The organism is Xenorhabdus miraniensis (assembly GCF_002632615.1).
This window is the reverse complement of record NZ_NITZ01000013.1, coordinates 1-57,671: the sequence shown is the minus strand read 5'-3', so window position 1 is coordinate 57,671 and position 57,671 is coordinate 1. Positions and strand designations below refer to the sequence as shown.

Annotated in this window: 50 protein-coding genes and 8 tRNA genes (1 of these 58 running past the window's edge); 9 read left to right on the top strand and 49 right to left on the bottom strand. The window is 43.4% G+C overall.

Annotated elements, in window-relative coordinates; genetic code table 11:
• The 8 genes from emrB to proV all read right to left on the bottom strand — a co-directional run.
• Positions 1-280, bottom strand: the start of a protein-coding gene (gene emrB, locus Xmir_RS13205) for a multidrug efflux MFS transporter permease subunit EmrB (RefSeq protein WP_099114690.1). The gene continues 1,262 nt to the left of window position 1, outside the view; only the first 280 of its 1,542 coding nucleotides appear in the window; it begins with the start codon at positions 278-280; its stop codon lies off the left edge, out of view.
• Between the two features lie 10 nt (positions 281-290).
• Positions 291-1,475, bottom strand: coding sequence for a multidrug efflux MFS transporter periplasmic adaptor subunit EmrA (emrA, locus tag Xmir_RS13200; protein WP_099114755.1), 1,185 nt, complete (start codon positions 1,473-1,475; stop codon positions 291-293).
• A gap of 253 nt (positions 1,476-1,728) precedes the next feature.
• The gene (mprA, locus tag Xmir_RS13195) at positions 1,729-2,244 is read right to left on the bottom strand and encodes a transcriptional repressor MprA (RefSeq protein WP_099114689.1); all 516 of its coding nucleotides are present in this window, start codon (positions 2,242-2,244) and stop codon (positions 1,729-1,731) included.
• Between the two features lie 129 nt (positions 2,245-2,373).
• A complete protein-coding gene (gene ygaH, locus Xmir_RS13190) occupies positions 2,374-2,709 on the bottom strand; it encodes an L-valine transporter subunit YgaH (RefSeq protein ID WP_099114688.1) in 336 nt (111 codons plus the stop codon).
• A complete protein-coding gene (locus Xmir_RS13185) occupies positions 2,702-3,493 on the bottom strand; it encodes an AzlC family ABC transporter permease (RefSeq protein ID WP_099114687.1) in 792 nt (263 codons plus the stop codon). The genes ygaH and Xmir_RS13185 overlap by 8 nt, the downstream gene beginning before the upstream one ends.
• A 198-nt stretch (positions 3,494-3,691) precedes the next feature.
• The gene (gene proX / locus Xmir_RS13180) at positions 3,692-4,693 is read right to left on the bottom strand and encodes a glycine betaine/L-proline ABC transporter substrate-binding protein ProX (protein WP_422646018.1); all 1,002 of its coding nucleotides are present in this window, start codon (positions 4,691-4,693) and stop codon (positions 3,692-3,694) included.
• Positions 4,686-5,843, bottom strand: coding sequence for a glycine betaine/L-proline ABC transporter permease ProW (gene proW, locus Xmir_RS13175; RefSeq protein WP_099114686.1), 1,158 nt, complete (start codon positions 5,841-5,843; stop codon positions 4,686-4,688). Before proW ends, proX begins: the two co-directional genes overlap by 8 nt.
• Positions 5,833-7,035 carry a glycine betaine/L-proline ABC transporter ATP-binding protein ProV gene (gene proV / locus Xmir_RS13170; RefSeq protein WP_099114685.1) on the bottom strand — a complete coding sequence of 401 codons (1,203 nt, stop codon included), beginning with the start codon at positions 7,033-7,035 and terminating at the stop codon, positions 5,833-5,835. The genes proW and proV overlap by 11 nt, the downstream gene beginning before the upstream one ends.
• 1,410 nt (positions 7,036-8,445) lie before the next feature.
• Between proV and Xmir_RS13165 the strand changes: the two genes are divergently transcribed.
• Positions 8,446-8,931 carry a methylated-DNA--[protein]-cysteine S-methyltransferase gene (locus Xmir_RS13165; protein WP_099114684.1) on the top strand — a complete coding sequence of 162 codons (486 nt, stop codon included), beginning with the start codon at positions 8,446-8,448 and terminating at the stop codon, positions 8,929-8,931.
• A 188-nt stretch (positions 8,932-9,119) separates the two neighbouring features.
• The gene (gene cspE / locus Xmir_RS13160; RefSeq protein WP_047962204.1) at positions 9,120-9,329 is read left to right on the top strand and encodes a transcription antiterminator/RNA stability regulator CspE; all 210 of its coding nucleotides are present in this window, start codon (positions 9,120-9,122) and stop codon (positions 9,327-9,329) included.
• A 79-nt stretch (positions 9,330-9,408) separates the two neighbouring features.
• Here the strand turns inward: cspE and crcB are convergent, their stop codons facing one another.
• The 3 genes from crcB to lipB form a co-directional block, all read right to left on the bottom strand.
• Positions 9,409-9,783, bottom strand: coding sequence for a fluoride efflux transporter CrcB (gene crcB / locus Xmir_RS13155; RefSeq protein WP_099114682.1), 375 nt, complete (start codon positions 9,781-9,783; stop codon positions 9,409-9,411).
• Positions 9,784-9,799: 16 nt separating this feature from the next.
• Complete coding sequence (gene lipA, locus Xmir_RS13150) at positions 9,800-10,765, bottom strand: lipoyl synthase (protein ID WP_099114681.1); 966 nt, start codon at positions 10,763-10,765, stop codon at positions 9,800-9,802.
• A 117-nt stretch (positions 10,766-10,882) separates the two neighbouring features.
• A complete protein-coding gene (gene lipB, locus Xmir_RS13145) occupies positions 10,883-11,518 on the bottom strand; it encodes a lipoyl(octanoyl) transferase LipB (protein WP_099114753.1) in 636 nt (211 codons plus the stop codon).
• A 181-nt stretch (positions 11,519-11,699) separates the two neighbouring features.
• Between lipB and Xmir_RS13140 the strand changes: the two genes are divergently transcribed.
• Positions 11,700-13,160, top strand: coding sequence for a TrkH family potassium uptake protein (locus tag Xmir_RS13140; RefSeq protein ID WP_099114680.1), 1,461 nt, complete (start codon positions 11,700-11,702; stop codon positions 13,158-13,160).
• Between the two features lie 89 nt (positions 13,161-13,249).
• On the opposite strand, the gene Xmir_RS13135 is transcribed toward Xmir_RS13140, so the two are convergent.
• The 5 genes from Xmir_RS13135 to Xmir_RS13115 are packed head-to-tail and all read right to left on the bottom strand — an operon-like array spanning position 13,250 to position 21,264.
• Positions 13,250-15,451 (bottom strand): TonB-dependent siderophore receptor, encoded by a 2,202-nt coding sequence (locus tag Xmir_RS13135; protein WP_208620429.1) that lies wholly within the window; start codon positions 15,449-15,451, stop codon positions 13,250-13,252.
• Between the two features lie 30 nt (positions 15,452-15,481).
• Positions 15,482-16,810, bottom strand: a complete 1,329-nt coding sequence (locus tag Xmir_RS13130) for a lysine N(6)-hydroxylase/L-ornithine N(5)-oxygenase family protein (RefSeq protein WP_099114679.1) — start codon at positions 16,808-16,810, stop codon at positions 15,482-15,484.
• The gene (locus Xmir_RS13125) at positions 16,807-18,570 is read right to left on the bottom strand and encodes an IucA/IucC family protein (protein ID WP_167385991.1); all 1,764 of its coding nucleotides are present in this window, start codon (positions 18,568-18,570) and stop codon (positions 16,807-16,809) included. Before Xmir_RS13125 ends, Xmir_RS13130 begins: the two co-directional genes overlap by 4 nt.
• Positions 18,570-19,523, bottom strand: coding sequence for a GNAT family N-acetyltransferase (locus Xmir_RS13120; protein ID WP_099114678.1), 954 nt, complete (start codon positions 19,521-19,523; stop codon positions 18,570-18,572). Before Xmir_RS13120 ends, Xmir_RS13125 begins: the two co-directional genes overlap by 1 nt.
• Entirely contained in the window at positions 19,513-21,264 is a 1,752-nt protein-coding gene (locus Xmir_RS13115; RefSeq protein ID WP_099114677.1) for an IucA/IucC family protein, read from the bottom strand. The genes Xmir_RS13120 and Xmir_RS13115 overlap by 11 nt, the downstream gene beginning before the upstream one ends.
• 133 nt (positions 21,265-21,397) lie before the next feature.
• On the opposite strand from Xmir_RS13115, the gene Xmir_RS13110 reads away from it, so the two are divergent.
• The 5 genes from Xmir_RS13110 (at position 21,398) to Xmir_RS13090 (ending at position 27,428) form a co-directional block, all read left to right on the top strand.
• Positions 21,398-22,612 (top strand): MFS transporter, encoded by a 1,215-nt coding sequence (locus Xmir_RS13110; protein WP_099114676.1) that lies wholly within the window; start codon positions 21,398-21,400, stop codon positions 22,610-22,612.
• A gap of 55 nt (positions 22,613-22,667) precedes the next feature.
• Positions 22,668-23,462 carry a Fe3+-hydroxamate ABC transporter ATP-binding protein FhuC gene (gene fhuC, locus Xmir_RS13105; protein WP_099114750.1) on the top strand — a complete coding sequence of 265 codons (795 nt, stop codon included), beginning with the start codon at positions 22,668-22,670 and terminating at the stop codon, positions 23,460-23,462.
• Positions 23,462-24,376, top strand: coding sequence for a Fe(3+)-hydroxamate ABC transporter substrate-binding protein FhuD (gene fhuD / locus Xmir_RS13100; protein WP_099114675.1), 915 nt, complete (start codon positions 23,462-23,464; stop codon positions 24,374-24,376). Before fhuC ends, fhuD begins: the two co-directional genes overlap by 1 nt.
• Positions 24,373-26,346, top strand: coding sequence for a Fe(3+)-hydroxamate ABC transporter permease FhuB (fhuB, locus tag Xmir_RS13095; RefSeq protein ID WP_099114674.1), 1,974 nt, complete (start codon positions 24,373-24,375; stop codon positions 26,344-26,346). The genes fhuD and fhuB overlap by 4 nt, the downstream gene beginning before the upstream one ends.
• Positions 26,347-26,504: 158 nt before the next feature.
• Positions 26,505-27,428 (top strand): siderophore-interacting protein, encoded by a 924-nt coding sequence (locus Xmir_RS13090; RefSeq protein WP_099114673.1) that lies wholly within the window; start codon positions 26,505-26,507, stop codon positions 27,426-27,428.
• 73 nt (positions 27,429-27,501) lie between these two features.
• Here the strand turns inward: Xmir_RS13090 and ybeD are convergent, their stop codons facing one another.
• The 20 genes from ybeD to miaB form a co-directional block, all read right to left on the bottom strand.
• Entirely contained in the window at positions 27,502-27,765 is a 264-nt protein-coding gene (gene ybeD, locus Xmir_RS13085) for a DUF493 family protein YbeD (protein ID WP_047962199.1), read from the bottom strand.
• Between the two features lie 108 nt (positions 27,766-27,873).
• Positions 27,874-29,082, bottom strand: a complete 1,209-nt coding sequence (dacA, locus tag Xmir_RS13080) for a D-alanyl-D-alanine carboxypeptidase DacA (RefSeq protein ID WP_099114672.1) — start codon at positions 29,080-29,082, stop codon at positions 27,874-27,876.
• Between the two features lie 288 nt (positions 29,083-29,370).
• Positions 29,371-30,366: an endolytic peptidoglycan transglycosylase RlpA gene (gene rlpA, locus Xmir_RS13075; protein WP_099114671.1), complete on the bottom strand. Its 996-nt coding sequence runs from the start codon at positions 30,364-30,366 to the stop codon at positions 29,371-29,373.
• 12 nt (positions 30,367-30,378) lie between these two features.
• Positions 30,379-31,491 (bottom strand): peptidoglycan glycosyltransferase MrdB, encoded by a 1,113-nt coding sequence (gene mrdB, locus Xmir_RS13070; RefSeq protein ID WP_099114670.1) that lies wholly within the window; start codon positions 31,489-31,491, stop codon positions 30,379-30,381.
• Positions 31,492-31,499: 8 nt separating this feature from the next.
• Positions 31,500-33,425, bottom strand: coding sequence for a peptidoglycan DD-transpeptidase MrdA (gene mrdA, locus Xmir_RS13065; RefSeq protein ID WP_099114669.1), 1,926 nt, complete (start codon positions 33,423-33,425; stop codon positions 31,500-31,502).
• A 36-nt stretch (positions 33,426-33,461) separates the two neighbouring features.
• Positions 33,462-33,932, bottom strand: a complete 471-nt coding sequence (gene rlmH / locus Xmir_RS13060) for a 23S rRNA (pseudouridine(1915)-N(3))-methyltransferase RlmH (RefSeq protein WP_099114668.1) — start codon at positions 33,930-33,932, stop codon at positions 33,462-33,464.
• 2 nt (positions 33,933-33,934) lie between these two features.
• Complete coding sequence (gene rsfS, locus Xmir_RS13055; protein WP_099114749.1) at positions 33,935-34,261, bottom strand: ribosome silencing factor; 327 nt, start codon at positions 34,259-34,261, stop codon at positions 33,935-33,937.
• A gap of 106 nt (positions 34,262-34,367) precedes the next feature.
• Complete coding sequence (gene nadD, locus Xmir_RS13050; protein WP_099114667.1) at positions 34,368-35,081, bottom strand: nicotinate-nucleotide adenylyltransferase; 714 nt, start codon at positions 35,079-35,081, stop codon at positions 34,368-34,370.
• Positions 35,074-36,105 (bottom strand): DNA polymerase III subunit delta, encoded by a 1,032-nt coding sequence (holA, locus tag Xmir_RS13045; protein ID WP_099114666.1) that lies wholly within the window; start codon positions 36,103-36,105, stop codon positions 35,074-35,076. The genes nadD and holA overlap by 8 nt, the downstream gene beginning before the upstream one ends.
• The gene (gene lptE / locus Xmir_RS13040; RefSeq protein ID WP_208620432.1) at positions 36,102-36,647 is read right to left on the bottom strand and encodes an LPS assembly lipoprotein LptE; all 546 of its coding nucleotides are present in this window, start codon (positions 36,645-36,647) and stop codon (positions 36,102-36,104) included. Before lptE ends, holA begins: the two co-directional genes overlap by 4 nt.
• Before the next feature lie 60 nt (positions 36,648-36,707).
• Entirely contained in the window at positions 36,708-39,290 is a 2,583-nt protein-coding gene (gene leuS, locus Xmir_RS13035) for a leucine--tRNA ligase (protein ID WP_099114664.1), read from the bottom strand.
• A 212-nt stretch (positions 39,291-39,502) separates the two neighbouring features.
• On the bottom strand, positions 39,503-40,228 hold the full coding sequence (locus Xmir_RS13030) for an amino acid ABC transporter ATP-binding protein (RefSeq protein ID WP_099114663.1): 726 nt from the start codon (positions 40,226-40,228) through the stop codon (positions 39,503-39,505).
• Positions 40,228-40,902, bottom strand: a complete 675-nt coding sequence (gltK, locus tag Xmir_RS13025) for a glutamate/aspartate ABC transporter permease GltK (RefSeq protein WP_099114662.1) — start codon at positions 40,900-40,902, stop codon at positions 40,228-40,230. The genes Xmir_RS13030 and gltK overlap by 1 nt, the downstream gene beginning before the upstream one ends.
• Before the next feature lie 4 nt (positions 40,903-40,906).
• Entirely contained in the window at positions 40,907-41,647 is a 741-nt protein-coding gene (locus Xmir_RS13020; RefSeq protein WP_099114661.1) for an amino acid ABC transporter permease, read from the bottom strand.
• Between the two features lie 120 nt (positions 41,648-41,767).
• Positions 41,768-42,655, bottom strand: coding sequence for an amino acid ABC transporter substrate-binding protein (locus Xmir_RS13015; RefSeq protein ID WP_145956899.1), 888 nt, complete (start codon positions 42,653-42,655; stop codon positions 41,768-41,770).
• Between the two features lie 442 nt (positions 42,656-43,097).
• Positions 43,098-44,651 carry an apolipoprotein N-acyltransferase gene (gene lnt, locus Xmir_RS13010; protein ID WP_099114659.1) on the bottom strand — a complete coding sequence of 518 codons (1,554 nt, stop codon included), beginning with the start codon at positions 44,649-44,651 and terminating at the stop codon, positions 43,098-43,100.
• Between the two features lie 10 nt (positions 44,652-44,661).
• Entirely contained in the window at positions 44,662-45,540 is an 879-nt protein-coding gene (gene corC / locus Xmir_RS13005) for a CNNM family magnesium/cobalt transport protein CorC (protein WP_099114658.1), read from the bottom strand.
• Positions 45,541-45,611: 71 nt separating this feature from the next.
• Positions 45,612-46,079: an rRNA maturation RNase YbeY gene (gene ybeY / locus Xmir_RS13000; RefSeq protein ID WP_099114657.1), complete on the bottom strand. Its 468-nt coding sequence runs from the start codon at positions 46,077-46,079 to the stop codon at positions 45,612-45,614.
• On the bottom strand, positions 46,076-47,053 hold the full coding sequence (locus tag Xmir_RS12995) for a PhoH family protein (RefSeq protein WP_422646017.1): 978 nt from the start codon (positions 47,051-47,053) through the stop codon (positions 46,076-46,078). Before Xmir_RS12995 ends, ybeY begins: the two co-directional genes overlap by 4 nt.
• Before the next feature lie 93 nt (positions 47,054-47,146).
• Positions 47,147-48,577 (bottom strand): tRNA (N6-isopentenyl adenosine(37)-C2)-methylthiotransferase MiaB, encoded by a 1,431-nt coding sequence (miaB, locus tag Xmir_RS12990; protein ID WP_099114655.1) that lies wholly within the window; start codon positions 48,575-48,577, stop codon positions 47,147-47,149.
• Between the two features lie 203 nt (positions 48,578-48,780).
• Between miaB and ubiF the strand changes: the two genes are divergently transcribed.
• Positions 48,781-49,968 carry a 3-demethoxyubiquinol 3-hydroxylase gene (gene ubiF, locus Xmir_RS12985; RefSeq protein ID WP_167385984.1) on the top strand — a complete coding sequence of 396 codons (1,188 nt, stop codon included), beginning with the start codon at positions 48,781-48,783 and terminating at the stop codon, positions 49,966-49,968.
• A gap of 382 nt (positions 49,969-50,350) precedes the next feature.
• Here the strand turns inward: ubiF and Xmir_RS12980 are convergent.
• The 13 genes from Xmir_RS12980 to Xmir_RS12920 form a co-directional block, all read right to left on the bottom strand.
• Positions 50,351-50,425: transfer RNA gene (locus tag Xmir_RS12980), tRNA-Gln, on the bottom strand.
• Between the two features lie 18 nt (positions 50,426-50,443).
• A tRNA-Met gene (locus Xmir_RS12975) sits at positions 50,444-50,520 on the bottom strand.
• A gap of 41 nt (positions 50,521-50,561) precedes the next feature.
• Positions 50,562-50,636: transfer RNA gene (locus Xmir_RS12970), tRNA-Gln, on the bottom strand.
• A gap of 18 nt (positions 50,637-50,654) precedes the next feature.
• A tRNA-Met gene (locus tag Xmir_RS12965) sits at positions 50,655-50,731 on the bottom strand.
• 41 nt (positions 50,732-50,772) lie between these two features.
• A tRNA-Gln gene (locus Xmir_RS12960) sits at positions 50,773-50,847 on the bottom strand.
• Between the two features lie 88 nt (positions 50,848-50,935).
• A tRNA-Gln gene (locus Xmir_RS12955) sits at positions 50,936-51,010 on the bottom strand.
• Between the two features lie 67 nt (positions 51,011-51,077).
• A tRNA-Leu gene (locus tag Xmir_RS12950) sits at positions 51,078-51,162 on the bottom strand.
• A gap of 5 nt (positions 51,163-51,167) precedes the next feature.
• Positions 51,168-51,244 (bottom strand) — tRNA-Met (locus Xmir_RS12945).
• Between the two features lie 151 nt (positions 51,245-51,395).
• Positions 51,396-52,619 (bottom strand): DNA-binding transcriptional regulator NagC, encoded by a 1,224-nt coding sequence (nagC, locus tag Xmir_RS12940; protein ID WP_099114653.1) that lies wholly within the window; start codon positions 52,617-52,619, stop codon positions 51,396-51,398.
• A gap of 12 nt (positions 52,620-52,631) precedes the next feature.
• Positions 52,632-53,789: an N-acetylglucosamine-6-phosphate deacetylase gene (gene nagA / locus Xmir_RS12935; RefSeq protein ID WP_099114652.1), complete on the bottom strand. Its 1,158-nt coding sequence runs from the start codon at positions 53,787-53,789 to the stop codon at positions 52,632-52,634.
• 30 nt (positions 53,790-53,819) lie between these two features.
• Positions 53,820-54,626: a glucosamine-6-phosphate deaminase gene (gene nagB / locus Xmir_RS12930; RefSeq protein ID WP_099114651.1), complete on the bottom strand. Its 807-nt coding sequence runs from the start codon at positions 54,624-54,626 to the stop codon at positions 53,820-53,822.
• 369 nt (positions 54,627-54,995) lie between these two features.
• The gene (gene nagE / locus Xmir_RS12925) at positions 54,996-56,510 is read right to left on the bottom strand and encodes an N-acetylglucosamine-specific PTS transporter subunit IIBC (RefSeq protein ID WP_099114650.1); all 1,515 of its coding nucleotides are present in this window, start codon (positions 56,508-56,510) and stop codon (positions 54,996-54,998) included.
• Positions 56,511-56,706: 196 nt separating this feature from the next.
• Complete coding sequence (locus Xmir_RS12920) at positions 56,707-57,360, bottom strand: glycosyltransferase (RefSeq protein WP_099114649.1); 654 nt, start codon at positions 57,358-57,360, stop codon at positions 56,707-56,709.
• Positions 57,361-57,671 lie beyond the last annotated feature (311 nt).

Below are 57,671 nucleotides of genomic sequence, written 5' to 3'. Positions count from 1 at the left end.
AAGATGAAAGCGTAAAAATCGCAGTAGCCCAGAGGAACAGTTTCACTTCACCAAAACGCTTTGCCAGCCAACCCGTGATTGGTATAGAAATAGCGTTTGCGACACCAAAAGAAGTGATGACCCATGTTCCCTGCGAGATTGAAGCCCCTAAATTACCCGCAATCGTTGGTATGGCAACATTGGCAATGGTGGAGTCGAGAACAAGCATGAAAGTTGCCATTGCCAGCGAAATGGTCAGAAGAGCAAGTTTCGCGCCTGTCAGTGGTTCTCTGTTTCCCATGACTCCCACCTTAAATCGGGTTTCCTGAGTTACTATTAATGACGTCAGTAACTATTTGGTTGGCAGAAGCCATATCTATCGTCAACGCATTTGTGTGATAGGCAGGAAGAGAGCGTTCGGTGGTTGTCAGCGTAGTCCCATTGATGTTTGCTGTATCCACGTTGACTGCTGTTGATAAGCCAATGCGCAGGGGATGCTGTTTTAATTGTTCAGCATCAATCTCAATACGGACGGGTAGGCGTTGAACCACTTTAATCCAGTTACCGCTGGCGTTTTGTGCCGGTAATAAAGAAAAGGCACTACCGGTTCCCATATCAATACCTGCAACTTTGCCCGTATAAACAACATGTTTGCCATAGAAATCACTGATGATTGTGGCTGGTTGCCCGATACGCATATTTGCAAGCTGAGTTTCTTTGAAATTGGCTTCAACCCACATATTGCTGGCAGGAATGATAGCCATTAATGGTGTTCCTGAATTAATGCGGGAGCCAACTTGAACGCTACGACGTGCAACATAGCCATCGACAGGGCTGACAATTTGGGTTCTCTGTAAAGCAAGCCAGGCATCACGAACACCAGACGCGGCTTTTTCAACAGCAGGTTGTTTTTCCAATGGGGTATCTAAAATAGTTGCCTGATTGCTTTTGTATTGCGCAATGGCAATATCCAGATCTGCTTGAGCAGTTGAAACATTTTCACGCATATGTTGCAACTCTTCTTTGCCGATCATCTCCTTGGCGCCCAGTACTTCTCTCCGGTTAAGGTCACTTTGTGCTTTCTTGAGAGCAATTTTTTTCAACTCAATGGTTGCTTGATATTTTTTACTGTCGATCATGCGTTGATGAGTGATTCGAACAGTATTCGCCAATTCATTTTCAGCTTTTTTCAAGGCCAATTCAGCGTCACGGGAATCAAGTTGTACCAAGACATGCCCACTTTTTACATAATCAGTATTGTCAGAATTAACGGTAATAACACTCCCTGTAATTTGCGACATGATTTGTACTTGGTTGCCTGTTACATAGGCATTATCAGTTTCTTGGTGATGACGTAAAACGAGAAACCAGTAAACGGTATAAATGGCACCAAGGATAAGGAAGAGTAGCGTCAGTGACGTGATGATATTGCGGCGCTGCCGTTTCTTATTACTATTTTTTGGGCTCGTTTTTGGATTTAACGGCGAGAGCTGCATGTTCTCACTAGCACTCATAGAGAATCTCCGTATTTTTTATTCACTAATATTACTGTGGTAATAACTGCACTAAACACGCCTCCAGTAGTGTGTAGACATTACTGGAGGCGTGAGCGATATGGATTCAAATATTATCTGAAGATAATAGTTAGCCATATGAGGTATCTGATGATACTGGCTAGCGGAAAAGTTTTTTTAGGACATGTTGCTATAACATGTTTATTGATTCAAAACTGATCAGAAATAGAGATGATTACTTATTAAAACAATCACCAATATTATCTAATTGATTCAATACCTTTCTCATCAATTTTTCTAACTGTTTTTGCTCCTCCAGTTCGAGAACAGACCAAAGTTTAACCAGGCACTCATGCTGGGGTGGGAGTAAACCATTCAAGAAACTTGAACCTTTTTCGGTTAGATGAAGATGGAGGCAACGGCGATCATTATGGCTCTCCTTTCTTTCTATCCAGCCTTGCTTTTCTAATTCATCTGCAATTCGGGTTGCATTTGTACGGGAAGAGCCCAATGCCGCACTGAGTTCTGATGGCTGAATACTACGACTTTCTTTGGTATCCAGAATCATCAGAGCCATAAACAAGGTTTCATTGATTCCTTGTGCTTTCAGCATGTTGTTACGATTTTCCAGAATTTTGCTCTGGACATGCATTGATAAGCGAGTGAGTAATATCTCTTGATAGGGCAAACTTTTTTGCTGTGCAACACGGCAATTAAGTAACTCTTCTGTGGGAGTGAATGAACTTTCCATTGTTTAGATACCTTATTAGTTTCAACCGGTAAAGTAACGTCTGTTAAAAACCCTACAAATACTATATTAAAAGTTAAATTTAGCAATTATAGTTATTTATTATCATCATATTTCTTTAAATATTGATACCTAATTCATAAATACCTTGAATATTACTCCAAAAACAGCAGCACCAGATAGTGTGGAAATGATGATGCTTTTGGTTTTGTAGAAACATAAGCAGATGATCAGGCACCCTATTAGGGTTGGTATCAATTTATTGTGCTCTTTCATCACATCAGGAATGCCTGAGACGATGAGAAGCGAACAAATTGATGCAATGCCAATGCTATCCAGTATGACACCCATTTTTCCCGCTTTTGCGGTAGGTGAGCGGTTAGCACCTAAACGCAGGGGAAGATAGCGGAATAGGAAGTTGGCAATGCCTACAATAAGTCCGATAAGAAGTATTTTATTATCAATCATATGATGTGCTTTTATTCAACTGTGCGTTTTTGGCTTGCAGAAGGGCTGCTAAACAGCCTCCCATGATCCCTGCAAGAATGGCGATGGGAATTGAGAAAAATATCACACCGACTAAAGTCCCCAATAAGGAAGCGGTAACGCAGTAGCTATTCTGTTTTTTGACGGAGGCTAATAAGAAACTGAGAAACAGTGCGGGAAGCATAAACGTCATTGCTGCTTCAATCGCTGGATATGAGTCCAGATAACCATTCCCTAACACAGTTCCTGCCACAGTACCCAGCACCCAAGAGAGCCAAGAACATAGAGCGATGGCGATCATCCAATTTTCACTCCAACTGCGCTGGTTTTTTATTAGCTTAGTTGTTGCTGCGGCAAAAACCTCATCTGTCAGGCCAAAAGCCCAAATGACGGTTTTCTTTTCTGCTAAGGGTTGTTTAATGCGATAGCGTAAAGCTGGGCCATACAGAATATGGCGAATATCCATCGCCATTACAGTTAATGCGGAAACCCACAATGACATACCTGCGCTTAGCAGGGCGGTTATCACAAATTGGCTGGCTCCTGCATAAATGACGCAGGAAAAAAATATGGCTTCTAAAGGTGTAAACCCCAGTTTGACTGCGCTTAGACCAAATGCAAACGAGATGGGAGCATAGCCAATGACAATAGGGAGACTATCAAAAATCCCTTCTTTGAATGAAGAAATTCCGTTTGGGTGGGGTTCTTCAAGGGGGGATGTATCAGATATTGGTATGTCAGGCGTGGATTTATCGGGTGTTTGCATGGAGTGTTTTATTTTTTTGTTAATAGATAAAGTAACATTAACAAAATATGATGAAAGTGAAAATATGAAATGTATAAATTATTTAATTAATGTTATTTAGAACAAAGGACTTAGGGGGAATTTGAGATAAAACGAGGAAAGCCGTGAAGTTTTGTTAATATTTTCACGGCTCCATCGGTATAGAGGAAGTACAGAGAGTCAGTTGCTTTGATGAGCTGTATTTCTGGCTGCGTTTAACCAGCCATCCACGGTTTTCTGGTGTGCTCTAATCCAGCCTTCGGCCTGACGTTCAATATCAGCTTCAGAAATTTTAACGCTGTGCATACGCTGATTCTGCGCGTTGATATCAGCAACCGGTAATTTCATGACAGCAAAAAGCATTGCAGCAGCGGGATTCTTTTCTGCCCATGCTTTGTTTGCCATGATGTGCATGGTACTAGGAGGAAAGCCATAGTTACGGCCGTTAGGTAATTGAGTATCAATGGCTTCGCCATCGCCGAGGGCAGAGAAAGGAACTTGCAGCCAGATAACATCTTTTCCGGGTTTCAGTACATCACTGACCCAATAAGGTGTCCAGGTATAGTAAAGGATCGGTTTGCCTTCCCGGTAACGGGCAATAGTATCTGCCATCATGGCTGCATAGTTTCCTTGGTTATGTTCCACGGTATTTTTCAATCCATAAGCTTTTAACTGACGGTTAATCGCTTTTTCACACCCCCAACCAGGATTGCAACCTGTTAAATCTGCTTTGCCATCTCCATTGCTGTCAAACAGTCTGGCAAGTTTAGGATCTCTGAGCTGGGCTATATTGGTGATTTGGTATTGTTCTGCTGTTTTTTTATCGATGAGATACCCTTGCACCGCGTTTTCGACATATTTTCCCTTGCGATAAAATATATTATCGCCTCCAGCCGCTTTATATTGAGCGTTATGGAGTGGCTCCCAATTGACGGACATAAATGTGGCATCACCGGAGGCAATGGAAGCATAAGCGACGTTATAATCAACCTCTTTGATTGGTTTGACGTCATAACCGAGTTTTTCCAATGCCTTGCAGACAATTAATGTCTGGAATGTTTCTTCACTGATCGTACTTTGGAGTGGCTGTACAGTGATGCCTTTGCCCGGAAGATCAGCAGCAAACGAGGAAAGGTTCATGAATGCTGACAGGATTACTCCTAAGATTACCCCCTTATTTATGGTCTTTTTGCATAAAGCTATCATGCTGCGCATGATTATCTCCTCCGTTATGTGTCGGGTCAGATATCGTTTTTTGTAGATTTTTTGGGTAAGAGAATTTTTGTTTGGCTGAGGATAACAGTAGGTTCAGTAATCCTATTGGCCCTGAGTGATACCAATGGCCTTTTCTGGATCGGGTATTTTTTCCCAGAGATTGAGTCAGGCGGTCAAGGATAATGGCAAGAATGACAATTCCCACTCCCCCAACAGATGCCAGCCCTATATCAAGACGGCCAATACCGCGCAAAACCATCTGCCCCAAGCCACCCACTGCGATCATAGAAGAAATGACAACCATGGAAAGTGCTAGCATCAATGTTTGGTTTACTCCTGCCATAATTGTAGGCATGGCTTGTGGAAGCTGAACTTTGAACAACATTTGCCGTGGGCTTGCGCCAAATGATTTGGCAGCTTCAATCAAATCATCGGGAACCTGTTTGATTCCCAGAATTGTCAGCCGAATCATAGGAGGTAAAGCAAAAATGATAGTCACCATGACGCCAGGCACATTACCGATACCAAATAACATCACGATTGGGATCAGATAAACAAAAGCGGGTGTTGTCTGCATAGCATCCAGCAAGGGGCGGATCATGTCGGCAATCCGATCATTGCGAGCTAACCAGATCCCGAGAGGTAGCCCGAACAGAATACAGAACAGCAGGGCGGTAAGTACCAATGCCATGGTTATCATGGCTTCTGACCATGCCCCAATTGCACCAATGAAAATCAGTGAAATGAAGGAAATACCACCCATTTTTGCTCCCGCGAGCTGCCATACCAGAAATACAAAAAACACAATGGTAATGGGGGCTGGTGTTGTGATCAGGAATTGTTCAAAACCATTGAGGATAAAATCTACGGGAACGCGGATTGCCTGAAACACAGGCCGGAAGTGCACAACCATCCAATCGACAATATTGGTCACCCATGAATCAAACGGAATGAGTTTGTGTTGAAAAGGTGACATGATATTAAAGTGCTCCGGCGGGATATCGCTGGTTGTATTTAGCCAATCATAGTTCCCTGATGGAGAGACAGTGGCAGTATCCATCCAGGGATCACTGACGATTATCGGATCAGTGTTTATTTGTGGAGGATTATTTTTCATTGGGTGCCTCTTTATCTAAGGCTTGTAACAAAATTCCTTTGGAAATAACGCCTAAATAACGGCCATTATCTCCAATAACAGGAACTGCACAGGGAGATTGCACCACGGTGGATATCAATTCATTCAGTGGAGTTTCTGCGGAGACAGCAGTTGGTTTTTCCAATATGGCCTGCTCGATGGTTTTTTCCTCTGCCAATGCCTGTTGTAGAGAATTGACAGATACCACTCCAATAAACTTCTGGCCCTTTTCGATCAGATAGCCATAACTTCTATCTTCGTCATCCAACACTTTCAGAGCAGAGCGGGGGCCGAAACCTGCGGTGAGATAGAGTAGAGATTCTGGTCGGCGGCGGGCAATATCTTTTGCTGAGAACACATGGCTGATGTCTACGCCACGGAAGAAAGCCCTGACATAATCATTTGCAGGATTATTCAGGATTTCATCAGGTGTGCCTACTTGCACAATGATACCACCTTGCATGATAGCAATACGATTGCCAATACGCATCGCTTCATCTAAGTCGTGGGAAATGAAAACAATAGTGCGCTGCTGTTCTCCCTGTAGACGCAATAATTCATCTTGCATTTCGGTACGGATCAGAGGATCGAGGGCTGAGAACGCCTCATCCATTAACAAAATATCGGGGTTGTTGGCTAATGCTCTGGCTAATCCAATACGTTGTTGCATACCGCCAGAAAGTTCGTCGGGATATGACAGAGCATAATTTTCCAGATTCACTTGTTTCAATGTTTCAAGTGCTTTTTGATCGCGCTTTGCTTTGGGAATACCAGCAAGTTCCATTCCAAATGCAGTATTTTCCAGAACATTCAAATGTGGCATGAGTGCAAATGATTGGAAAACCATACTGATTTTACTACGGCGAACATTGCGTAACTGGGTTTCTGTAATAGTTGAAATATCTTCGCCATCGATGAGTACCTGACCTTTGGTTGGCTTTATCAGGCGATTGAGAAGACGTACTAGTGTGGACTTACCTGAACCAGATAATCCCATGATCACAAATATTTCGCCTTCTTCAATAGCCAGATTGGCATCCTGTACACCGACGGTTAATCCTGTTTTTTCAAATATTTGCTCTTTACTGAGGCCAGAAGATAATAACTTAAAAGCGGGTTCAGGAGGATCGCCGAATATTTTATAAAGGTTCTTAATTTCAAGTTTAATGGTCATGTAAAATATTTTCCTGTTGTTGATGATATATTGTATTTGATTGCTCCAATGCTATTTTTTCCAATACATACCCTAACATATCGAAATAAATGGACAACACCTTATCTGGATTTATTAATAAATAATTGACTTTTCTTATGAGAGATTACTGGATTCATAAGGAAGGCTATATATCAACTTGATTAAGTTTTTTGTGAGGTGAAAAATTTACTTTGTATGCGTTTTTGATATCTTTTTGTTATTTAAATGGTTTTTATTATCTGTGATGCGATGATTTTTAATATAACTTGATGGTGTGGATTATATTTAATTGGTTGGTTTTGGGTTTTTTATTAAATTTAAAAATTAACTGTGTAGGTTATCTTAATTAAATATTTGTTCATGTTTATCTTATTGATTTTTTGAATTATTGTTTTTATAGAAAGGTTTATAGAAAGGTGGCTATCCAAGCTTGAAAGTGATATTGAGTCCTGGTTTCTGATAATAATGTTATTTATAAGGCTTATCCAATATAACTATAGCATAAAGTTGAAAATAATATTTTCTGTCAGATAAATACTGCTATAACAATATGATGGATATTTATAATGCTTGTCACTGGTTATGTTTTATTACCTGGGAGGTTCTAAAGTTGAAATTAATATTCAATGATTGTTTTATTTTTGGGTTATGAAAGTTATTGCATAGGCAATGAGTTAACTTTACATACTAAACATAAGGTTAAATGAATGGCTGAATTCAACATTGAAGAGATTAGAGGATAATGAAGCTACTCAGCAGTTTCTCTGATAATGTTCTATTATATCCTTGACAAACATCAGGTTGCAGTGCCGCAGAAAACGGGGGCATGGCAGGAGACAGGAGTTCACTTCAGAAATGAATAATTTTCATCACAGCATATTTTGTTGTGAAAGCTTTTAATAGCTAGCTATAGCAAGGTTTTTCGCATCATTGATTCATGGCGAACAGTGTAGTGTATGCCTTTCGCCATTCATTTGTTGTTTGGTTGGGTGAGTTTATTTACCACAATCTATTGGTTTTATACCACAGTGTTTGCCATAAATGATAACGCTTCTAGTAAAATTTCTTGGTGGTATATATAGTTAACAATAATAAAAACTAACACTTGTGTATTGTATTGAGATAATTCATTTTTGAAATCACTGCTATATATAGCGTTAATTAAGAATATTTTATCTATATGTGGTATTTTTAGCTTTTTTAAATGATCGGCATTAAAAATAAGGTGTCATAACTTATTGGCAGAGCCATAATTTTAATTGTCAGAGGGCGCGATGGTTTCTTTATCAAATTGTCAGATGTGTAACCGAATTCATCATTGCAAATTGATGAACGAGGGATTTAGGCTAGTACTGAAATTTTCGATAATAAATTAAATGGAGGTAGTTTATGTACCATCATTACCTGAATACTCCAGAAGGATTTCCCAAGCCTTATGTACATATCACTGCGGATGATGAAGGAGTAACGAGCATTTATTTCGTTAATGAAAAGAAAGCATTAGAATCTAAGAATGTGATTACTAAGCAGTGTGCAAAAGAGTTACAGGAATATTTCAAAGGAAAGCGGCTGACGTTTACGGTCCCCTTAAGTATGCGGGGAACTGAATTCCAGAAACGAGTCTGGCAGCAGTTATGCAACATTCCTTATGGTGAGATGTGGAGTTATAAACAATTGGCACTAACGTTGGGTTCAGTAAATTATTGTCGTGCGGTTGGCATGGCAAATTCACGCAATCCAATTTCATTGATTGTACCTTGCCATAGAGTAATTGGTCATGATGGTAAGCTAGTTGGTTATACCGGCGGGTTGGATATCAAAGGATGGCTGCTAGAACACGAAAAAGGTAGAAAGGCGAAAAGTAAACAAAGCTGAAATAAGACGCTAATTTATTTGTGAAATCACTATTGGCGTATAAAATCAGTCAATGTAACTAAACGAAAAGTACGTTTTTTTGCATTTTGTATATATTTCGTGATCTATGTTACAGACAATAGACTATATTATTTGTTGTACTGTACGTGACGCTATGTTTGTGTCTTTTTTTATTAAAGGTAAGTTTGATGTCAAAAATTAAAGGTAACGTTAAGTGGTTTAATGAATCCAAAGGATTCGGTTTTATCACTCCAGAAGATGGTAGCAAAGATGTTTTTGTACACTTTTCCGCCATTCAGTCTAACGGATTCAAAACTCTGACCGAAGGTCAACAAGTAGAGTTTGATATTACTGAGGGTGAAAAAGGTCCATCTGCTGCGAACGTTGTCGCAATCTAATTTCAACCCCCGTATTCTTAAAACCCGTTCTTAGCAACGGGTTTTTTATCTTTTGTCGGTGTTGAATTTTAACAGGGCATTAAAGTTTGTTCATAACTGCAAAAGCAAGCCCTGTCATCAGTAACGAGCCTATCACATTTGCCAGCACAGCAAGCAGTGCCCAGCTTATCTTTCCTGCCTGTAACAGATAAACCACTTCAGCGGAGAAGGTAGAGAAGGTCGTCAGGCCGCCACAGAAGCCCGTAGTTAGCATTAATTTCCAAACAGGATCAAGGTGCGTCGCTTTATTGAAATAAGCCAACCCTAATCCAATGATAAATGCACCGATGCAATTAGCCGTCAGCGTACCAACGGCAATTGGGGAAGAAGGAGTGTTTAGGCGGAGGCTGATGAGCCAGCGTAACACGCTACCCAAGCCACCACCGATAAATACAGCAAATACAATATTTATCATTGGTGATGGCAATAGATTATTTGACTTCCATACCTTTGGCCTGCAAATCGGCATGGTAAGAAGAACGAACAAATGGGCCACAAGCTGCATGGGTAAAGCCCATTTCTAATGCGGCTTCTTTCATTTCTTCAAATTCAGCCGGACTTACATAACGCTGGACGGGTAGGTGATGGCGGCTTGGCTGTAAATATTGTCCCAAAGTCAGCATGGTGACACCATGACGACGCAAATCACGCATAACTTCTAAAATTTCTTCATTGGTTTCGCCCAATCCCACCATCAGACCTGATTTAGTCGGGATATCAGGGTGAGCTTCCTTGAATCTTTCCAGTAGCTTCAATGACCACTCATAGTTAGCGCCCGGACGAACCTGACGATAAACCCGTGGTACGTTTTCCAGATTATGGTTGAATACATCGGGTGGCGTTGCGGTCAGGATTTCCAGTGCACGATCCATGCGGCCACGGAAATCGGGTACCAAAGTTTCGATTTTAATCGAAGGATTTTTTTCGCGAATAGCCGCGATACAGTCAGCAAAATGTTGTGCACCGCCATCACGCAGGTCATCACGATCAACAGAAGTGATAACAACATAACGTAATCCCATATCTTGAATGGTTTGCGCGAGTTTGATGGGTTCATCTGCATCAGGTGTATTCGGGCGACCATGTGCTACGTCACAAAATGGGCAACGACGGGTACAGATGGCACCAAGGATCATAAAGGTGGCGGTTCCGTGGTTAAAACACTCAGCAAGGTTAGGGCAGGAGGCTTCTTCACAGACGGAATGCAATCCATTTTTGCGCATTGCAGCTTTGATACCCTGAATGCGGCTGGAATCCGCAGGAAGTTTGATTTTCATCCACTCAGGTTTGCGCAAGAGTGCTTCACGTTCTGTGGCAACTGTCTTCACAGGGATCAAAGCCATCTTGTCTGCGTCGCGGTATTTGACACCACGTTCCATCTGAATTGGTTTACTCATAATCGTGCCGGTTCCAGTTATATTCTTCAGATTTTGACTTACTGCCTGATGTGTATGACAAGGCGATCGAGGCAATAAATCCATTCAAATTTTTTTGAAAAATGTTAAAAAATTATATCATCTTTCATCGACGAGTTGAAATCCCAAGATCTGACAGAATTTTTCCACCAGAACGGGTTGTACATCTTCAATGGTCACTCCTGTGACAAAGTCACTGAGTTGGATCATTTGCATGCCAGCATAGCCGCATGGGTTAATGCGGAAAAATGGCTGTAAGTCCATTGCAATATTCAGTGCCAGACCGTGGAAAGAGCATCCTTTACGGATACGCAGCCCAAGGGAACATATTTTGTTGCCTGAAACATAAACTCCGGGGGCGTCCGGGCGGGCGTACGCTTCTACACCAAAATGCGCCAGAGTTTTGATCACTGTATTTTCTATTGAAGTTACCAATTGGCGAACTCCAATTTTTGAGCGTTTCAAATCAATTAAGACATACATAACCTGTTGACCTGGGCCATGATAAGTGACTTGACCACCTCTATCCGATTGGATAACAGGGATATCTCCTGGCGCAAGTACATGCTCAGTTTTACCAGCTTGGCCTTGTGTAAATACTTTCTCATGTTGGACAAGCCAAATTTCGTCAGGTGTTTCCGCAGTACGCTGCTCAGTGAACTGGTGCATGGCGTCAGAAACCGGCTCGTAAGGCTGAATACCTAACTGGCGTAAAATAACGGTGTTATGTTGCAATGGGACGTCATCATTCGTTAACAAAAAGTGCCCGCCAGTATAACGCCCTAAGATGATTCCCACCAGTTTGAGAATGCCTTAAAGCAATAATATTGTTAATTAGACGAATATATTTTTATTTTGTATTATCATGGTTATATATTTTGATGATTTTCCCTTTAATCTCTGTTTGAGCTAACAGATGGTCAAAAAAAACCAACTTTTAATTGTTGGGCATCTTTGTAGTTTCCTGGTGCTCCTGTACAGTCTCTCAATGCTACTGCCTATTTTCGTGGCTCTGTTTTATAAGGAAAAAAGTGTTTTTGCTTTTTTTGAAACATTTGCCATTGGATTGATTGTCGGGGGAGCCGGCTGGTATTTCACTCGTAAAACCAAAGCACAACCCAGCACGCAAGATGGGTTTCTTATCATTGTGCTATTTTGGTTGCTGTTTTCGTTACTCAGCGCCTTGCCTTTTATGCTTGACAAGAGCCTGAATATTAACCTTGTGGACGCGATGTTTGAAGGTATATCAGGTATTACGACGACAGGGGCAACGGTGCTGAATGATGTGTCTGCACTGCCTAATTCGGTACTCTATTATCGCGCCCAGCTCAATTTTATCGGTGGACTGGGAGTTATTGTCCTTGCTGTTGCTATCTTGCCATTATTAGGAATTGGTGGCGCAAAACTCTATCAATCAGAAATGCCGGGTCCTTTCAAAGAAGAACGATTGACCCCGCGTCTTGCAGACAGTGCCAAAAGCTTATGGGTTGTTTACCTGTTGCTGGGGGGATTATGTTCGGTAAGTTTCTGGGCTGCGGGTATGTCATGGTTTGATGCTATTTGTCATGGTATCTCAACCGTTTCTTTGGGGGGATTTTCAACCCGCAACGAAAGCCTTGGTTATTATGACAGCGCAGCCATTGAAATGGTGGGGGGGATTTTCTCAGTCTTGTCGGCAGTCAATTTTACGCTTTATTTCGTTGCCCTGACACGCAGGAGCCTGAGGCCACTGTTAAAAAACGCTGAACTGCAATTCTTTTTGTTGGTACTGGCAGGCGTGGTGTGCATTATTTGGTTGGAGCTATATCGTTCAGGTATGTATGGTGTGAAAGATGCGTTCATTCATGGCTTTTTCATGACAAGCTCCATGATGACAGATAACGGTTTGGCAACCGCTGATTATGCCCAGTGGCCCCCTCATACCATACTGATGTTACTGGCGGTCAGTTTTTTTGGCGGCTGCGTAGGCTCAACCTGCGGCGGTATCAAAGCACTTCGCTTTATGATCTTGGCAAAACAGAGTGTTAGCGAAATTAACCAACTCATTCATCCAAATGCCATTTCAACCATCAAAATTGGTAAATCAGTAGTTCAGGAACGGGTGCTGCGTTCTGTTTGGGGATTCTTCTTCCTTTATGTCTTTTTCAGTTGCTTTTTCATCTGGGCATTGAATCTGCTCGGTTATGATTTGGTAACTTCATTTGCCACTGTTGCGGCGTGTATCAATAACATGGGCATAGGATATGGTGCCACAGCACAAGGTTTTGGTAACCTTGATGCGGCAGCGAAATGGATGATGTGTGCCGCCATGTTGTTGGGAAGGCTGGAAATTTACCCAATACTGATTTTGTGTTCGAAAGCGTTTTGGCGTTTTTGAATAGAGCGTTTTTTGAATCGAGCGTAGATAGATAGCCGAAGATTATTCGGCTATCTATACTACTCATCAACTTTCAAATAGCAGCTTTGTTAGAAAGTCATGGAATAACTTAATCCAAATGTCCGTCCACGCCCCTTATAGCTGTATAACTCAGAGGCGCCATAAGTTGGACTATAAAAGACGGGAGCACGTTGTCCCCAAACCGTGGTGTAATCTTTATTCAGTAAGTTTTCAATGCTGAAATTGATTTGCCCGACAGACAAGTGATAAGTGCCCAGGAAATCAATCGTATTATACCCATCTATCTTTCTGCCATTGGCATCAGAGACATCAAACGTTTGCTGTGATTGCAACCGGAGTTCCCAATCTTCAGGTTCCCAATTGATATAAGCGGTTATTTTAGATGGACTGGCTGTTGTAACAGGCAGTTTCTCCCATTTACCGTTTTTGTTCGTTTCTGATTTGAGGATATTGAAAGTTGTTCCGGTACTCCAGTCACTATCTTCAAAGAAGTAATCCACCGCACCTTCTACACCATAAATACGCCGTTTATCGGGGTTCACAATGATAGTCATATCATTTTTATTGATATCAATTGTGATATCAGACAGTGAATAATAAGTGGCTATTTGTGTACGTAGGTTATCCCCGTTGTAGCGCCAACCTAATTCATATGAGTTGACCTTAATTCCTTTTAGCTTAGAGTCATTGACATTGGCACTATTTATTAACGGATAATGTCTATTTACTGACTCACCGTATTCACCTAAGCCATAGTATTTTCCGACATCCGGCAGTTCAAACCCTTGGGAGAAGCTGAACCAGACTTGTTGGCGTTCAGCCAAATTGGCGAGTACACCGACATTAAACAAGTAATTATTGTAACTTGTTGTTCCTCCCGGGATGGTATCGGCTGATTTAACTGGCCCCGTAGCAATCACTTGTTGTTGTTTATACGAGACAAAATTATCAATTTTGTTTTGCGTATATTGATAACGTATACCACCGTTGATGGTAAATATTGAATTAATATCGTAACTGGCCTGTAAAAAAGGTGCCAGATTGGTGATCGTATAGCCCGGATATCGGCCAACGTTATAAGCATTTTTCAGCTTCATTCCACCCGATTCTCGAGCAGTCTCCAAATTGAAGAATTGTTGATTAGCGCTGAATTTTTCATGTTCGGCATCAAAGCCATATGTTAACGCTAAATTCTGAGTTGGGTGACTATTTAGAGTAAATTTCCCACCGTAAAAATCTGTTTTTTGTTCAGATGAACCAATACTGTTGACTTTCTTATTCTCATTGAGTGTCGGGAATGGATAGAAAGCAAAAGTCTCATCCCGATAGAATGCCTGAGCAACTAAATCTTGCCCCAGAAAATCAGTATTGGAATATTGTAGGCTGATCAAATGGCGTTTGGTGCCAGGAATACGGTCTGAATTCAATCCGCTTGCATTATAGGCCGCCGCTTTACCCGTGACGGCAGCAAAATCTTTACCGAGGTAGATGCCGTGTTTTCCATCTGATTCACTCTTGTAATATTGCGTTGTCAATTGTAATTGTTGGCGCTCATCAATGCTCAACGTTCCTGTTCCCATTACATCAAGGCGGTCGGAATATTGCAGGCCCGTTTGGGTATTATCAATTAAGACTTCATGACTCTTGGCATCAAACCAGCCACCATAGCGTTGATAGGATACGGAAAAACGTCCATTCACGTTTTCGGTACCCCCACTAATCGCGGCAGCGACATTTTCATCGTGATCTTTATGGTTTATAAAGCCACTTTTGCCACCCAGTTGCAGTTCAATTTGTTTTCCCTGCCGCCCCTTTTTAGTGACAATGTTAATCAACCCACCGGTGCTCCCACCGCCATAGAGTGAAGTTGCGCCAGAGATAACTTCAATATGGTCAATATTGAACGATTCAATGGAGTCTAATTGACGGCTATCCGAGCGGGATGAATTCAAACGTACCCCATCGATCATAACGGCTATTGAACGTCCGCGGATGTTCATCCCGTGGTTGGTTCGCCCCTGACTGCTGACATCCATGCCCGGAATTAATTGTGCCAGTATGTCTTTAAGTTCCTTGCCTGCATTCATCTGTTGTTCAATTTCATGATTTTCGATTACCCAAGTGGTTTGCGCCATTTGGGGAATGCTGCGATGAGTACGACTGGAAGAAACAACAATCTTATCTTCCTTTAATTCAGCAGCCGAGACAGATGGTGTCAAAATAATAGACAAGCAGGGGGTCATGAGCCAAAAAGAACTGCGCTTTATCATTGCTTATTACCTTCGTTTTGTCCGAGTGAATTAATAACAGGTTGTACTGAGGTGATTAACAAATGTTGGAGAAAAATTCTGTGTTGGTTCACTTCGCCACTTGATCACATTAGGAGAAAGTGTCAGGTCAAAGTAAGCTTTCCCTAACGCCCGGTTTAAAATATGAGCGGAACGCCATGCCATCAAACTCATTTGTGGCTCTGCAATCCCATGGCTGTGCATACCTGCATTAACAGCAAATAAGCAGTTTTTGCCGGAACCATCCCATTTTAAAGTAAAATCGGGAGCTATCTGGTACTTGCCATCCTGCGTGTTATGCAAGCGTGGCGCTAAAGGCTCAAGGAATTTGGGATCTGAGGGTTGATAGCCAGTCGCAAAGATGACGATATCACTATCAAAATATTCTTTTCCATTATCCAAGAGATGTTGGGTTAACAAGCGATAGCCTTCCCCGTGTTTTTGCATATCTAACAAGGCACGACTTGGTAATAATTTTGCCCAAGGAGTTTCACGTAGTACTTCAAATCGGTGATACATTGCTTGGTAGATAGCGAGTAATGAATCGCTAGTGATGCCATCAGAAGTCATCTTTTGCTCTTTTAGCATCCGATGTTTTACTTCCGGGAGGAGGCTGTAAAAACTTTCTACATATTCTGGCGTGAAGTATTCATTGGAGAATGCGGCTTCATCCAGTGCATGATAATTATTACGCCGGGAAATCCAGTTGAGTTGTTTGGGAGTTCCCCATTCACCACGAAAAATGTTGAGGAATAGATCTGCCCCGCTTTGCCCGCCACCGACGACCGAAACACGTTTATCCGTTAAATCAGGGGTACGCAGCATCATTTCACTTGCATGGAAGCATTGATTGTTTTGCATTTGCACACAAGCCGGTAGTTGGATACGTTTACCAATACCTACGCATATATGACGAGCAAGGTACTGATTATTTTGTGTTGTGACTTGAAATAGTTGTTGTTGGTCATCAAAAGTTACATTTAAGACTTCTTCGCCAAATCTCAATGAATCTAGTTTTTGAGCAACCCATGAAAGGTAATCGGCAAACTCTTCGCGAGACACGGTACGTTGTTCAGTGGTCAGAAAACGGTAAAATTTTTTCCGTTTAACTAAATAATTAAGAAAACTATATGGGCTTGTAGGATCAACGGCACTAACCAGATCTTTCAAAAAACTTGTCTGCATATGACATTCAGGAAGCATTATTCCTTTATGCCAGGAAAAACGAGATGCCCGCTCTAAGAACAGAGCATTAAAATTAGGAATACTGCTACCAAGAGCAGCGGTACTAAGATTAAAAGGGCCTATACCAATACCGATGAAATCGTAAGGCTGACTCATAGCGCGGGTTCCTTGTTGGCAATATAGAGCGGGTTAGCAAGATCTTGATGATATTTAGGCAACATGCGATTACCACCATCATGTTCAGAATAAGTCAGCTTCACTGGGTTTAGTACGACACGAATGATCTGTGGCTTAAACAGATCAAATAACGCAAAGCGGTCATTCATATTGGGATGTTGTTCTTGATATTGTCGCAATACTTTTGCCAGAATTTGATAAAACTGAATTTCACTGACGCCATATTTTTCTAATAGAGGTGAAATAAAGCGCAATACAGTGACAAAATTTCCGGTTTGCAAATCATGAATTAAATAATCAGCAGATAAACGGACAGTCACATCTTTGACTATTTGAGGTAATGAAACAGCCTCAGGGAAATCTTGATCGATTAAGCGCATGTCTCCCTGAAAATCTTTTAGCAATATTCGGTGAGGCGCATAATTTTTCATGACTAAAGTAATGTTCTGACCGTGAGCAATCAGCGATACCCCATAGCAACACATCAAGTGATAAATGGGAATTACTACCGCTTGAAACATACGCGTCAACCAGTCTTCTATATTTAAACCGGAGCGTTCAACATAAGCAGCGATCAGGGGTACATCTTGATTATCGCTTTCCATCAATGTAGCCATTAGTATGGCTTGTTCTCCATTTTGCAAATAAAGGGATGGATTTTCACGCCAGATAATCCCAAGCATTTCCTGATAGCGATATGGTGCTTTCGTCAAAGTGGTATAGGTAGGATGAGCCATATAGCCAGCCGCAGGTTCACCAAGGATTTGAGCACCGCTTGATTGTAAAACAGGATTTTGTGCGAATTGTTGTTGTAACCAGTGAGAAGCTGCGGGGCCTGCGCCAATATATTTCCCTGGAATACCACGGTAGCAGGAAGTATTGTAAATGGTCAGTGGTAGCTTGATATCAAATGATACAGGGCGGCTAACATTGGTCAGCGTACGTAATGATTGTTGAGCAAGATACTTATCACCAAACTCACCTAATTCAACCAACTCTCTGGAAGCGATTTGTGGCAGAAAATGAAGGGCAATTTTCTGCTGCCATTGCCATGGATGTAGTGGTAGGGGGATCCAATCATCATTAAGTTTTAGCTCATGCCAGCGTTTGTTAAAACGCTGGCGTTCACTTTGGTTCATAGTACTCTCTAGCAGAATGTCTAGAGAGTAATTGTCGTCCATACACCAAGTGAAAACCTCTCGCTTAGCTGCGACCCAGTGTAGTTGGAAATGCCCCTGATATTCTGGTGCGTAGCGATGAAGGGCTTCTAATCCCCAACCGCGGCGGCCTTTGTTAAAAATGAATTTAGGATGAGCAGAGAGTAAGCATTGGAGTGTGTCGGAATCAAGCCTAATAAGTTCTTGAGCGCTCATGTTGCGGCGAATTGATAATAACTGTAAGTCTCCGCGCAGTGTTGCGTACAAATCTTCCAAATGTTCAGCTAATTGGGCATCATTCATATCCAGTACTTGAGCTAGCTGGCGTAGTGCACTATCGGCCTCCAATGGCTCATTACTATCGTTTTCTAATGAATCAGGAACAATGGATAACCAGCCCCAAATCCCACGTTTTGCAGAGAAGGTATAGCCAACGTTGCCAAGCTGAATGTACCACTTTTCACCTGTTGGTATTGCGGTAATAGAACGCTCATATTCCAGTTCAGCCAAAATTTTGGCTATCATCCTGCGATTGACAAGTTCCCAATCAGCATATGACCAACCAATATCATTTTGTTTCATCATACTGCCGTTTCCTCACAGAAAAAGTGATTACGCCGATTCATGGTGAGACGTGAGCGCTTATGTGGAAAATCAAACTCTTTGATGGTTTGATAACCGACTATTGGCAGATGGCGGAATAAGCGTTGGTTATCAAAGCGCGGCTCGGCGACTATACGTGTAGTACGAGGTTCATCCAGATACAAATAGTGCGTCAGGCCCCATAGCCAACTACGTACATATTGTGATCCCCGCCACTGTTCTTCTCCTACCAACATGTGCAAGCCACGATCAAATGGTTGCCAACGATAGTGACGACCAATCCGGTCTTCTGGAGCCCAATACACTTCGAAATAGCCGAATGGCTGATCGTCAAAGCACCCTAGCAAGGGATAACAATAATCGGATTCAAGTTGGCGCTGTAAATAGTTTTTTTGTACTTCCAGAGGCCCGGACATTTCCCAAAATACATTAATACGTGGTGTATTCATCCAGTGAGTAAATTGCTCAGCATCTTGTGAAACATTAGGCAGACGGAAACTTAGCCAGTGTTTTATCTGTGGATCATAACGACGGTAAACCTCATCTTCTGGTCGTGAAGGACGTACTGGCAGCCAGAGTTGGCGCTCTGTTTCGTAGCGCATTTGATTGTTCAGGGGAACACGTGAGCCGGTTAACCAGAGGGGAAGTTGATAGAAAGTTTCTCGTTCTAAATAATCACTTTTAGCTAAATTAAATAAGATTTGTGCTTGGGGCTCTTTATTCCATTCATGATAAGGCAGGGTGATTCCGCTTATTTGTGGGGCCATAACAAATAATTGATCCAGTGCCTGAACCAGCCAACCATTGGGTAACGGATTAAGTGAATGCAAAATAGCGCTTTTATCTAGCCCCAGACTGATAGGCAAATCTTTTTCCAATATCTCACAGCGAAAACTGCCTAAAGAATGTATTAATTTGGCATTAGGCATCATGGTTATCCTTTACTCGCAATGGGTTGGCAAAATCAAAATAGATAATTGATGGATCGATAATGGTGTTCTCGTTGTGATCGTGCAGATAGCAGAAGAAATTACCTTTGCAATTCCAATAGGGGCTATCGAGGACATAGTCTAAGCACAGGGTATTTTTTGCAGTTTTCCGTAACTGGATGAGTGCATTGCGTACTCGTTCCATCAGATTTTCTTCCTGGTCAAAGCCGGCGGCTCCCATTGCCGCAGTGATTGCCAGAGTGGAGTTGACCAACAAATAGTAGGGGAAATAGCGCAGCAGCTGTTTGGTGGTAAAACAATTTTCTGCTTCGGTTTCATCAATCTCTTTAAGCCACGGGTTAGCATTTTGGGTAAAACCGCTGCCTTGGCAATCCCGGTATAACAGCCCGATGGGCAAATCCTGCTCCATTTCCACGAGAATATTTTGTTGATGTGCCAGCAGCACCAGACCGTAATCTGCTTCTGCACTAAACAGTGGCAGCAGGATATGATGGCAATAAGCCTCCAGCCAGCAATGGGCGGCATTTTTCAATGGTAAGTTGAGGCGGGCACTCAAACGGCGTATTGATGCGGCTAATAAGCTATCACCTCCATCAGGAGCTGCTTGTGTTAAAGTAACCAGCACGTTGGTTTGTGTATGGGGGCGCCCGAACAGTAAATTTACCCGAAATACCATCAAACTTTCTTCACGAATATTTCCATCTATGTCACGTAAACCAGCCCAGCCATTCTCTTGCATAACACGCATTGTAGGATAACGGGTTTGTAATTCCTGCCAGCGGGGAGTTTGTGCTAATCGAGCAAGCCGCATGCCTCGTTTTGCTTCTTTCACTGATAGTGTTCTGATTGAATTAGTTAGGCGAACACTGAGAGAAAACTTGATCATGTCACGATTAGTTTCACTGTACAGGGAACGTGATGAACTCGTTGGTTTCCAGCGTGTACCCACTTCACCTAAATCACGTAATTTTCCTTTCTGTATGAGAGATTGAACCCAATTTTGGTTCAGCAGGTGATCAGCTTGCCATGGGTGCATCGGAACTAGCCAAATATCATCAGAAAAGTGGCTTAATAAATCGGGGGCGCTTTCTGCGGTGAAACGCTGTAAACGTTGTTTTAATGTTAATCCTAAGCTATCACCACAGATGCAGGAGTGATCTACAGCAAACCAGCGTAATGGGAAACTTGAGGCAAAATCGGGCAGATAACGTTTAGCTTGTATAGCATCGAATGGTTCATGAGATTTTGGTGCTGGGTGGAAAGCATGTCCAGCCAAAAGTCCTTGTTCTGCTTCGATAAAACTTAAAGGGGTGTCACGTAAAACCGGCCAATCTAGACGAACGTTGATTGCTTGCTGGGTATTATAATGACTTTCTAATACTCGCCGATAAAAACGTTTGATTTCTGAATCGGTTAATTTGCTGTTTTTACATAGTTTTTCTAGTAATAGACTGACAAATTGTTCCATATCCAACACCTGATAATCTTCATTATCTTGCTGATATAGATAAAAAGGAAACCAGTATTGATGATGCTGCGTTGGCGAAATGTAACGTAAGGCAATACAGATTGTCTGGATATTAGAAAGTGGAATATGTAATTGAGGGTACGGTAAGTTTTTTGTAGCAGGAAGAATTTTCCAATCTCGGGTTTCGCGAATTAAAGCATTGACAAAACATTGTGCTGCCACATCAGTTTTTAACTTGTTAAGTTCTGAAGACATTTGATTTGGATTTTTTAAATGATATTAATAATTGTTATCAAGATGATATTCATTTGATTTGTTATGTAAAGTATTTTATGTATTATATTCACAATTCATTAGGTGGCTTTGGTTTTGGTAATATAAAAACAACATGCGGGTTCAGTTACATCATTTTTCTGGCTACAGTCGGCCTCCTTCAAATTGGCCCCTGGCATTTTGTGCGGGTTTATTAGGTATTGGGCAAAATGGTTTACTTGTCGCATTACCTACTCTTGTGGAAATGACACAGCTTTCACTGTCTGTTTGGGCAGGTCTACTTACATTAGGTTCTATGCTATTTCTGGTGGGGGCCCCATTTTGGGGCAGGCAAACGGAAATTCATGGTGGCAAATTTGTAGTATTGGCTGCGTTATCGGGATATTTACTGAGTTTTATGATCCTGGCAGTGGCAGTATGGGGCATTTCTATCGGTTGGTTTTCTGTTTCAACCGGAGTGTGTTTCCTTATTGTAGCTCGGATTATTTATGGATTAACAGTATCCGGTATGGTACCTGCGTGTCAGACTTGGGCTTTACAACGTGCTGGAATGGAACGGCGAATGGCCGCATTGGCAACCATTAGTTCTGGTTTAAGTTGCGGGCGTTTGCTGGGGCCTTTATGTGCAGTTTCGGTGTTAGGATTGCACCCATTGGCACCTTTATGGCTCATGGCAATAGTGCCGCTTATTGCCATTTTGATTATTGCCAGGGAATACAATGATCCTCCCTTGGCACAGGAAACCCAACAACAAAATCGATTACGTGGGCACATGCTTCCTTATTTGTTATGTGCTGTGTTGTTGGCTGCGTCCGTCAGTTTGATGCAACTGGGGCTTGCCCCCTATTTATCTCTTTTGCTCGACAAACAGGTTTCGGCTATTAGCCACCATGTAGCAATTTTGCTGAGTGTGTCAGCCATGGCGACATTATTAGCACAGTTCTTGATTATTCGTCCCCAAATATTAACGCCATTACACCTGCTGTTGTTGGCAGGCGTGATTATGGTGATGGGGTTAACATTAATGTGCACTCAGCAAATAGTTTTGTTTTATCTGGGATGTATTGTTGCTTCATTTAGCGCTGCAATGGCGGCACCTGGATATCAACTTTTACTGAATGAACAACTTTCTACTGGTAAAGGTGCGGGATTAATTTCCACCAGCCACACACTTGGATATGGAATGAGTGCATTGGTCGTTCCTCTTATTGCATCGTGGTACGGTGAATCCCGGCTAATTATGGCATCTCTGGCGTTTGCCATTTTACTTTGTGTCATCGCAGGAGGGTTGTGGAATCTTAAGCGAAAGTTAATCGTCAGCGGTAAATAAATTTTTGGAATAAGTTTCTATGCCTTCAATTTTTATCCAGAGGTAATCAGACTTGATTGAGAGTATTTCATCACCAGCTTCTACTTTTGTCTTGCAGCAGGTTGGTTTTTCTGTGGCAAGTCAACGGCTACTCAGTCGTCTTTCATTGACGTTTGCTTCAGGTTTAGTGACGGGTTTAATCGGCCATAATGGTTCGGGAAAATCAACATTGCTGAAAATGTTAGGGCGTCATCAATTGCCAAGTGAAGGAACCATACATTTGGGAGAACAACTATTAGCGCAATGGAACAGTAAAGCCTTTGCGCGTGAAGTGGCTTATCTTCCACAACAACTGCCGCCAGCAGAAGGCATGACAGTAAGAGAGCTGGTTGCTGTAGGACGCTATCCCTGGCATGGGGCATTGGGGAAATTTACTCCTGAGGATCGTGAGCGTGTTGAAGAAGCGATAGCATTGGTTGATTTGAGCGCAATGACAAATCGATTGGTGGATAGTTTGTCTGGTGGAGAGCGCCAACGTGCATGGCTGGCAATGACGGTAGCACAGAATAGTCGTTGTCTGTTGCTTGATGAACCTACTTCGGCGTTAGATATTGCCCATCAGGTGGAAGTATTGGAGTTGATTCAGCGTCTAAGTCGTGAACGTGGTTTGACTATTATTGCCGTCTTGCACGATATCAACATGGCAGCACGCCATTGTGATTATTTGGTGGCACTGCGTGGTGGGGAACTGATTGCGCAGGGAGAACCTCAACAGATCATGCAAGCGCCAGTATTGGAACAGATATATGGGATACCGATGGGTATTTTGCCGCATCCTTGCGGTGGTGCCCCGATAAGTTTTGTTTACTGATGAATAAAGTTAACCCTGATTTTTCGCGTCGTCGTTTACTGACAACACTGGCGCTATCTCCGTTGTGGGTACCATCGCTGGCCCGTTCTGTAACTTCACCATATGCTGTGCATTCGGATAGCCAACGTATTGCTGTGTTGGAGTGGTTGCCTGCGGAGCTACTGATGGCATTAGGTGTTGTACCATTGGCTGTGGCAGAAATTCATAATTATAATTTGTGGGTTCAGCAACCCGAATTGCCTTCTCAGGTTGTTGATTTGGGGACGCGAGCTGAACCTAATATGGAATTGTTGCAGCAATTGTCGCCTTCTCTCATCCTCTATTCCCAAGGTTATGGGCCTTCAGTAGAAAAAATGTCTTCAATTGCGCCAACAATGGGATTCAGTTTCAAAGATAACACCCGAACTCCGTTGGCTCAGGCGCTGTATTCACTGGAAATACTTGCCGAACGACTTGGCCTTCATCACCAATATTCCTTACATCTGCAACGCTATCATCAACAGATGGAACAAAGTCAGCAGCGGTTGCGCAACTGGCAAGATGTACCCATTCTGCTGTTTACTTTGCTTGATAGTGATCATGCGATGGTTTTTGGTAAAGGGGGATTGTTTCAAGATGTTCTCGATAACTTGGGACTGAGGAATGCCTGGCAAGGAAAGACAAACAGTTGGGGAAGTCAGGTGATTGGTATAGAGCAATTGGCGACTATTCAAGAAGCTCGGGCTATTTTTTTTAGTCGTGGAGATAATGAAATATTGCTTGCGCGTATGCAGAAGACACCATTATGGCAGGCACTTCCGTTCGTTCGCCATTATCCCGTTAGTATCCAGCCTACAGTGTGGTTTTATGGAGCGACGCTGTCAGCCATGCGTTTTTGTGGTTTATTGACAGCTACGTTGGAGAAACCAGTATGAGGCGTTTATGGGCTGTACCTTTATTATTGCTATTTCCTGCACTGTTGTTAACTCTATATAACCTGCAACAACAATTACCTGTTCTTCAATGGTGGCAATCTCTGCACTCTCCGGATATCGGTAACATTCGTCAAATTGTGGTGAATTACAGCATGTTGCCGCGTCTGGCCATTTCATTATTAATCGGCGCGGGGCTAGGGTTGGCGGGATTGCTATTTCAGCAAGTATTACGCAATCCATTGGCAGAACCCGCAACTTTGGGAGTGTCTGCGGGTGCTCAGTGTGGAATGACAGTGGCATTACTACTGGCGATACCATCGGACAGCTTGTTGATGCAACTTGCAGCTTTGGCTGGCTCGGTCACGGTAGCGCTGGTGGTATTTGGTTTGTCATGGGGACGGCGTTTGTCACCAGTAACGTTGATCCTAGCCGGATTAGTTATGGGGCTATATTGCGGGGCAGTCAATTCTCTGTTGGCCCTGTTTAACTATGAAAAATTACAAGGAATGTTTATCTGGGCCAGTGGTTCATTAGTTCAGCATGATTGGCAGATTGTATTGTGGATGCTGCCAATATTACTGATTTCCTTGTTGCTGACTTTATTGTTGCTGCGTCCATTAACTCTGCTTGGATTAGATGACGTTGTAGCGAAAAATCTTGGGCTGGGATTGAACAGTGCCCGGCTGGTTGCCTTGTCATTGGCAATTGTTCTTAGTGCGCTGATGGTTAATGCTGTTGGTGTGATTGGCTTTATCGGATTATTTGCACCATTGTTGGCGCGAATGTGTGGGGCAAGGCGATTAGAACAGCAAGTGCTCATGGCACCATTGATTGGTGCACTTTTATTATGGCTTACCGATCAAGTAGTGCAATGGTTGGCTACTGTATGGCGTAGCATTCCCACTGGTTCGGCGGTTGCGTTAATAGGAGCACCGATATTGTTGTGGTTATTACCACATTTGCGTACCTATGGACAAAGACCGACATTCCCAGTCGCAGAACAAACGATCATCGAACGTCGGGCACTTTTACGTTGGTTCTTTTTCGGAATATTGCTGTTGAGCGTACTGATTATAGCTGCATTGTTATTTGGTCGTGATTCTGAAGGCTGGCATTGGGCGCAAGGAGAGCAATTTGCTGAATTATTGCCTTGGCGATGGCCACGAGTGATAGCGGCACTTTGTGCAGGAATGATGTTGGCTGTTGCAGGAACTTTGATTCAGAAATTGACGGGTAACCCAATGGCGAGTCCGGAGGTTTTAGGGATCACCTCAGGGGCGGGATTGGGCGTATTAACATTGCTGTTGATGACATCCGGCAATGTTTTTGTCTGGTTACTCCCCGCGGGAAGTCTGGGGGCAGCGCTTACTCTGCTATTGATCTTGTTTATCTCTGCCCGTCAAAGGTTTTCGGCTCAGCACATGCTACTGACCGGTATTGCCATTAGTACCGTATTTGGCACATTTGTAGCATTAGTATTGGCGAGTGGCGATCCTCGTACAGGGGTATTGCTGGCATGGTTATCTGGTTCTACTTATGGTGTGGAACCCGCTCAGGCACTCTTTACTTTGGTGATAGCGTTAGTACTGATAGCGCTGACCCCATTGTATCGTCGTTGGTTGACGATCTTGCCATTGGGAAGTATCAATGCGCAAGCGGTGGGAATATCGTTGATTCGCTCTCGATTTCTTATTTTACTGATCGCTTCGGCACTTACTGCATCTGCAACTTTGATGACCGGGCCATTGAGTTTTGTAGGTTTAATGGCACCACATATGGCCCGTATGATGGGGTTCAGAAAGGCTATGCCGCAGTTGATGATTGGGATGTTGTTGGGAGGACTGCTGATGTTACTGGCTGATTGGTTTGGGCGAATGCTGCTATTCCCCTACCAAATTCCGGCAGGATTGCTCGCGGCTTTTATTGGTGTTCCTTATTTTATCGTGCTGTTGCGTCGTCAGGCGAAGTAGAGAGTTGGGATAAATTAGTTCATTTAACAAAAAGGGTGATCAATAACGAATATGAGAATAATTATCATTTCCTTGTTGATTTTGGTTTTCTTTTAAACTAGTGTTGATAACACTTTATTAATAATGAGAATAACAAACCTGTTTGTTACGATAATATTATGTCTTCAGCTTACTCTATTTTTAATTTGCGCCTGAAAGAGCGGATTACCATATCACCATCCATATTACGCTGTGTTTTCGAAGGCCCGGAAGTGCATAAAATGCAGCGACATGCACCTGATCAACGTATAAAGTTGCTGTTTCCTCAGCCAAGTAACCCTTCATTAAAAGTCAAGGAGGGGAAAGATTGGTATAGTGATTACATGTCTATCCCTAAAGAAGAACGTCCCTGGATGAGAACTTACACATTAAGGGCGCTACGTACGGAAGACAATGAAATGGATATCGAGTTTGTTTTACATGGTGGTGACACGCCTGTATCCAATTGGTTGCGGCAGGCTAATCCAGGAGAGTCTCTACAGATTGTTGCACCAAAAACAGATATCAGTGATAGCCCAATGAATGGGGCGGATGGTTGCGAATGGAAACCACCCGCTCAAGTCGGTCAGGTATTATTGATCGCCGATGAAACGGCATTGCCGGCGGCATTAGGTATCCTTGAAGAATTATCACAGCGCGAAAATCCGCCCGGCATACAGGCATTCTTTGAAGTTCCTGAACAGGAAGATTGCCTCAATGTAGAACAATTCAAATTTGCCGATGTATTTTGGTTACCCCGTAAAGCTAAACAAGGATATACATACGGCGAATGTTTATTAGAGGCAGTACGCGAGCACGTTACTCTTCCTGAATCTGTGTTTATTGAAGAACAATCCTTAACTGAAGTCACTTCCAGTGACGGAACTTTGTGGGAAAGAGCAGAAGGTGAGAACAAAGCAAGCCTGTTTTATGCTTGGGTCGCGGCAGAATCATCTGCTGTAAAAAATCTTCGCCGTTATTTGCTTCAAGAGCGCCATTTAGATCGAACGTTAATTAATTTTATGGCGTATTGGGCCAAGTCTCCGCGAGATAACCACGCCTGAATCAAGTAAGAACAAACTCTATTAATTGCAGAAAAAACGCTGACCAAGAAATCAGCGTTTTTTAAAGATGCGATTACAGCACAACGCGCACTAATTCCAGATTACCCAATTCTTCATACAATATTTCAACTTGCTCAATATGCGTAGCGTTGATAGTAATAGAAACTGAGTGGTAATTGCCTTTGCTGCTTGGTTTTACGACTGGAGAGTAATCGCCCGGCGCATGGCGCTGAACTACTTCAACAACTTGATCCACCAGCTCAGGTTGAGCTAAGCCCATTACTTTATAGGTAAATGAGCAGGGGAACTCAAGCAGTTCATTTAATTTTGTTTTCATGGGCGTTCCTCATGTATTTGCCACGGCAAAAGGAATGATTTGCCGTGGTGTGATAATTTTCTGACAATATGTAATTAATATAGGGTTAAATACCCGACTTTCAATAGATTAACCAAACCAGTGGTGGAACATCAGTCGGATATAGTCAATCATACGGCTGAAAAAGCCGCCTTCTTGCACTTCATACATCACAACCAATGGGCGCTGCTCAATGGTTTTACCATCAAGCTGGAAGTTAATAGTGCCAACAACTTGATTTTGGGCGAGTGGTGCATGCAGTTCGGTATTATCCAATATGTAGCTGGCTTTCAAATCCTTCAGGCGACCGCGAGGGATCGTCAGGTAAACATCTTTATCAACGCCCAGTTGTACTTTATCAGTGTCACCAAACCAAATCGGTTCTGATGCAAATTCTTTACCGACTTGCAGTGGTGAAACTGTTTCGAAGAAGCGGAAGCCCCAAGTCAGTAATTTTTTGCTGTCAGTTTCACGCCCTTTGAACGTCGGGCTACCCATGACGGCAGAAATCAGGCGCATATTTCCTTCGGTTGCAGAAGCAACGAGGTTATAACCCGCTCCGCTAGTATGGCCTGTTTTAATGCCGTCAACATTTAAACTTTTATCCCACAACAAGCCGTTACGGTTAGGCTGGCGAATATTGTTGTAAGTAAATTCTTTTTCCTTATAGATAGCATATTCATCCGGCACATCGCGGATTAACGCTTTTCCAATCAATGCCATATCATGAGCTGAACTATATTGACCATTAGCATCCAGACCATGAACAGTCTGGAAGTGCGTGTTTTGCAGCCCTAAACTCTGTACGTATTTATTCATCAGGCTGACAAACGCATCCTGACTGCCAGCTACGTAGTCCGCCATTGCGACACAGGCATCATTGCCGGATTGCAGGTTGATACCACGGGATAGCATGGCAACAGAGACCTGGTCACCGGGCTTTAAAAACATTAAAGAGGAACCTTTAAATACCGGGTTCCCTGTTGCCCAAGCATCTTTACCTACAGTAACGGTATCATTTGGTCCGATTTTTCCTGATTTGATGGCTTGACCAATGACGTAACTGGTCATCATTTTGGTCAGGCTGGCGGGATCGCGGCGAACATCTGCATTTTTTTCAGCTAATACCTTTCCTGAATTGTAATCAATCAGAATATAGGCTTCTGAATCTAGTTCGGGAACACCGGGGATCATCGTTCTGAAATTATCATCCGTGTTGGCGAACGCAGAAACGCTGGTAGCCAAGGCGATGCCTAAAGTGGCATTTTTAATAAAACGGGAAGTAACTATATATTTCATGATTGATTAGATAACATCCGTGAGAAAGGGATTGATAATAAGTGACATAATAACAAATGAAAAAAAAGCTGACATTAAACAAAATTGGGTGAGTTGAAGGTTTACACTTTTTTACCCGTATTTTATTCACCGCAATTTTATCTGCCTGCTGATAGGAATCAGATAATCCAGCCAGCAGGCAATGATGCCATTTATTTCTGTTGATATACACCCATCGTCTTTCAAATTGCCGCTTTATTGGCCGGGCTCATCCTTTAATGGGTGGTATAGCAAAATGGGTATAACGGATCAGGGCGCAACAATAAAAGAGGATTGATGTATTTGATCCATTAGTTTTTTTTGTAATTCCAAGGCTTGCTGGCGGCTGTTAAGCGGCCCCAATTGAACGCGATAGACATTGCCAAATTGGGTGGTACGGCCTTGCACGTTAAAACGCTGACTCAAAGATTGTTGCCATTCTTTAGCTTTTTGCTCAGCGCTGACAGCACCTACTTGCACCATATAATTACCTGCCGATACTGAATCAGGCAGGGTTTTAGGACTAGAAGATTCTTTCGAATCCGATGGTGTTGTCGCTGGTGGAGTAACAGGCTGGCTTTCTGTGCCACCAGAAGGATTTTGTTCAACAGCCGATGGTTCCACCGTATTCTGTGATGTGGAGTCGCTTATCATGGGAACTTTGATAAATGACTGAGAACCAATATTGGGTCTTTCAGGTAAGGCATAGCTCTGTTTGACAATCGTTGCCCCCTCAGTGCCTAAACCAGAGAGTGAACCATCAGGTGCAACTTGAATGCCATCCAGTTTTACTTTGCTTTGCGGCATCAAGTTTAATCGCTCTGCTGCTGCACGTGATAATTCAATGATTTTTCCCGGCTTATTGTAAGGTCCTCGATCATTAATCCTGACAATCATCATGCGTCCATTGCTTAAATTGGTGACACGCACATAGCTTGGGATAGGCAACGTCGGATGGGCAGCCGTTAAAGAATAAGGGCTGGCTCGTTCACCAATTGCGGTCATCTTTCCATTGGATTCTTCGCCAAACCAACTGGCATAACCTGTTTGGCTGAAATTAGCCGGATCTTGCACGATGCGATACGTTTGCCCATCCTTCTGATAATCCTGATTGGCGCTTGGATAATAAGGCTCATATTGAGGCTCAGCACCCAAAACATCACGGGTTGGGACAGGGGGAAGGGAAGATGCCCGGTTAGTATCTGTTGTTGTACAGCCTGATATCAGTACCGCTAGGATGCTAAGTATAAGCCATTGTTGACGCATGAAACTGCTTCCTCATAAACTTTTGGACAATAATTTACGATGTGTATGTATCGACATGATAATGCCGAATCCTGCCATTAAGACAATCAATGCTGAACCTCCGTAACTAATTAGAGGCAGAGGGACGCCGACCACGGGTAGGATGCCGCTTACCATGCCAATATTAACGAAGACATAAACAAATAAAATAAGTATCAATCCCCCGGCCATCACACGGCCGAAAGTATTTTGTGCTTTGGCTGCAATAAACAAGCCGCGCATAATGACCATCAGGTAGAGTCCGAGCAAAACAAGAACGCCTACTAGTCCCAATTCTTCCGACAAGACGGCAAAAATAAAGTCAGTGTGTCGTTCGGGAAGAAATTCAAGTTGTGACTGTGTGCCTTGCAACCAACCTTTTCCGAATAAACCGCCTGAGCCGATGGCTATCTTGGATTGGATGATGTGATAGCCTTTTCCCAGTGGATCACTTTCAGGATCCAGCAGCATCATAACGCGGTCGCGCTGATAATCGTGCATTAGGAAGAACCACAATATTGGAATGAAACAGGCAATCAGTAAAACCGCAATGCTAATTAATTTCCAATTCATTCCTGCCAGAAACAGAATAAATATGCCAGAGGCTGCAACCAGAATGGAAGTTCCCAGATCCGGTTGTGCTGCCACCAGAAGGGTGGGCAGAAAAGTCAGGAATAGTGCGATGCCCGTGTTTTTCAGGGACGGTGGGCAAAGGTCACGGTTCATAAAACGAGCCACCATCAGAGGAACCGCGATTTTGGCAATTTCTGATGGCTGGAAGCGCACAATACCCAAGTCTAGCCAGCGTTGTGCTCCTTTACTAATCTGCCCAAAAACATCAACTAAAATCAGCAGGATGACGCACACAATGTAGAGGTAAGGGGCCCAATTTTCATATAAGCGTGGAGGCACTTGAGCCAAGACGATCATCACTATGAACCCCATAATAACTTGCCCGACTTTGCGTTCCATCATATCAATGTCTTGTCCACTGGCACTCCACATAATGAAAAGGCTGTAGGCCAGTAATGCCAGAATGCACAGTAGCAGTGGAATATCTATATGTATTCGGGTCCAGAAAGGAACCTTGTTTTGAGATTCTGTCATGGCTTTACTCAATTAGCTTGTGTTCTGGTAGCTTGTGTTCTGGGAGGCTGAACTCCTGTCGTCGCTGCGGCTGCGTCAGGAGAGGCAGTGTTGTTATCCTTGAGCAAGATATGATCCAGAATTTGGCGGACGATAGTGCCGACGGATGGCCCTGAACCACCATTTTCCAGAATGATGGAAATGGCAACGGTTGGGTTGTCATAAGGCGCAAAGGCAATCATCAGCTTATGATCACGTAGATGTTCAGCAAGTTTGCTTGCATTATAAGTTTCATAACTGAAAACCTGGGCTGTACCTGATTTAGCTGCGGCTTTGTATGGTGTGCCAGCAAAGACTCTGCGGGCAGTACCATTTGGAGCATTGGCAACGCCATACATGCCATCTTTGGCAATTTCCCAGTACCCAGAATGAATATCCCCAATTTGCTCGCTGGCTGGAGGTTGATAAGGTTGCATTTCTCCATTTACGCGAGTGCTTATCAAGAAATGTGGGGTCTTAATTTTTCCATCATTGATCAATGTCATTAGGGCTTTTACCATCTGCATTGGCGTTGCAGTCCAGTATCCCTGACCGATGCCAACAGAAATGGTATCGCCTTGATACCACGGTTTTTTGTAGCGTTTGAGTTTCCATTCACGGGTAGGCATATTGCCCGGGTTTTCTTCTTTCAAATCAATGCCCGTAAATTGACCATAACCAAATTTTGTCATCCATTCAGATAACCTATCAATGCCCATATCGTAAGCAACTTGATAGAAAAAAGTATCCGCTGATTCAACAATCGATTTATGAACATTCAATTTGCCATGTCCCCAACGTTTCCAGTCACGGTAACGCTGATCTGAGCCCGGCAACTGCCACCAACCCGGATCGTTTATCGTGGTGTTTTTTGTAATGACATCACTGCTAAGAGCGGCGACAGCAATAAAAGGTTTTACCGTCGATGCGGGTGGATAAGCCCCTTGCGTTGCACGGTTAATTAACGGGCGATTGGGATTGTTTAGCAGGGTTTTATACTCTTTGCCCGATATGCCATCAACAAACATATTTGGATTGTAGCTTGGGTTGGATACCATAGCTAAAACCTCCCCAGTACGAGGATCGGTAACAACAACACCTGCACGGCTGGTTGTCAGTATCTTTTCGATGTAAGTTTGCAGCTCCAAATCGATTGACAGATAAATATCCTTGCCTGCCTGTGGAGGTTGTTCGTGCAGTTGGCGAATGACTCTGCCACGATTGTTAACTTCCACTTCTTCGTAGCCGGGTTTGCCATGCAGAATAGATTCATAATAACGCTCAATACCCAGCTTGCCGATATCATGACTGGCAGCGTAGTCAGGCAAAATCCCCTCTTTATCGAGCCGCTCTACATCTTTATCGTTTATTTTAGCAACATAGCCGATTACATGGGTTAGGGCAGAGTCGTAAGGATAATAACGGCGCTGGTATCCCTTAATTTCTAACCCCGTAAAACGGTATTGGTTGACAGAAAACCGCGCCACCTGAACCTGATCCAGTGGTGTTTTCAGTGGAATTGAAGTAAAGCGACGTGCGCGTTGACGTTCTTTTTTGAAGGTTTCGATATCTTCATCAGTGAGGCCAACAACAGAACGTAATTCTTCTAATGTCTTGTCAAGGTCAGTGACTTTCTGTGGCACAATCTCTAACTGGTAAATGGTCCGGTTAGTTGCTAATGGTGTGCCGTTGCGGTCATAAATGATCCCACGACTTGGAGCGATGGGAACAAGCTTAATGCGGTTCCCATTTGAACGGGTTTGGTAATCTTCGTGGCGTGTGATCTGGAGATTATAAAGATTAGCAATCAAAATGCCGGTTAAAATAATAATACCTATAAACGCCACAAGTGCGCGGCGTATGAATAGGGCTGATTCAGCCGAATGATCACGAAAAGGAGTTCGTTTCTTCTTCATCCCATTGCCAGAATTCACAGTGATAGATTACCCAATTTATTCCCGATGATAAGGGTGATTAGTTGTGATGCTCCATGCTCGGTAAAGGCTCTCTGCAACCAGAACCCGCACGAGGGGGTGTGGCATAGTCAGGGGAGAAAGTGACCAACTTTGTTCCGCGGCTGCCTTACAGGCCGGAGACAAACCTTCGGGGCCACCAATCAGTAAACTGACATTCCTGCCATCCAGTTTCCAGCGGTCAAGCTGTTGCGCCAATTGAGGTGTGTCCCAACGAGAGCCAGGGATATCCAGAGTTACAATGCGATTGCCTTTACCAACAGCAGCTAACATCTGTTCGCCTTCCTTTTCCAGAATGCGCTTGATGTCTGCGTTTTTGCCGCGTTTTCCCGCTGGAACTTCAATCAGTTCAAAAGGCATATCCTTGGGAAAACGATTCAAGTAATCCATGAAGCCGGTCTGTACCCAGTCCGGCATCTTTGTTCCTACAGCGATCAGTTGTAACTTCAAACTCAACTCCAGAGTTTTTCCAGTTCATACATGCGACGGCTGTCTTCTTGCATGACATGAACCATAATTTCGCCGAGATCCACGACTATCCAGTCGGAAATCCCTTGCCCTTCAACACCCAGAGGCATGATGCCAGCTTCGCGGCAGTCATCGACGAGATTATCTGCCACAGACATCAGATGACGGTTTGATGTTCCGGTGCAGATAACCATGCAATCAGTAATGCTGGATTTTCCACGAACGTCTATAGAAACAATATCCTGTGCTTTGGAATCTTCAAGTTTATCAATAACAAATTGTTGTAGTTCTGTGCCTTGCAAAAGGATCACCTTTATTTTATAAAATTGGTTGAGTAACGCAGAATAATAGCATGCCAATCTCTGTAAAAGTAAGCAACTTGGCGGCAATTCGCTGTATGATTTCGCTATTGCTTATCTATTGCTTATATAGTCCCCATGAATCGATATAATTTTGTATCGATGGGGGGAGCAGATCATCACAACTTAGACCTTGTTGGTGACGTTGGCGAATGTCTGTCGCCGAAATGTTTAATAGCGGAGTCGCGGCTAAATAAATATAACCGTGTGGTTTTTGACTCAGTGGAAATGGAGTATCAATTTGGTGGTTTTCTAGCCATTGTTGCATTTCAGGGCTTGATAATTGCTTCTGATAACCCGGACGGGAACAGACCAACAGATGGCAGATATCGAGCAATTCTTCCCATTTATACCATGTATGAATAGTTTGTAATGAGTCCTGCCCGATAATAAATGCCAACGGGCGTTCCTCACCCGCTTCTTGACGAAAAGACTTCAATGTTTCCACTGTGTAAGATGGTGTTTGTCGCTCCAGTTCACGAGTATCCACAGTAAACAACGGATTATCCTGTACAGCCAGACGAACCATTTCCAGCCGTTGTTGAGCACTCGCCTCTGGCTGAGGACGATGTGGTGGAACGTGATTAGGCAATAAAATCACCTGATTGAGTCCCACTAACTGTGCCAATGCTTCCACAGGGCGCAAATGACCATAATGGATAGGATCGAAAGTGCCTCCAAACAGTGCCTGAATAATCGGGGCACCTGTATCGATTTTTGAATCGATGGTATTTATTGGATCAGTATTTATTGGGTCAATGGAATCAAGCATTCAGCAAGCTCTCTGGTAATGGTTTTCCGCATAACAGCATGGAAAGCGTTTCCAGGTCAGCCCAAATGGATTGGCTATAATCCTGTTTGACACGCAGTTCCATCTGGGTCAATAAATGTATGGCGGATTGCAGGTCTTGTTTTGACAGACGTTGTAACGCGGCGGTTAACAATGGCCGGCGATTTTGCCAAACTTTGTGCTGATCAAATAATGTCTTCAAAGGAACTGTTTTACTTTGGCGTTTAAGTATTAACAGCAGCATGAGTTCCCGCTGTATAGTACGAAGCAGGATGACAGCTTCGGTATCTTCTTGCCGGAGTTGTTTCAGTACATGCCATGCCCGTTTTATTTTTCCTGCCAGTAAAGCATCAACCCAATGATAGGGAGAAAAATGAGCAGCATCGTTGACAGCTTCTTCAACGCGAAACAATGTCAGCCGATTATCGGGATGGAGCAGGGAAAGGCGTTCCAATGCCTGAGCCAGTGCTAACAAGTTCCCTTCATAGCAATAGCACAATAGCTGGTTAGCTTCATCTTCCAGTGATAGCCCCATGTTTTTAGCACGTTGAGCCACCCATTGAGGCAGACGATTTTGCTCTGGAGTCAGGCAACTGACGTATACGCCATTTTGCCCAATTGACTTGAACCACTGGCTATTTTCCTGCGCTTTAGTGAGCTTATGGCCACGCAATATCAGCAGGATATCTGAATGCAGTAACTCTGACAGCTTGACGAGTCGTTCTGCCATTGAGGCATTCGGGCCATTTTCCGGTAGTAACAGGATGAGTGATTGACGGCTGGTAAACAGGCTCAGTGACTGACACAGACTGAAGATTTCATCCCAATCGGTATGGTTATCCAACGCGAAGGTGAAATGCTCCATAAAGCCATGTTGTTCAGCCATTCTGCGGATACTGTCCTGACTTTCCTGTAATAGTAATGGCTCATTGCCCCATAGCAGATAGCAGCTTCGCAGCTCTTCATTGAGCTGCGAAAGAAGTTGTTCAGGATAAAGTCGGATCATTGTTTCTGTGTAGTCGCAGCTTTCTGTTTTTCTTCAGCTTTCAGAAGTTCTGCGCTATGAACAGTTAATAGTTGGCGCATAAGCTGATGGGCAGCCTGTTCGCGCATTTCCTGTTGAACCAATTCATTTTCTGCATCTTTTGCCAGTGCTTCCAGTGGGTTATCGAAGAAAGAGCGATCGACCCTTGCTTGCAATGGATAGATGCTGCCATCTGGCATCAGAACTTGAGCATCAACATACAGAATTAATTGGCGTTCGGCTGCTTTACCATCCTGAAAGACTGAAACAGTCTCTTTGTTTTCATTAGAACCCAAAAGTTTCAGGATAGGTACTGAAGCATCGCCATGTTCAATAATTTTGACATCGTTCAGGCGAAGTTGCTGGCGCACCGAGCGTGCCAGAGGCCCGTAAGGGTCCCCTGAACTTAATTGTAATGTTTGAAGCTCTTTTGGTACTTGCGTTGTGCCGCGAAGGTGAAAACCGCAGCCAGCGGTGACCAACACCGCTAACCCGAGCAACAACGTGAAAATACGATGCCGCAGATTATTTCCTACCACACTTCTTTCCACTACATTTTTTCCCACAACAGTGGTCTCCTGTTATCAACCAACGACCAGGTTCAGTAATTTACCTGGCACATAGATGACCTTGCGAATACTGACGCCTTCAAGATATTTCGTCACACTGTATTCTTGCGTCGCCATTTCTTGGACATACTCTTTTGTTGCATCTGCCGGTACAGTAATTCGGCCACGAACTTTACCATTAATCTGAATGATTACCAGCTTGGTATCGTCCACCATTGCTTGCTCATCTGCTTGCGGCCATTCAGCAACATCAATGTCATTTTCATTGCCAAGTTCTTTCCACATTACGAAACAAGCATGTGGAGTAATAGGCGAAAGCATACGTACCACTGTAGTCAGTGCTTCTTGCATAAGAGCGCGATCCTGCTCAGTTTCCTGTGGAGCACGTGTCAGTTTGTTCATCAGCTCCATAATTGCAGCAACGGCGGTATTGAATGCCTGACGACGGCCAATATCATCGGTGACTTTCGCAATGGTTTTATGGAGATCACGGCGCAGATCTTTTTGCTCCGCAGTCAGGCTATTGATATCCAGCGGCTGGGTTGCCCCTTTATTGCTGTGTTCATAAACCAGACGCCAAACACGTTTAAGGAAGCGATTAGCGCCTTCTACACCAGATTCCTGCCATTCCAGAGTCAGTTCTGGTGGTGCAGCGAACATCATGAACAAGCGAACAGTATCAGCACCGTATTTATCGACCATCGTTTGTGGATCGATACCGTTGTTCTTGGATTTCGACATTTTGCTCATGCCGGTATAAACCAGTTCATGGCCGTCTTTATCCGTTGCTTTAATAATGCGCCCTTTCTCATCACGCTCAACAATAGCGTCAGCCGGAGATACCCAGACTTTTTCGCCACTGTTGCCGGTGTAATAGAAAGCATCGGCCAGAACCATGCCTTGGCACAGCAGGCGTTTGGCGGGTTCATCAGAATTAACCAGGCCAGCATCGCGCATCAGTTTGTGAAAGAAGCGGAAGTACATCAGGTGCATGATAGCGTGTTCAATACCACCGATGTATTGATCCACTGGCAACCAGTAGTTGGCCGCAGCCGGGTCTAACATGCCTTTGTCATGATCCGGGCAGGTATAACGCGCGTAATACCATGAAGATTCCATGAAGGTATCAAAGGTATCCGTCTCAAGCAGAGCAGATTGACCGTTGATGGTCGTTTTTGCCCATTCTGGATCCGCCTTGAGTGGGCTGGTGATGCCATCCATTACAACATCTTCCGGCAGGATCACTGGCAACTGATCTTCTGGAACAGGAACCACGGTTCCATCTTCTAGTGTTGCCATTGGAATTGGAGCACCCCAGTAACGCTGACGGGAAACACCCCAGTCGCGCAGGCGGTAATTGACCTTACGCTGGCCGACGCCCATTGCAACCAGTTTGTCTGCAATGGCATTGAAACCTTCTTCATTATTCAGCCCGCTGAATTCACCGGAATTGACCAGTGCATTTTTGTCTGTAGCGGCTGCATCCTGAATATTGGGTTCGTTGCCGTCGTTATCCAGAATAACGACTTTCATTGGCAGGTTGTACTTAGTAGCAAACTCCCAATCACGTTGATCATGGGCAGGAACTGCCATAACAGCGCCAGTGCCGTATTCCATCAGGACAAAGTTAGCGACCCAAATAGCTATTTTTTCATTGGTCAATGGATGAACAACGAACATGCCTGTTGGCATGCCTTTTTTCTCCATGGTTGCCATATCTGCTTCGGCAACTTTGGTATTACGGCATTCGTTGATGAATTCTGTCAGTGCCGGATTATTTTCCGCCGCTTGTTTTGCCAGAGGATGGCCTGCTGCGACAGCAACATAGGTTGCACCCATGAAAGTATCTGGACGAGTGGTATAAACGGTGAGTTTTTCTTGGCTATCAGCAACATTAAAAGTGATTTCGACACCTTCAGAACGACCAATCCAGTTACGTTGCATAGTCTTGACCTGTTCAGGCCAATCTTCCAATTTATCCAGATCGTTCAGTAATTCTTCCGCATAATCAGTGATCTTGATGAACCATTGTGGGATCTCTTTGCGTTCCACTCGGGTATCACAACGCCAGCAGCAGCCATCAATAACTTGCTCATTAGCCAGAACGGTCAGGTCATGTGGACACCAGTTAACAGCGGAGGTTTTTTTGTATACCAAACCTTTTTCGTACAACTTAGTGAAGAACCACTGTTCCCAGCGATAGTATTCTGGTGTACAGGTCGTTACTTCACGATCCCAGTCATAACCAAAACCCAGTGTTTTCAACTGGCTTTTCATGTATTCGATATTGGAATAAGTCCACGGAGCAGGGGAGGTGTTATTTTTAACCGCAGCCCCTTCAGCCGGCAGGCCGAAAGCATCCCAACCGATTGGTTGCAACACATTTTTACCTAGCATGCGTTGATAGCGGGAAATTACATCACCAATAGTGTAATTACGGACATGGCCCATATGTAGTCGACCAGAAGGGTAAGGTAGCATAGACAGGCAATAGTATTTTTCTTTGCTGTTGTCTTCTGTCACTTTGAACGTTTGCTTCTCTTGCCAATGAAGCTGGACTTGTTGTTCTATGTCTTCTGGACGATATTGTTCTTGCATGGCACCGATAATCCTATGGTGAGTAATAAAGCTACGCCGTTAGCGTGCTTGTTGTTATGAAACATAGTGGTTTATGAAATCTAAGACGCCATAGCATAGCTGATAAGGGATAGGCGCAACAACTCTTGTTAAAGGTGGAATGTGGAAAATTACTTATTTTTGATGGAATTTAAGGCCGGCGGATAGTGTTGCCATCCGCCGACAAATAAAAATCAGTGCAAAATTTTTGCCAGAAAATCGCGGGCACGCTCCGATTTCGGGTTGGCAAAGAAATCTTCTTTCTTACTGTCTTCGACAATTTTTCCCTCATCCATGAAAATAACGCGGTGCGCTACTTTTCTGGCAAATCCCATCTCATGGGTTACCACCATCATGGTCATGCCTTCTTTTGCCAATTCAACCATGACATCCAGCACTTCATTTATCATTTCGGGATCGAGTGCAGAAGTTGGCTCATCAAACAGCATCGCAATAGGGTCCATGCAGAGGGCACGGGCGATGGCAACCCGTTGTTGCTGACCACCAGAAAGTTGTGCGGGGAATTTATTAGCATGATTGGTTAATCCAACTCGTTCCAGTAATTTTAGTGCTTTTTCAGTCGCCGCTTTCTTGTCGCGTTTTAGTACCTTAACTTGGGCCAGTGTCAGGTTTTCAATGATAGAGAGATGTGGAAACAGCTCAAAATGTTGGAATACCATTCCCACTTTGGAACGTAACTGTGCCAGATTGGTGCTCTTATCATTGACTTTCGTTTCATTTACCAGAATTTCACCCTGCTGGACGGGTTCAAGGCCATTGACCGTTTTTATCAGCGTGGATTTACCGGAACCAGAAGGCCCACAGACCACGACTACTTCGCCTTTTTTGACTTCAGTCGAGCAGTCAGTAAGAACCTGAAATTGGCCATACCACTTGGATACATTTTTCAGGGAAATCATCAAACAGTCCTTTTCTTCAAATAGTTAACCAGCATAGAAGCGGCAAAACTAATCACAAAATAAACAAAGCCGGCAAACAGTACCATTTCAACCTGAGTGCCGTCGCGCTCACCAATATTCGCTGCTGTACGGAAAAAATCAGCCAGACTCAGTACATATACCAGAGACGTATCTTGGAATAATACAATGCCTTGCGTTAGCAATAGTGGAATCATTGCCCGGAATGCTTGCGGCAGGATGATCAGACGCATGCTTTGCATGTGGGTCATACCCAGTGCCAGCGCAGCAGAGGATTGCCCACGGGAAATACTCTGAATACCCGCTCGAATGATTTCGGAATAGTAAGCGGCCTCAAATAGCGAGAAAGCTACCATTGCGGAAATTAAACGGATATCGGTTTTTGGTGATATACCTAGAACATTTTGTAATAAGTTAGGCACAATCAGATAGAACCAGAGTAATACCATCACCAGCGGAACTGAGCGAAAGAGATTAACATAAAGAGTGGCAAACCAATTCAATACCTTAATGGGTGAGAGACGCATCATTGCCAGAATGGTTCCCCAGACAATTCCAATGATAATGGCTACTACGGTGATTTTGGCCGTTATCATCAATCCATTCAGGAGAAAGGGCAGGCTAGGAATAATTGAACTCCAATCGAACTGATACATTTATTTACCTTCCTCCCATATTGCCTGGCAAACGTACTTTTTTCTCAAGTATGGTCATGGCAAGCATAATCACGAGATTGATAGCCACATAAGCCAAAGTGATCGCTGTAAATGATTCATAGGCGTGTGCTGAGTAATCCAGCAATTTCCCGGCTTGTGCAGCCATATCAACCAGCCCGATAGTAGAAGCAATGGCTGAGTTCTTCACCAGATTGAGCATTTCTGAAGTCATTGGCGGAATGATCACCCGATAAGCGTTTGGCAGCAGAACATAACGATAAGTTTGTGGCAGGGTTAATCCCATTGCCAACCCTGCGGCCTTTTGCCCTCTGGGGAGTGACTCAATGGCGGCACGAACCTGTTCACATACGCGGGCGGCAGTGAATAATCCCAAGCAAATAACAGAAGAAATAAAAAATTGAATATTAGGATCCAGTTCCATTTTGAACCAATCGCTTACGCTTTTGGGCAGGAATTCTGGCACGACCAAATACCACGTAAAAAACTGGACAATAAGGGGTACATTGCGAAACAGTTCAACGTAACACGCGCCAAGCCCGGAAAGAAATTTATTCGGGACAGTGCGGAGAATACCAAACAAAGACCCGACAACAAGTGCAATAAGCCAAGCGCAGATGGAAAGTGCGATGGTGACTTGAAACCCGGAAATTAGCCACCCCAAATAGGTGGTATTACCAAAAGGGGCAGCTTGTAAAAAGATGCCCCAATTCCAATCAACAGACATAACCGTTCTCCCTGAAATGGGGTTGGCAGTAATACTTAAAAACGATCTAAAAAAATGAGGTAGGGAACGACTACCTCAGACCCGTCGTGCCAATAAAATCAGGATTTTTTAGTTCCTTAATCAGTTCAATACCTTATCGTTTGGTGACTTAAACAAAGCTCTCATTTCATCTGACATGGAGAAGTTCAGGTTCAGGTTCTTGGGTGGAATTGGTCCTTTGAACCAGCGATCAAACATTTTTTCTGCCTCACCGGAGGTCTGTACTTTAACAATGACGTCATCAATCAATTTTTTGAATTGAGGATCATCTTTGCGCAGCATACAGCCATAGGCTTCTTCTGATTGCGCCTTGCCAACAATAATCCATTGATCCGGTTTCTTCGCTTTTGCTCGTTCGCCCGCGAGCAGAGCATCGTCCATCATAAAGGCAACGGCACGGCCTGATTCCAGAGTGCGGAATGAATCGCCATGGTCTTTGGCACTGATGATGCGCATTTTCATTTGCTTCTCATCATTGAGTTTATTCAACAAAATTTCAGAGGTTGTACCAGAAGTCACGACAACATTTTTTCCTGCCAGATCATCAAACCCTTTGATGCCAGAATCTTTTTTAGTCAATAGGCGAGTGCCGACGGCAAAGATAGTGTTGGAGAATGCTGCTTGCTTCTGTCGTTCATAATTGTTAGTTGTAGACCCACATTCAAAATCGAATGTTCCGTTTTGTAACAGGGGAATGCGGTTCTGGGAGGTAATTGGGATCAGCTTGACCTGTAGGTTAGGCATATCCAGTTTTTTCTTAACAGCATCGACGATCAAATTGGAATAATCTTGAGAATAACCAACGACGTTTTGCTGATTATCGTAGTAAGAGAATGGGACAGAAGATTCTCTGTGTCCAACAACGATAATACCATTATCTTTGATTTTTTTCAGTGTACCAGTCAATTCCTCAGCATGAGCAGCCCCAACCGCGCTAAGTAACATCATAGTTAACATCAACTTACGCATATACAGCTCCTATATCTGGCTATTTTTCGTGAAATTACACTTTCTTATCGATGATTGTGTTTTTACATAGATAAATAAAATTGTTTGTAGAAACGATTTTCTGAATCGTTTTGTTTATGTGCTGTAAAAAAATAATTCATAATGTTACTTTTTTGAAACCATAATGTTTTCATTTCGCGACCTGCCTCGCACTATAAATAAACAATTTCATTTATGCGTGCTTAGAAAGTGAATAATATCGAATGCTGTTCACACTTTGAACTATTTGGCATGATATTCTGTTTATGCGTTATAAATCTGGTTATATGTGTTGTAAATTTGCGTTACATCAGTGATGAAAGCGAGGGGCAAGGAGGATTACTGAAGTTGTCTGTGGAGTGAGATAAAAATTTATAAAATCAGGGCATAAAATATGCCCTGGTTCATAATTAATAACATCTTCTCATTTATGAGAAATTACGTTTTTTGACGTTTTTTGACGTTTTTTCATAAAAGCAAAAATGAAAAACAGCATACTGATTCCCCATATCGGCCAATTTCCGAAGCGAAAATAAGGTGTTACGCCTGTTGCGGGCGTAACTTTAGCCTCTAATACCTGCCGGGTAAATTGTGGGATTTCAGCTTGAATTGAGCCATTTGGGCTGATCACTGCTGTAACACCATTATTGGTTCCTCTTAACAGAGGGCGACCCAGTTCAAGGGCGCGCATCCGAGCCATCTGGAAGTGTTGCCACGGACCAATGGAACGCCCAAACCAGGCATCATTAGAAACGGTGAGCAAAAATTCTGTATCAGGCTTGAAGTTATCACGTACCTGTTCACCCAAAATAATTTCATAACAGATAGCAGCAGTAATATTGTGCCCTGCAACGGAAAGCTGTGGTTGGGTGTAATCACCACGGCTAAAAGAAGACATTGGCAAATTGAAAAAGGGGGCCAATGGGCGCAATACTGATTCCAACGGGACAAATTCACCAAATGGTACAAGGTGATGTTTGTCGTAACGAGTAGGGGCTGGGTATTGGTAAGGTGTTTTATCACCTAATACGATAATGCTGTTGTAAAATTTATAACCTTCCAGCGTGGGCCGGGCATCAACAATACCGGTAATTAAGCTGGTATTGTGTTCTCTCAGTGAGGTATCCAGTTCGGTCAGAAAAACCCTTTGGTTGTATTCAGTATCTGGAATGGCAGATTCAGGCCAAATGATAATAGGCGCCTTGCCAATGAAAGGGCGGCTATTATCCAGATAAATATCCAACGTTTTCCCAAGAGCAGCAGGATCCCACTTTATGGCTTGGGGAATATTGCCTTGAACCAATGCGATATTAGTGGCTTTTTCCGGTTGCAGGGTATACCACTGATAATGTCGCATTGGCCATGGCAGTAGCAGCAAGATAATGGCAATGATGGCCGATGATAGCTTTTTATGAACAGTAGCAAAAACCAGTAACCCGCTAATCATCATAAGCAGGAAGGTAATGCCTTCCACGCCCAGAATGGGCGCAACGGCTTTCATTGGGCCATCAATTTGACTGTAGCCGAATTGTAACCAAGGAAACCCGGTTAATACCCAGCCACGCAAGAATTCTGTTAATTGCCAAAGCGCAGGGCTGGCAATAACCAGTCTGATACCACTGGAAGTTGGAAAAAAACGGTTCAGTAAGCCGGCGAATAATGCAGGGTAAAGGGCAAGATAGGCTGATAGCAGGAGTACCAAAAAAATATTGATGGCGGTTGGCATGCCTCCAAAATCGGCAATACTGACATAAACCCAATTTGCACCGCTGCCAAATAAGCCAAATCCCCAACATAAACCAATAAAGAAAGCCTGACGGTGGGTTCTGTTTAAGGTGAGAATTTGCAGGCTGAAAAGAGAAACGAGAGCAGCAGGCCAGAAATCAAAAGGTGAAAAAGCCAGTGTTCCACTGGCTCCGAAAAGAAGTGCCAGCACAGCACGTAGCCGCTGGCAGTTCATTAATGAGGCTTTGTTCATCCAGATCCTATTATTGTTTATCAAGGCTAGGAACTTCAGCATCATCCGGTATTTTTACATGAACCTGAATGATCTTACGGCTATCAGACATTGCTACTTTGAAAAGATAGCCACTAATGACAATAGATTCTCCACGGGAAGGCAGATGCCCGAATGCCTGCATAACTAGCCCGCCAATGGTATCAACCTCTTCATCGCTGAAATTGGTACCGAAAACCTCGTTAAAATCTTCAATTTGAGTCAATGCCCGAACTGAATAGGAGTGCCGGCTTAACGCGCGAATATCGTTATCTTCATCATCATCGTATTCGTCTTCTATTTCACCAACAATCAGTTCAAGAATATCTTCAATTGTGACCAGACCAGAAACACCGCCAAATTCATCGATCACAATCGCCATATGATAACGTTGAGAACGGAATTCTTTCAGCAGTCGGTCAACACGTTTACTTTCCGGCACAACAACAGCTTGACGAAGCACTTTATCAATGCTGAAAGGCTCTGTATTCGAGCGCATGAATGGCAGTAAATCTTTCGCCATTAATATGCCTTCGATGTGATCCTTGTCTTCACTGATAACAGGAAAGCGTGAATGGGCCGAATCGATAATAACATCCAGACATTCGTCCAGAGATTGATTGCGTTTTAAGGTAACGATCTGTGAGCGTGGGATCATAATATCCCGCACACGTTGGTCAGCAATATCCATTACCCCTTCGAGCATCTCTCGGGTATCGGGATCGATCAGGTCGTTCTGCTCTGAATCACGGATCAGTTCTACCAAATCATCACGGTTTTTCGGCTCACCGTGAAAAAGCTGATTAAGAAGCGCAAAGAAGCCTTTCTTAGGGCCAGGGCTATCGTTACTTGAAGGATGGTCGTCGCTCATGGCGTTTTAATGAAAATTCCCCATTAATAAATCGTAGAATGTAATGTTTAACATAAAAATGTCGGTCATGGTTATTCTTTTTCCATGAGATAGGGATCAGGATAACCCATTTTTTCCAGAATTTCTGTTTCCAGAGATTCCATTTCCTCTGCTTCATCGTCTTCGATATGGTCATATCCCAGAAGATGAAGGCTGCCGTGAACAACCATATGTGCCCAGTGTTCCTCGACGGTTTTTTGTTGCTCTTCTGCCTCTTTTTCAACAACTTGACGGCAGATAATTAAATCGCCGAGCAAGGGTAACTCAACTTCAGGGGGTGCTTCAAATGGGAAGGATAGCACATTGGTTGGTTTATCTTTCCCGCGATAAGTGAGGTTTAAATCGTGGCTTTCTGCCTCATCGACCAAACGAATGGTCACTTCACTTTCTGCCTGAAATTGTGGCAGAACACCTTCCAACCAGCGTTGGAACAGGGCTTCATCAGGAAGCCCTTTTGGATTTTCACATGCAATTTGCAAATCTAATATGACTGAGCTCATTGTGCTTCCTGTTTGCGTTTTTCATTAAGCGCTTTTTTACGCTCTTGCTCTGCGGCTTCCCATGCTTCATAGGCGATAACAACTTTTGCAACCACCGGATGGCGGACAACGTCTTCACTATGTAAGAAGTTAAAGCTCAGTTCATCAACATCAGATAAAACTTCTACTGCATGGCTCAGACCTGATTTCTGTCCTCTTGGCAGGTCAATTTGAGTCACGTCACCAGTAATAACCGCCTTGGAATTAAATCCAATGCGGGTTAAAAACATTTTCATCTGTTCGATAGTCGTATTCTGGCTTTCGTCGAGAATAATAAAGGCGTCATTGAGGGTACGTCCACGCATATAAGCCAGTGGAGCCACTTCAATAACGTTTCTTTCGATCAGCTTCTCAACTTTTTCAAATCCCAGCATCTCAAACAGGGCATCATAAAGCGGGCGCAGATAAGGATCGACTTTCTGGCTCAGGTCACCGGGCAGGAATCCCAATTTTTCTCCGGCTTCAACCGCAGGACGGGTCAGCAGAATACGGCGGATTTCCTGACGCTCCAGTGCATCAACAGCAGCAGCGACAGCCAAATAAGTTTTCCCTGTTCCCGCTGGTCCAATCCCGAACGTGATATCGTGGTCAAGGATATTGGCAATATATTGTGCCTGATTGGGAGTACGGGGCTTTACAACACCCCGTTTGGTTTTGATGTTCACAGCCTTGCCGTATTCAGGCACACTTTCTGCTACCTGTTCCAGTATACGGCTTTCGGTGATAGCCAGATGAACCTGCTCAGGCTCAAGATCCGGTATCATGCCGCGTACAGGGGCGGTTTCGACATAAAGATGACGCAGGATACCCGCTGCGGCATTCACACACAGTGGCTTACCTACCAGTTTGAAACGATTATCGCGACGGTTGATTTCGATACCCAAACGGCGCTCAAGTTGTTTCAGATTGTCATCAAGTGGTCCACACAGGCTCATTAAACGTTGATTGTCTGCGGGTTCCAGAAAAATTTCTTGTGTTGCTACTTGTGGGTTGATTTGTGTCACTGATTATCTCTATGTTAGGGCCTATTAAGGCTGATAAAAGCCAACGCCGAGTTCATCTTCCTTGCGTGTACGGGCAATGACTGATTCAGGTGACTCATGGATACGAAGATCCATCTCATCTTCAGTGCGGATAACTTTACCTCGCAGGGAATTGGCGTATACGTCAACAATCTCGACATCAACGAATTTGCCAATCATGTCAGGCGCACCTTCAAAGTTAACCACACGGTTATTCTCAGTACGACCGGAAAGCTCCATGATATTTTTGCGGGATGGGCCTTCAACGAGAATACGCTGTGTACTGCCAAGCATTGCACGGCTGAAGCTCATGGCTTGTTGGTTAATGCGTTGTTGGAGTAAGTACAGACGCTGTTTTTTCTCATCTTCACTTACGTCATCAGGCAAATCGGCCGCAGGTGTCCCTGGGCGTGCTGAGTAGACAAAGCTGAAACTCATGTCGAAATTAACATCGGCGATCAGTTTCATGGTTTTTTCGAAATCGTCCTGTGTTTCTCCTGGGAAACCGATGATGAAGTCAGAACTAATCAGAATATCAGGACGAGCTTTACGCAGACGGCGAATAATACCTTTGTATTCCAGCGCAGTATGGGCACGTTTCATCATCGTCAGGATGCGATCAGAACCACTCTGGACTGGCAGATGCAGGAAGCTGACCAACTCTGGTGTATCCTCGTAAACTGCAATGATATCATCAGTGAATTCAATTGGATGGCTGGTGGTAAAGCGGATACGGTCGATACCATCGATAGCCGCAACCAAACGCAACAGCTCTGCAAATGTGCAGATATCTCCATCAAACGTTGCACCACGATAGGCATTGACGTTTTGACCAAGCAGGTTAACTTCACGCACGCCTTGTGCTGCAAGTTGAGCAATTTCAAACAGAATATCGTCACAAGGACGGCTGACTTCTTCTCCACGGGTGTAAGGAACGACACAGAATGTGCAGTACTTGTTACAGCCTTCCATAATGGAAACAAAAGCGGCTGGGCCTTCTGCACGAGGCTCTGGCAGACGGTCGAATTTTTCTATCTCAGGAAAACTGATATCAACGACCGGACTGCGGGTGCCTTTGACATGGTTAATCATTTCAGGCAGACGATGCAGAGTCTGCGGCCCAAAGATAATATCGACACTAGGCGCACGCTGGCGAATAAAATCCCCTTCCTGAGAGGCTACGCATCCGCCCACGCCAATAATGATCTCAGGGTTTTTGTCTTTTAAGCCTTTCCAGCGACCAAGTTGGTGAAAGACTTTTTCCTGCGCTTTTTCACGGATTGAACAAGTATTCAGGAGTAAGATATCTGCTTCTTCGGCGACATCGGTTAACTGATAACCGTGAGTGGTTTCCAGCAGGTCGGCCATCTTGGATGAATCGTATTCATTCATCTGACAGCCCCAGGTTTTGATGTACAGTTTTTTTATCGTCGACATTTTGTGTATCCGGTGTTTCCAGTGGAATGATGCTTCAACACTGAAAAGCGCAATGTATTGCACATAGTGTATTTAGCATAATATTGTTGGCTATTGTAGTCATTTGAGGCACGAGTGACCAGACTGTAACACCGGATATTCACAGCCGGAAAGGGAAAATTCCGGTACACTATTTTAATCAACAAGTTAATCACGTGATAAGTATGAATAATCCACAACAAAAATTCGATATCCTTGTCGTGGGCGCTGGCATGATTGGCGCCGCGACAGCATTGGGATTGGCACAGGAAGGCTGGCGCGTTGCGCTATTGGAGCACCAGCCACCAGCGCCTTATGATGCAGACAGTGAACCTGATATTCGCGTATCTGCGATTAGCTGTGCTTCCGTGGATTTATTGAAGCAATTGGGAGCGTGGAAAAATGTATTACAGATGCGCAGTGCCCCTTATCGCAAATTAGAAACGTGGGAGCAAAATGATTCCAATGTCACTTTCGATGCCAACAGCCTTGGGTTGCCGGAGTTGGGCTATATGGTGGAGAACCGTGTCTTGCAATTGGCTTTGTGGCAGGAATTTGAACGTTACCCAAACCTAACACTGTTTTGTCCTACGGTTCTGAAGTCGATGCAGCGTCAACGCGAGGATAAAACATGGCGGGTAATATTGGCAGAGGGGACGGAAATTGATGCACATCTGATTATTGGTGCAGATGGCGCCCGCTCTCAAGTTCGTCAATTGGCAAATATTGGCAGCAAAGGATGGCAGTATCGGCAGTCGTGTATGTTGATAACGGTTAAGACTGAGCAACCCCAACAAGATACAACATGGCAGCAGTTTTTTCCTTCTGGTCCCCGAGCTTTTTTGCCGCTGTTTGATCAGTGGGCTTCATTGGTTTGGTATGATTCTCCTGCACGTATTCGTCAATTGCAATCAATGACGATGGTACAACTTGAGCGAGAAATTTCTAAGGCATTTCCTGCCCGTTTGGGCGAAGTCGCTCCGATTGCAGCAGGCTCATTTCCTTTGGTTCGCCATCATGCCAGCCATTATGTGCAAGAAGGATTGGTGTTACTGGGTGATGCAGCCCATACCATTAATCCGTTGGCAGGGCAGGGCGTGAATTTGGGATATAGAGATGTTGATGTTTTGCTCAATGTACTGACTAATGCCAAAGAATTGCTGGAAGATTGGCATTCTCAGGCAGTTTTGATGCGTTATCAGCGCCGTAGGATGCCGGATAATTTAGTGATGCAGGCAGGGATGGATCTTTTCCACACTGCATTCAGCAGTGATTTGCCGGGACTGAAAACAGTGCGCAATTTGGCACTGATGGCGGCACAACGTTCAGGTGTTATGAAAAATCTCGCACTGAAATATGCTTTGGGCTTGTGAGTGGTGTTGATTTTTATCAAACCTGTTTAGTTTTACAAACCCGTTTATTTTTACAATCCATAGCAATGGCTATTGTCTCTTCCAGTTAGAAGCCACGGATGGTTTCTGTTACATGCTGCTTTTACACACTGTTTTGTATTCTGTTCTTACTTCTTGTATATACAAAAATTGTGATTTTTGCATATTATCTCTTCAGTGTATTTATTAAGCAAACATACAAGCCCGCCTATGAAAAATATCCTCGGCTAAATTATTGCCTGATTTCTAAGAGCCACTCATTTAGCGTTTTTTGTGATATCAAAAGATCTTATTGTTATTGGGCTACATCTTTTATCGGAGGAATGAGGTGGAGAGGGTTATTTCACAAACATATTGACAGATATGGCTGGGGTACCTGGATTCGAACCAGGGAATGCCAGGATCAAAACCTGGTGCCTTACCGCTTGGCGATACCCCAATTGGATTTGAAAATGAATGGTGGCTACGACGGGAATCGAACCTGTGACCCCAGCATTATGAGTGCTGTGCTCTAACCAGCTGAGCTACGTAGCCATTTACAATAATCGTAAAATTTATGGTAATTTTCAGCAACATGGCTGGGGTACCAGGATTCGAACCTGGGAATGCCGGAATCAGAATCCGGTGCCTTACCGCTTGGCGATACCCCAATTGGATTTGAAAACGAATGGTGGCTACGACGGGAATCGAACCTGTGACCCCAGCATTATGAGTGCTGTGCTCTAACCAGCTGAGCTACGTAGCCATTTACGATAATCGTAAGATTTGTGATAACGTTCAGTAATGTGGCTGGGGTACCTGGATTCGAACCAGGGAATGCCAGGATCAAAACCTGGTGCCTTACCGCTTGGCGATACCCCATCTGAGTGTTACCACTGCGACCTTTATTGTTCTCAAGCTTTTTTAATTTAACGCCATATCGTTTTAGCCATCTGCTGTTTCAGTTGTATGGCTGGGGTACCTGGATTCGAACCAGGGTATGCCAGGATCAAAACCTGGTGCCTTACCGCTTGGCGATACCCCACCTGAAACAACACACTAAAACTTAAAATCGTCAATAAAAAATTTTAAGTACAAACCGATAAAGAAAATGGTGCGGGAGGCGAGACTTGAACTCGCACACCTTGCGGCGCCAGAACCTAAATCTGGTGCGTCTACCAATTTCGCCACTCCCGCAAAGATGGTGGCTACGACGGGAATCGAACCTGTGACCCCAGCATTATGAGTGCTGTGCTCTAACCAGCTGAGCTACGTAGCCATCTTTCGCTTTGCCTTCATCGGCGGTGCGGGGCGAATTATGCGTATATCAGAGAGATGCGTCAACTGCTTTTTTAAAGAAATATGCACAAAGGCGTTCATTTGTTTGTCTTATAATCATTTTGCTGACTTTACCGACAAGATGGCTGATGTTATCCCCCAAGAAGATGTTGTAACAGTATACCATTAAGCATAGCGCGTTTTGTTAGCGCAAATGCGCCAATAGCAGAGCAGTGGTTTAGCTCGGAAACGACAACAGGAAGATCTTCACGAAATGCTTGTAATACTTGTGTATTGATACAACTCTGTATAGCTGGCAGTAAAACCTGCTCTGCTTCGGTTATTTCTCCTGCAATAACGACTTTCTGAGGATTAAATAAGTTAATCGCGATAGAAATCGCTTTGCCAAGATAGTGTCCTACTTGCCTGATGACTTCTGTAGCCAACGGGTCACCTGCATTGGCCGCGAGGCAAATGGCGTGAATGTTGCAGTTATTCAGGGCGAGCTGGCTTGAGAAGCCTTGACGCAACTGATGCTGTACTCTGGCTTCTATTGCTGAGTTGGAAGCGATAGTTTCCAGACAGCCAAAATTACCGCAATGACAGCGTTCACCCAACGGCTCGATTTGAATATGCCCTATCTCGCCCATATTGCCACGTTTATTGAGCAGGATATTGTTGTTAACGATGACACCAGCACCCGTCCCACGATGGATGCGTACGAGAATGGAATCCTCACAGTCACGAGTTGCCCCAAAGTAATTTTCAGCTAATGCAAGGCTGCGAATATCATGCCCAATAAAACAGAAAGTATTGAAATGATCTTTTAGATTTTTCACCAGAGGCCAGTTATCTACCTTAATATGTGGCATATAACGGATAACACCTTCATCCGGGTCAACCAAGCCTGGAAGAATCACCGAGATTGCGATTAATTCACGCAGCCGACGCTGATTTTTGTCGATGAAATTCTCAATGGCGGAAATAATCCGCTTCTCAACGTCCTGCTGAGTATTCTCCGGTACAGGATAGCACTCTTCTGCTAGCGTCTTGCCACTCATGTCAAACAGCGCCAAAGTTGCATCATGGCGCCCAAGTCGAATTCCAATCGTATGGAAATGGCGGCTTTCGGTGATAATGGAAATTGCACGCCTTCCTCCTGTAGAGGCTTGGTGTTCGACTTCTTTTATCAAGCCGCGTTCCAATAGCTGACGAGTAATTTTTGTTACGCTGGCGGGGGCAAGTTGGCTTTCTTCTGCAATTTGAATGCGTGATATTGGCCCATGCTGATCAATTAGCCGATAGACCACAGCTCCATTTAGCTGCTTGACTAGATCAATATTACCGATTTGCTTTTGTGCGTTTTCATTACTCATCAATCTTGATACTCACGATAGTTTGATTTCATTTCCGTTAACAATGGTTTTGCAAATTTTGAAATCGTGAGTAAATGCAGTCAGGTTCGCTACCTTGCCGGGTTCAATCGTGCCGAGGTATTTATCAACACCGATTGCTCGGGCTGGGTAAAGCGTTACCATCCGCAACGTTTCATCCAAAGCAATACCAACATGTTCAATACTATTTTTGACACTATCAATCATTGTGACTGATGAGCCGCTTAGTGTCCCATTTTCATCAACACACAAGCCATTTCGATAATATATTGTTTTATTGGCAAAGGTAAATTGCTTCATATCTTCGGTAGTTAACCCGGCAGGAACGATGGCATCTGTTACCAAAATGAGTTTTTCATTTTTCAATCGCTTGGAATTGCGGATATTGGGCCATGATACATGCCTCCCATCACAGATAATGCCGGCATAGACTTCTGAGGAATCATAAATAGCACTGATTAACCCCGGCTGGCGACCAGAAATGGCGGGCATAGCATTATATAAGTGAGTAGAGAAGGTAATACCATTTTGGAAACCATGACGAGCTTCTTCATAAGTCGCATTGGAATGACCGGCAGAAACAACAATACCTGCTTCGGCTAATTGCCGAATATATTTGCTCTCGACCATTTCGGGGGCGAGGGTAATCTTAGTGATAACATCCGCGTTATGGCATAGGTAATTGACCATTTCCGGAGTTGGTTTACGGATATAGGCGCTATTATGAGTCCCTTTTTTGACTGGGTTCAGATAAGGCCCTTCCAGATGTAGCCCCAGTGCCTGATTGGGATTTTTTTTCAGATAGGAGTGCATCACTTCGATGGCTTTTATCATCAACTCATCGGGGCTGGTGATGAGGGTAGGGAGGAAACTGGTACAACCGTAGCGCTGATTGGTTTTCTGCATGGTATGCAGAGTATCTTCTGAAATATTATCCAATTGATCATTAAATTGAACGCCACCACAACCATTGACTTGTAGGTCAATAAATCCGGGGGTGAGATTCGCGCCGTGTAAGTCGTGTTTTTCAATCTCTTCTGGCAATTCATTTACTGGACAAACCTGTTTAATCAAACCATTCGCAACGATAACCGCGTGGTTATCAAGCCTGTCATATCCGGTATAAATAATGCCGTTGGTTAATGCGTACATATTGGTTTCCTACACTTTGACTAAATAAGTTCAGCTGGCAAATTCATTGATAATGTCGGTTTCCAGTTGGCGAAAATACTTCACTGTTTTCACTTTCAGTTCCATCGTGGCAGGTTCATCACAAACGATGAGAGATTTTGGATGTATCTGGAGGCAACTGACTGTCCACATGTGATTGATATTCCCCTCTATGGCAGCTTGCAGAGCTTGTGCTTTATTCATTCCGGTTGCCAGGATCATGATTTCCTCGGCATCCATTAACGTGCCAACACCAACGGTTAAGGCATATTGGGGGACCTGCTCCACATCATTGTTGAAAAAACGAGAATTGGCTATCCGGGTTTCAATAGTCAGTGTTTTGATACGTGTGCGTGAAGAAAGAGAAGATGCAGGTTCATTAAAAGCGATGTGCCCATCATTACCGACTCCTCCCATGAATAAATGGATTTTTCCATAAGATTTGATCTTATTTTCGTAACGCTGGCATTCAGCATCAATATCCGGTGCATTCCCGTTTAACAAATTGATATTTTCAGTTGGAATATCAATGTGATTGAAGAAGTTTTGGTGCATAAAAGCGTGGTAGCTTTGAGGATGATTTTCAGGCAGACCGATATACTCATCCATATTAAATGTCACAACGTGCTTAAAGCTCACCTTTCCGGCTTGATACAGGGATATCAGTTCATTGTAGGTCGTTAGTGGTGTGCTGCCTGTAGGAAGCCCAAGTACGAAAGGACGTTCAGTGGTTGGATTAAATTCATTGATTTTACTAACAATATAGTGAGCAGACCATCGACCAACGTCACTTGCTGTTGTTAGGGGGATCAGCCTCATGAGTACCTCTTAAAAATCATTCGTTAATTTAATTATATAAGTCTATGCACGTCTATGTGATATCAGCGATATCAATGTGATGCGTGATAGCGGTAGGGTAAAATTGCACATCATACCTGTTCTGTATGGGCTTTGTTCCATTTAAAAACAGAAAGATATTTTCAATTTTAAAATAAGATCATCTTTATGGCTAGTTTTTTAGCTTTTTTAGCACATTTAATGACTTTGTGATGGGTTTTTAAAGTGTGTTTTTTTATTATTTTAAATAAGTTTATGTGATTATTTATGTTTTAAAACAAATAGATGGTATATGTCCGCTATGATAAAAAGGAACGTAGTCACGTTCCTTTTTATCTTTATAGAGAGAACTTACTCAGTTTTATCGGCGTAACTTGGTTTCAACTGAACTTTGATTTGTTCAGCGATGCTTTCAGCTTGTGGGCCGAGGACGACTTGGATACTCTGCTTACCTATTTTTAAGACGCCTTTAGCCCCTAATTTCTTCAATTGAGTCTCATCTAACCGGGTATTGTCTTCTACCGTTAAACGGAGACGAGTGATACAAGCATCAACGGTGCGAATATTATTAGCTCCACCGAGGGCACTGATATAATGTGTGATTGCTTCTTTATCCTGAGATGCAGAAGTTGCTTTATCAGAATCTTCTTCCTCTCTGCCTATCGTCTTCAGGTTGAACACACGTATCATGAAGGTAAAGACAACGAAGTAGATAACAAAGAATAGGATAATGAGAGGGATCAATACCCATGGTTTTGTTGCTAACCCCCAACTCACTCCAAGGTCAATAAGGCTAGCGGAGAAACCAAAGCCGTGCAAGACGCCTAAAGAGTTTGTAATTACCATGCTAACGCCCGCAAGAATTGAATGTAAGACATATAATACGGGTGCTAAGAACAGGAATGAAAACTCTATTGGTTCAGTAATACCGGTCAGGAATGATGTTAACGCGACAGAAAATAACATCCCACCAATTTGAGGACGACGCGCTTTTGGCGCAGCCAGATACATGGCTAAGGCAGCACCAGGCAATCCACCCATAAAGATTGGATAGGCCCATGCCATATAGACTCCCGCATTGGGATCACCCGCAAAGAAACGATTGAGATCACCCCGAGAGAGGTCAGTCGCTATTTGAGTGATATTTGAACCTTCTATTCCGGGTATAGCTGCTCCAATAGTGAGTGAGCGTGCTACATCAGGAGCCAAGCAGATATTATGCATCGAGTCTGCCAAATCGTAAGTGATTTTTATACAGTCACCTAAGCTGAACCAGAAAACGGAATGCAGGATATAGTGCAGGCCAAACGGAATCAGGGCGCGATTAAGAACGCCATAAGCAAACCATCCAGCCATCCCACTTTTTGATACTAATAGGCTGAAATTATCAATACCATGTTGTACATATGGCCAGATATGACCGCAAACCCATGCAAGGAAGAGGCAAATAATTCCGGTTATAATGGGGACTAAACGTTTACCCGCGAAAAACGCTAAAAACTCGGGTAATTGGGTTTCAGAAAAACGGTTATAACAGTGGCCGGCAACAATCCCTGAAATAATACCGGCAAAAAAGGACATATTGATTTTAGGATCAATAACAGCGGTTGCTTTTGTCAGAATAAAAAAGCCAACGACACCCGCGAGAGCTGCTGCTCCATTGTTATCTTTCGCCAGACCGACAGAGATCCCCAGTGCAAATAATAGGGGCAGGTTTTCAAAAATGCCGCCACCTGCACTGGCAATAAAAGCGATATTGAATACGTCTGGTTGACCGAGCCGCAGTAGTAACGCGGCGATTGGAAGCGAAGCGATCGGGAGCATGAGTGCTTTTCCCAAACGCTGTAAGTAACTAAATATACCCATGGTGCTCACCTATTTGTAGTAAATATTATTGGAGACTTTTCATTATTAACATGACTTATTTTTAATTGAAAAATAAGAAAAAGCCACCGATAAGTAAGTAATTGTGATCGTTGTAACGATATTGATAAGAACTAAAATGAGCACATTGCTGTGCTCATAATGTGAAACTATTTATGCGTTTTATTAAAAACAGTATTTAAATAGTGGAAGGGAGTGTCGATATGTAACTTTTTGAAATTTCTTTATAAATTCTGTTAACGCTTTCTTCGAAGATATCTTTTGACAGTAAGGATCTGAGGTTTTGTTGTTGTATATCAGATATAAATAATTTTTGATCGTATGTGGAAATTATTTTTTTCGTTAGTGATGTTATGTCATATTTGAACTTATCTCTCGATGAGAAATAAGTTGAAGCTTCCACTGAACTTAAATCAGGAACAATGGTATAGATGCCATTTAGTGCTGCTTCTAAAGGAGTAATCCCCAACGTTTCGTAACGTGATGTACAGACAAAAATAGCCTTTTTCTTTATTGCATTAAAAATACTGAATAGTTCCGAGTGGGGTGTTTTATGTGAAATTAAAAAGTTTTTCCTATATTCCTGAGGAATCATGGAATAGAATATATCTCTTCTGACATCATTATTTTCTTCATCACCTAAGATTAATGTTTTTGTTGGAATACCTTTTTCTAATAAGTTAATAGAGGCATTAATTAATAACTCTATATTTTTAAAGTAATCTAACCTGGCAACCGCAGTGAATAACAAGATTTCATCTTTATTCGTTTTTAGAAAATGACTTATATCAGGATTTAATGATCCGCACTCGTGATTTTCGCAAAAAAACATAGGTGGATTAACCTGTTTTATTTTTTCTCGATGAACACCTTTACTTATTAAATAATCACCTTGTAGTTTAGAATGTTGTATAACAAAATACTCTTTATCAATCAGCGTATTAATGCCTATGGATTGTTGTTTATAAAGGTGAACTGCTTTATGGGAACCTCTAAAAACTTTTCACAGCCACAAAATTGAGTAAAATGTAGACACAGTACATCTCTACAAGGTAGCGCCGTCATGATACCGCCTCGTTCTGCTTTAAAAAAAGACAAGCTGGCATCCGAATATCACCGTCGAAAAATCGATGAATTAGGTGA

Coding starts and splice junctions, on each gene's coding strand:
- emrA (WP_099114755.1), bottom strand. CDS start 1,475: ATGCAGCTCTCGCCGTTAAATCCAAAAACGAGCCCAAAAAATAGTAAT.
- mprA (WP_099114689.1), bottom strand. CDS start 2,244: ATGGAAAGTTCATTCACTCCCACAGAAGAGTTACTTAATTGCCGTGTT.
- ygaH (WP_099114688.1), bottom strand. CDS start 2,709: ATGATTGATAATAAAATACTTCTTATCGGACTTATTGTAGGCATTGCC.
- Xmir_RS13185 (WP_099114687.1), bottom strand. CDS start 3,493: ATGCAAACACCCGATAAATCCACGCCTGACATACCAATATCTGATACA.
- proW (WP_099114686.1), bottom strand. CDS start 5,843: ATGAAAAATAATCCTCCACAAATAAACACTGATCCGATAATCGTCAGT.
- proV (WP_099114685.1), bottom strand. CDS start 7,035: ATGACCATTAAACTTGAAATTAAGAACCTTTATAAAATATTCGGCGAT.
- Xmir_RS13165 (WP_099114684.1), top strand. CDS start 8,446: ATGTACCATCATTACCTGAATACTCCAGAAGGATTTCCCAAGCCTTAT.
- cspE (WP_047962204.1), top strand. CDS start 9,120: ATGTCAAAAATTAAAGGTAACGTTAAGTGGTTTAATGAATCCAAAGGA.
- crcB (WP_099114682.1), bottom strand. CDS start 9,783: ATGATAAATATTGTATTTGCTGTATTTATCGGTGGTGGCTTGGGTAGC.
- lipA (WP_099114681.1), bottom strand. CDS start 10,765: ATGAGTAAACCAATTCAGATGGAACGTGGTGTCAAATACCGCGACGCA.
- Xmir_RS13140 (WP_099114680.1), top strand. CDS start 11,700: ATGGTCAAAAAAAACCAACTTTTAATTGTTGGGCATCTTTGTAGTTTC.
- Xmir_RS13135 (WP_208620429.1), bottom strand. CDS start 15,451: ATGATAAAGCGCAGTTCTTTTTGGCTCATGACCCCCTGCTTGTCTATT.
- Xmir_RS13130 (WP_099114679.1), bottom strand. CDS start 16,810: ATGAGTCAGCCTTACGATTTCATCGGTATTGGTATAGGCCCTTTTAAT.
- Xmir_RS13125 (WP_167385991.1), bottom strand. CDS start 18,570: ATGAAACAAAATGATATTGGTTGGTCATATGCTGATTGGGAACTTGTC.
- Xmir_RS13120 (WP_099114678.1), bottom strand. CDS start 19,523: ATGATGCCTAATGCCAAATTAATACATTCTTTAGGCAGTTTTCGCTGT.
- Xmir_RS13115 (WP_099114677.1), bottom strand. CDS start 21,264: ATGTCTTCAGAACTTAACAAGTTAAAAACTGATGTGGCAGCACAATGT.
- Xmir_RS13110 (WP_099114676.1), top strand. CDS start 21,398: ATGCGGGTTCAGTTACATCATTTTTCTGGCTACAGTCGGCCTCCTTCA.
- fhuD (WP_099114675.1), top strand. CDS start 23,462: ATGAATAAAGTTAACCCTGATTTTTCGCGTCGTCGTTTACTGACAACA.
- fhuB (WP_099114674.1), top strand. CDS start 24,373: ATGAGGCGTTTATGGGCTGTACCTTTATTATTGCTATTTCCTGCACTG.
- Xmir_RS13090 (WP_099114673.1), top strand. CDS start 26,505: ATGTCTTCAGCTTACTCTATTTTTAATTTGCGCCTGAAAGAGCGGATT.
- ybeD (WP_047962199.1), bottom strand. CDS start 27,765: ATGAAAACAAAATTAAATGAACTGCTTGAGTTCCCCTGCTCATTTACC.
- dacA (WP_099114672.1), bottom strand. CDS start 29,082: ATGAAATATATAGTTACTTCCCGTTTTATTAAAAATGCCACTTTAGGC.
- rlpA (WP_099114671.1), bottom strand. CDS start 30,366: ATGCGTCAACAATGGCTTATACTTAGCATCCTAGCGGTACTGATATCA.
- mrdB (WP_099114670.1), bottom strand. CDS start 31,491: ATGACAGAATCTCAAAACAAGGTTCCTTTCTGGACCCGAATACATATA.
- mrdA (WP_099114669.1), bottom strand. CDS start 33,425: ATGAAGAAGAAACGAACTCCTTTTCGTGATCATTCGGCTGAATCAGCC.
- nadD (WP_099114667.1), bottom strand. CDS start 35,081: ATGCTTGATTCCATTGACCCAATAAATACTGATCCAATAAATACCATC.
- holA (WP_099114666.1), bottom strand. CDS start 36,105: ATGATCCGACTTTATCCTGAACAACTTCTTTCGCAGCTCAATGAAGAG.
- leuS (WP_099114664.1), bottom strand. CDS start 39,290: ATGCAAGAACAATATCGTCCAGAAGACATAGAACAACAAGTCCAGCTT.
- Xmir_RS13030 (WP_099114663.1), bottom strand. CDS start 40,228: ATGATTTCCCTGAAAAATGTATCCAAGTGGTATGGCCAATTTCAGGTT.
- gltK (WP_099114662.1), bottom strand. CDS start 40,902: ATGTATCAGTTCGATTGGAGTTCAATTATTCCTAGCCTGCCCTTTCTC.
- Xmir_RS13020 (WP_099114661.1), bottom strand. CDS start 41,647: ATGTCTGTTGATTGGAATTGGGGCATCTTTTTACAAGCTGCCCCTTTT.
- Xmir_RS13015 (WP_145956899.1), bottom strand. CDS start 42,655: ATGCGTAAGTTGATGTTAACTATGATGTTACTTAGCGCGGTTGGGGCT.
- lnt (WP_099114659.1), bottom strand. CDS start 44,651: ATGAACAAAGCCTCATTAATGAACTGCCAGCGGCTACGTGCTGTGCTG.
- corC (WP_099114658.1), bottom strand. CDS start 45,540: ATGAGCGACGACCATCCTTCAAGTAACGATAGCCCTGGCCCTAAGAAA.
- ybeY (WP_099114657.1), bottom strand. CDS start 46,079: ATGAGCTCAGTCATATTAGATTTGCAAATTGCATGTGAAAATCCAAAA.
- Xmir_RS12995 (WP_422646017.1), bottom strand. CDS start 47,053: ATGAGCCTGTGTGGACCACTTGATGACAATCTGAAACAACTTGAGCGC.
- miaB (WP_099114655.1), bottom strand. CDS start 48,577: ATGTCGACGATAAAAAAACTGTACATCAAAACCTGGGGCTGTCAGATG.
- ubiF (WP_167385984.1), top strand. CDS start 48,781: ATGAATAATCCACAACAAAAATTCGATATCCTTGTCGTGGGCGCTGGC.
- nagC (WP_099114653.1), bottom strand. CDS start 52,619: ATGAGTAATGAAAACGCACAAAAGCAAATCGGTAATATTGATCTAGTC.
- nagA (WP_099114652.1), bottom strand. CDS start 53,789: ATGTACGCATTAACCAACGGCATTATTTATACCGGATATGACAGGCTT.
- nagB (WP_099114651.1), bottom strand. CDS start 54,626: ATGAGGCTGATCCCCCTAACAACAGCAAGTGACGTTGGTCGATGGTCT.
- nagE (WP_099114650.1), bottom strand. CDS start 56,510: ATGGGTATATTTAGTTACTTACAGCGTTTGGGAAAAGCACTCATGCTC.
- Xmir_RS12920 (WP_099114649.1), bottom strand. CDS start 57,360: ATGTTTTTTTGCGAAAATCACGAGTGCGGATCATTAAATCCTGATATA.